This is a genomic window from Luedemannella helvata, assembly GCF_039528415.1.
Taxonomy (GTDB): domain Bacteria; phylum Actinomycetota; class Actinomycetes; order Mycobacteriales; family Micromonosporaceae; genus Luedemannella; species Luedemannella helvata.
The window spans coordinates 230,687-288,357 of sequence record NZ_BAAALS010000002.1; the positions used below are offsets into that span (position 1 = coordinate 230,687).

The 57,671-nt window shown below is 71.2% G+C and carries 46 protein-coding genes (2 of these 46 running past the window's edge); 16 read left to right on the forward strand and 30 right to left on the reverse strand.

Going from position 1 to position 57,671, the window contains the following annotated elements:
• From ABD191_RS03200 to ABD191_RS03210, 3 genes are all read left to right on the forward strand, one after another.
• Positions 1 to 683: the 3' portion of a cupin domain-containing protein gene (locus tag ABD191_RS03200; protein ID WP_344076566.1), read on the forward strand. 106 nt of this gene lie to the left of the window's left edge; the window shows 683 of its 789 coding nt (coding positions 107-789); its start codon lies off the left edge, out of view; its stop codon occupies positions 681 to 683.
• Entirely contained in the window at positions 680 to 1,141 is a 462-nt protein-coding gene (locus ABD191_RS03205) for a cupin domain-containing protein (RefSeq protein ID WP_344076568.1), read from the forward strand. The genes ABD191_RS03200 and ABD191_RS03205 overlap by 4 nt, the downstream gene beginning before the upstream one ends.
• A 75-nt stretch (positions 1,142 to 1,216) precedes the next feature.
• Entirely contained in the window at positions 1,217 to 2,707 is a 1,491-nt protein-coding gene (locus ABD191_RS03210) for a CoA-acylating methylmalonate-semialdehyde dehydrogenase (RefSeq protein ID WP_344076570.1), read from the forward strand.
• A 100-nt stretch (positions 2,708 to 2,807) separates the two neighbouring features.
• Here the strand turns inward: ABD191_RS03210 and ABD191_RS03215 are convergent, their stop codons facing one another.
• The 5 genes from ABD191_RS03215 to ABD191_RS03235 all read right to left on the reverse strand — a co-directional run bounded on the left by ABD191_RS03215 (position 2,808) and on the right by ABD191_RS03235 (position 12,455).
• Positions 2,808 to 5,288, reverse strand: a complete 2,481-nt coding sequence (locus ABD191_RS03215; RefSeq protein ID WP_344076572.1) for a CHAT domain-containing protein — start codon at positions 5,286 to 5,288, stop codon at positions 2,808 to 2,810.
• A gap of 87 nt (positions 5,289 to 5,375) precedes the next feature.
• Positions 5,376 to 5,615 carry a hypothetical protein gene (locus ABD191_RS03220; RefSeq protein ID WP_344076574.1) on the reverse strand — a complete coding sequence of 80 codons (240 nt, stop codon included), beginning with the start codon at positions 5,613 to 5,615 and terminating at the stop codon, positions 5,376 to 5,378.
• Between the two features lie 67 nt (positions 5,616 to 5,682).
• Positions 5,683 to 8,211, reverse strand: coding sequence for a caspase family protein (locus ABD191_RS03225; protein WP_344076576.1), 2,529 nt, complete (start codon positions 8,209 to 8,211; stop codon positions 5,683 to 5,685).
• A gap of 84 nt (positions 8,212 to 8,295) precedes the next feature.
• A complete protein-coding gene (locus tag ABD191_RS03230) occupies positions 8,296 to 11,253 on the reverse strand; it encodes a helix-turn-helix transcriptional regulator (protein WP_344076578.1) in 2,958 nt (985 codons plus the stop codon).
• Positions 11,254 to 11,459: 206 nt separating this feature from the next.
• Positions 11,460 to 12,455 (reverse strand): hypothetical protein, encoded by a 996-nt coding sequence (locus tag ABD191_RS03235; RefSeq protein ID WP_344076581.1) that lies wholly within the window; start codon positions 12,453 to 12,455, stop codon positions 11,460 to 11,462.
• 357 nt (positions 12,456 to 12,812) lie between these two features.
• Here ABD191_RS03235 and ABD191_RS03240 point away from each other — a divergent pair, with 357 nt between their 5' ends.
• The gene (locus ABD191_RS03240) at positions 12,813 to 13,487 is read left to right on the forward strand and encodes a helix-turn-helix transcriptional regulator (protein WP_344076583.1); all 675 of its coding nucleotides are present in this window, start codon (positions 12,813 to 12,815) and stop codon (positions 13,485 to 13,487) included.
• Positions 13,488 to 13,557: 70 nt separating this feature from the next.
• Here the strand turns inward: ABD191_RS03240 and ABD191_RS03245 are convergent, their stop codons facing one another.
• On the reverse strand, positions 13,558 to 14,619 hold the full coding sequence (locus tag ABD191_RS03245; protein WP_344076586.1) for a hypothetical protein: 1,062 nt from the start codon (positions 14,617 to 14,619) through the stop codon (positions 13,558 to 13,560).
• A gap of 639 nt (positions 14,620 to 15,258) precedes the next feature.
• On the opposite strand from ABD191_RS03245, the gene ABD191_RS03250 reads away from it, so the two are divergent.
• Complete coding sequence (locus ABD191_RS03250) at positions 15,259 to 16,143, forward strand: arylamine N-acetyltransferase family protein (protein WP_344076588.1); 885 nt, start codon at positions 15,259 to 15,261, stop codon at positions 16,141 to 16,143.
• 5 nt (positions 16,144 to 16,148) lie between these two features.
• Here ABD191_RS03250 and ABD191_RS03255 read toward each other — a convergent pair whose 3' ends face one another.
• The 3 genes from ABD191_RS03255 to ABD191_RS03265 all read right to left on the reverse strand — a co-directional run bounded on the left by ABD191_RS03255 (position 16,149) and on the right by ABD191_RS03265 (position 21,361).
• A complete protein-coding gene (locus ABD191_RS03255) occupies positions 16,149 to 16,661 on the reverse strand; it encodes a hypothetical protein (RefSeq protein ID WP_344076590.1) in 513 nt (170 codons plus the stop codon).
• Between the two features lie 182 nt (positions 16,662 to 16,843).
• Positions 16,844 to 18,454 (reverse strand): FAD-dependent oxidoreductase, encoded by a 1,611-nt coding sequence (locus tag ABD191_RS03260; RefSeq protein ID WP_344076592.1) that lies wholly within the window; start codon positions 18,452 to 18,454, stop codon positions 16,844 to 16,846.
• Between the two features lie 105 nt (positions 18,455 to 18,559).
• Positions 18,560 to 21,361: an ATP-binding protein gene (locus tag ABD191_RS03265; RefSeq protein WP_344076594.1), complete on the reverse strand. Its 2,802-nt coding sequence runs from the start codon at positions 21,359 to 21,361 to the stop codon at positions 18,560 to 18,562.
• 244 nt (positions 21,362 to 21,605) lie between these two features.
• On the opposite strand from ABD191_RS03265, the gene ABD191_RS03270 reads away from it, so the two are divergent.
• Genes ABD191_RS03270 through ABD191_RS03295 form a run of 6 tightly spaced genes read left to right on the forward strand, consistent with a single transcriptional unit; the run spans position 21,606 to position 27,518 of the window.
• Positions 21,606 to 22,421 (forward strand): 2-amino-3,7-dideoxy-D-threo-hept-6-ulosonate synthase, encoded by an 816-nt coding sequence (locus ABD191_RS03270; protein ID WP_344076596.1) that lies wholly within the window; start codon positions 21,606 to 21,608, stop codon positions 22,419 to 22,421.
• Positions 22,418 to 23,539: a 3-dehydroquinate synthase II family protein gene (locus ABD191_RS03275; protein ID WP_344076599.1), complete on the forward strand. Its 1,122-nt coding sequence runs from the start codon at positions 22,418 to 22,420 to the stop codon at positions 23,537 to 23,539. The genes ABD191_RS03270 and ABD191_RS03275 overlap by 4 nt, the downstream gene beginning before the upstream one ends.
• The gene (locus tag ABD191_RS03280; protein ID WP_344076601.1) at positions 23,536 to 24,309 is read left to right on the forward strand and encodes an amidohydrolase family protein; all 774 of its coding nucleotides are present in this window, start codon (positions 23,536 to 23,538) and stop codon (positions 24,307 to 24,309) included. Before ABD191_RS03275 ends, ABD191_RS03280 begins: the two co-directional genes overlap by 4 nt.
• On the forward strand, positions 24,306 to 25,628 hold the full coding sequence (locus ABD191_RS03285) for a phenylacetate--CoA ligase family protein (RefSeq protein ID WP_344076603.1): 1,323 nt from the start codon (positions 24,306 to 24,308) through the stop codon (positions 25,626 to 25,628). The genes ABD191_RS03280 and ABD191_RS03285 overlap by 4 nt, the downstream gene beginning before the upstream one ends.
• Positions 25,609 to 26,739: an FAD-dependent monooxygenase gene (locus ABD191_RS03290; RefSeq protein ID WP_344076605.1), complete on the forward strand. Its 1,131-nt coding sequence runs from the start codon at positions 25,609 to 25,611 to the stop codon at positions 26,737 to 26,739. The genes ABD191_RS03285 and ABD191_RS03290 overlap by 20 nt, the downstream gene beginning before the upstream one ends.
• Positions 26,736 to 27,518 carry a 2,3-dihydro-2,3-dihydroxybenzoate dehydrogenase gene (locus tag ABD191_RS03295; RefSeq protein ID WP_344076608.1) on the forward strand — a complete coding sequence of 261 codons (783 nt, stop codon included), beginning with the start codon at positions 26,736 to 26,738 and terminating at the stop codon, positions 27,516 to 27,518. The genes ABD191_RS03290 and ABD191_RS03295 overlap by 4 nt, the downstream gene beginning before the upstream one ends.
• 25 nt (positions 27,519 to 27,543) lie before the next feature.
• Here the strand turns inward: ABD191_RS03295 and ABD191_RS03300 are convergent, their stop codons facing one another.
• The gene (locus tag ABD191_RS03300) at positions 27,544 to 27,975 is read right to left on the reverse strand and encodes a helix-turn-helix domain-containing protein (protein WP_344076610.1); all 432 of its coding nucleotides are present in this window, start codon (positions 27,973 to 27,975) and stop codon (positions 27,544 to 27,546) included.
• A 166-nt stretch (positions 27,976 to 28,141) separates the two neighbouring features.
• Positions 28,142 to 28,498: a hypothetical protein gene (locus ABD191_RS03305; protein WP_344076612.1), complete on the reverse strand. Its 357-nt coding sequence runs from the start codon at positions 28,496 to 28,498 to the stop codon at positions 28,142 to 28,144.
• A 143-nt stretch (positions 28,499 to 28,641) separates the two neighbouring features.
• On the opposite strand from ABD191_RS03305, the gene ABD191_RS03310 reads away from it, so the two are divergent.
• Positions 28,642 to 31,560 carry a CHAT domain-containing protein gene (locus tag ABD191_RS03310; RefSeq protein WP_344076614.1) on the forward strand — a complete coding sequence of 973 codons (2,919 nt, stop codon included), beginning with the start codon at positions 28,642 to 28,644 and terminating at the stop codon, positions 31,558 to 31,560.
• Positions 31,561 to 31,786: 226 nt separating this feature from the next.
• On the opposite strand, the gene ABD191_RS03315 is transcribed toward ABD191_RS03310, so the two are convergent.
• The gene (locus ABD191_RS03315) at positions 31,787 to 32,263 is read right to left on the reverse strand and encodes a VOC family protein (RefSeq protein ID WP_344076616.1); all 477 of its coding nucleotides are present in this window, start codon (positions 32,261 to 32,263) and stop codon (positions 31,787 to 31,789) included.
• A gap of 65 nt (positions 32,264 to 32,328) precedes the next feature.
• On the opposite strand from ABD191_RS03315, the gene ABD191_RS03320 reads away from it, so the two are divergent.
• Entirely contained in the window at positions 32,329 to 32,907 is a 579-nt protein-coding gene (locus ABD191_RS03320) for an MOSC domain-containing protein (RefSeq protein ID WP_344076618.1), read from the forward strand.
• 367 nt (positions 32,908 to 33,274) lie between these two features.
• On the opposite strand, the gene ABD191_RS03325 is transcribed toward ABD191_RS03320, so the two are convergent.
• Positions 33,275 to 34,003: an SIMPL domain-containing protein gene (locus ABD191_RS03325; protein ID WP_344076620.1), complete on the reverse strand. Its 729-nt coding sequence runs from the start codon at positions 34,001 to 34,003 to the stop codon at positions 33,275 to 33,277.
• A gap of 392 nt (positions 34,004 to 34,395) precedes the next feature.
• On the reverse strand, positions 34,396 to 35,118 hold the full coding sequence (locus tag ABD191_RS03330; protein ID WP_344076622.1) for a hypothetical protein: 723 nt from the start codon (positions 35,116 to 35,118) through the stop codon (positions 34,396 to 34,398).
• A gap of 415 nt (positions 35,119 to 35,533) precedes the next feature.
• On the opposite strand from ABD191_RS03330, the gene ABD191_RS03335 reads away from it, so the two are divergent.
• Positions 35,534 to 35,875 carry a hypothetical protein gene (locus tag ABD191_RS03335; RefSeq protein WP_344076624.1) on the forward strand — a complete coding sequence of 114 codons (342 nt, stop codon included), beginning with the start codon at positions 35,534 to 35,536 and terminating at the stop codon, positions 35,873 to 35,875.
• A 93-nt stretch (positions 35,876 to 35,968) separates the two neighbouring features.
• Here the strand turns inward: ABD191_RS03335 and ABD191_RS03340 are convergent, their stop codons facing one another.
• From ABD191_RS03340 to ABD191_RS03400, 13 genes are all read right to left on the reverse strand, one after another.
• Positions 35,969 to 38,446, reverse strand: a complete 2,478-nt coding sequence (locus ABD191_RS03340; protein ID WP_344076626.1) for an ATP-binding protein — start codon at positions 38,444 to 38,446, stop codon at positions 35,969 to 35,971.
• Between the two features lie 73 nt (positions 38,447 to 38,519).
• A complete protein-coding gene (locus tag ABD191_RS03345; protein WP_344076628.1) occupies positions 38,520 to 39,875 on the reverse strand; it encodes a condensation domain-containing protein in 1,356 nt (451 codons plus the stop codon).
• Between the two features lie 171 nt (positions 39,876 to 40,046).
• On the reverse strand, positions 40,047 to 41,072 hold the full coding sequence (locus tag ABD191_RS03350; RefSeq protein ID WP_344076630.1) for an ABC transporter substrate-binding protein: 1,026 nt from the start codon (positions 41,070 to 41,072) through the stop codon (positions 40,047 to 40,049).
• A gap of 144 nt (positions 41,073 to 41,216) precedes the next feature.
• Positions 41,217 to 42,287 (reverse strand): ABC transporter substrate-binding protein, encoded by a 1,071-nt coding sequence (locus ABD191_RS03355; RefSeq protein WP_344076632.1) that lies wholly within the window; start codon positions 42,285 to 42,287, stop codon positions 41,217 to 41,219.
• 140 nt (positions 42,288 to 42,427) lie between these two features.
• A complete protein-coding gene (locus ABD191_RS03360) occupies positions 42,428 to 43,627 on the reverse strand; it encodes an acyl-CoA dehydrogenase family protein (protein ID WP_344076634.1) in 1,200 nt (399 codons plus the stop codon).
• Positions 43,628 to 43,645: 18 nt separating this feature from the next.
• Complete coding sequence (locus tag ABD191_RS03365) at positions 43,646 to 44,107, reverse strand: MaoC family dehydratase (RefSeq protein ID WP_344076636.1); 462 nt, start codon at positions 44,105 to 44,107, stop codon at positions 43,646 to 43,648.
• A complete protein-coding gene (locus tag ABD191_RS03370) occupies positions 44,097 to 45,638 on the reverse strand; it encodes a class I adenylate-forming enzyme family protein (protein WP_344076638.1) in 1,542 nt (513 codons plus the stop codon). Before ABD191_RS03370 ends, ABD191_RS03365 begins: the two co-directional genes overlap by 11 nt.
• 23 nt (positions 45,639 to 45,661) lie before the next feature.
• Positions 45,662 to 46,399 (reverse strand): 3-oxoacyl-ACP reductase FabG, encoded by a 738-nt coding sequence (fabG, locus tag ABD191_RS03375; RefSeq protein ID WP_344076640.1) that lies wholly within the window; start codon positions 46,397 to 46,399, stop codon positions 45,662 to 45,664.
• A 23-nt stretch (positions 46,400 to 46,422) separates the two neighbouring features.
• The gene (locus tag ABD191_RS03380; protein ID WP_344076642.1) at positions 46,423 to 47,472 is read right to left on the reverse strand and encodes an LLM class F420-dependent oxidoreductase; all 1,050 of its coding nucleotides are present in this window, start codon (positions 47,470 to 47,472) and stop codon (positions 46,423 to 46,425) included.
• On the reverse strand, positions 47,469 to 48,557 hold the full coding sequence (locus ABD191_RS03385; RefSeq protein WP_344076644.1) for an acyl-CoA dehydrogenase family protein: 1,089 nt from the start codon (positions 48,555 to 48,557) through the stop codon (positions 47,469 to 47,471). The genes ABD191_RS03380 and ABD191_RS03385 overlap by 4 nt, the downstream gene beginning before the upstream one ends.
• Entirely contained in the window at positions 48,550 to 49,761 is a 1,212-nt protein-coding gene (locus tag ABD191_RS03390) for an acyl-CoA dehydrogenase family protein (protein ID WP_344076646.1), read from the reverse strand. The genes ABD191_RS03385 and ABD191_RS03390 overlap by 8 nt, the downstream gene beginning before the upstream one ends.
• Positions 49,762 to 49,809: 48 nt before the next feature.
• The gene (locus ABD191_RS03395; RefSeq protein ID WP_344076648.1) at positions 49,810 to 50,988 is read right to left on the reverse strand and encodes an acyl-CoA dehydrogenase family protein; all 1,179 of its coding nucleotides are present in this window, start codon (positions 50,986 to 50,988) and stop codon (positions 49,810 to 49,812) included.
• A complete protein-coding gene (locus tag ABD191_RS03400) occupies positions 50,975 to 52,030 on the reverse strand; it encodes an acyl-CoA dehydrogenase family protein (protein WP_344076650.1) in 1,056 nt (351 codons plus the stop codon). The genes ABD191_RS03395 and ABD191_RS03400 overlap by 14 nt, the downstream gene beginning before the upstream one ends.
• 184 nt (positions 52,031 to 52,214) lie before the next feature.
• Between ABD191_RS03400 and ABD191_RS03405 the strand changes: the two genes are divergently transcribed.
• Complete coding sequence (locus ABD191_RS03405) at positions 52,215 to 53,276, forward strand: ABC transporter substrate-binding protein (protein WP_344076652.1); 1,062 nt, start codon at positions 52,215 to 52,217, stop codon at positions 53,274 to 53,276.
• An 86-nt stretch (positions 53,277 to 53,362) separates the two neighbouring features.
• Here the strand turns inward: ABD191_RS03405 and ABD191_RS03410 are convergent, their stop codons facing one another.
• Positions 53,363 to 54,244 (reverse strand): enoyl-CoA hydratase/isomerase family protein, encoded by an 882-nt coding sequence (locus ABD191_RS03410; RefSeq protein WP_344076654.1) that lies wholly within the window; start codon positions 54,242 to 54,244, stop codon positions 53,363 to 53,365.
• 67 nt (positions 54,245 to 54,311) lie between these two features.
• Here ABD191_RS03410 and ABD191_RS03415 point away from each other — a divergent pair, with 67 nt between their 5' ends.
• Complete coding sequence (locus tag ABD191_RS03415) at positions 54,312 to 55,475, forward strand: acyl-CoA dehydrogenase family protein (protein ID WP_344076656.1); 1,164 nt, start codon at positions 54,312 to 54,314, stop codon at positions 55,473 to 55,475.
• A 37-nt stretch (positions 55,476 to 55,512) separates the two neighbouring features.
• Here the strand turns inward: ABD191_RS03415 and ABD191_RS03420 are convergent, their stop codons facing one another.
• Together ABD191_RS03420 and ABD191_RS03425 are read right to left on the reverse strand one after the other, a co-directional pair.
• Positions 55,513 to 56,229, reverse strand: a complete 717-nt coding sequence (locus tag ABD191_RS03420) for a FadR/GntR family transcriptional regulator (RefSeq protein ID WP_344076658.1) — start codon at positions 56,227 to 56,229, stop codon at positions 55,513 to 55,515.
• A gap of 173 nt (positions 56,230 to 56,402) precedes the next feature.
• Positions 56,403 to 57,671, reverse strand: the 3' portion of a protein-coding gene (locus ABD191_RS03425) for a CoA transferase (protein ID WP_344076660.1). 912 nt of this gene lie beyond the right edge of the window; only the last 1,269 of its 2,181 coding nucleotides appear in the window; the start codon falls outside the window, past its right edge; it ends in the stop codon at positions 56,403 to 56,405.

The window sequence follows — 57,671 nt, forward strand, 5'->3', positions numbered from 1 at the left end:
ATCCGGAGACCGGCGCGCAGACGCTCATCGTCGACGTGCCACCCGGCTGGCGCATGCCGGAGCACTGGAACAGCGCCGACCTCGAACTGCTGGTCCGCGACGGCGACCTCGCCATCGCCGGGCGGCAGTGCGGACGCGGGCACTACCTGTTCCTGCCGTCCGGAACCGAACTCGGTCCGGTTTCGTCCGAACAGGGCGCTTCGCTGATCTTCTGGACCGACTCGCCGTTCGAGGTCCGGCAGGACGAACGGCCCGCGCCGTCGAAGCCGCTCGGTGAGACGGTCGACATCTTCGACACGACGAACTGGGTCCCGGTGCGGGAGGCCTTCGCGGGCGTTACCGACACCAGCAGCCACGGCGACCTCGAGGTGCCGACACAGTGCATCCGGCTCCGCAAGGTGGAGGAAACCGGCAAGGACACCATTCTGTTCGTCATGCCGCGCGGGTTCAGCAAGAAGGCGCTGGAGTTCCACCACAGCACGGAGGAGATCTTCTTCCTCGGCGGCTGGTGCGCCACGGACCCCGAACACGTCTATCAGGCCGGCGAGTACCTGTGCTGGGAGCCGGGCGTCATCCACGGGGTCGTCAGCGGCTGGGAGGCCATCTGCCTCTCCAAGCACCACGGCCCGCTGACCAGCCCGCAGATCCCGGTGGGGGCCTCGGGGATAGACGCCGAGCGATGACCGCCTTCCCGTCCGGTGCCCGCCGGATCGACCCGGCCCCGCACCGCATGGCATCGAACCGGCGCCCGGCCTTCGTCGTGCGGCGCGAGGACCTCGAGTACGAGTTGATCTCCTCGCTCAACCACAACCCCCATGACGAGGGAACGGTGCACCGACTCGTCGACCGGCAACTGCTCGGGGACCCCGACTGCGAGTTCCTCACCGGTGTCTACCGGATGGAGCCCGGGATGAAGCATCCGCTGCATCTTCACGCCGATTCGGCCGAGTTCTACTACGTGCTGTCCGGCACGGCGCTGTTCACCGTCGAGGGAGAGCAGTTCGAGGCCGGGCAGGGAACGGCGATGTACATCCCCGCCGGTGCGGCCCACGCGATCGAAACCGGCACGGCCGACACCATGGAGCTGCTGTACTCGTTCAGCACGCCCGACCTGAGCGGAATCGGGACCAAATGGCTCTGATCCGCACCCTGACACGGGACGGCTCGGTCCGTCCGGGTGACGTGACGCCAAGCATCAATCGACGGAGGAAATACGGTGCGCACCATTGACCATTGGATCGGCGGCGAGTCGGTCTCCAGCACCGGGTACGGGACGGTGTACCAGCCCGCGACAGGACAACCCCAGGCACAGGTCGCGCTCGGCGGGCCCGCCGAGGTCGACCGAGCCGTCGCCGCGGCGGTCAAGGCGTACGAGTCCTGGGGCGACACGTCGCTGTCCCGACGGTCCAAGATCCTCTTCAAGCTTCGCGACCTCGTGGAGCGCCATGAGGACGAGCTGTCCCGTTTGATCACCGCCGAGCACGGCAAGACGATCGAGGACGCGCGCGGCGAGGTGATCCGGGGCCGCGAGGTGATCGAGTTCGCCTGCGGCATCCCGCACCTGCTGAAGGGCGCCTACTCCGACCAGGTGTCCACCGGTGTCGACTCGTACTCGTTGCGCGCGCCCCTCGGGGTGTGCGCCGGCATCACGCCCTTCAACTTCCCCGTCATGGTGCCGATGTGGATGCACCCGATCGCCATCGCCTGCGGCAACACCTTCGTACTCAAGCCCAGCGAACGCGATCCCTCACCGTCGAACCTGGTCGCGCAGCTGTACGCCGACGCGGGCCTCCCGGACGGGGTCTTCAACGTCGTGCACGGCGACCGGGCAGCGGTCGACGCGCTGCTCGATCACCCCGACATCGCGGCGGTGTCCTTCGTCGGGTCCACCCCGGTCGCCCGGCACATACACCAGCGCGCCGCGGCCTCCGGCAAGCGGGTCCAGGCGCTCGGCGGCGCCAAGAACCACGCCGTCGTGCTGCCGGACGCCGACCTGGCCGAGGCCGCACGGCACATCACGTCCGCGGCGTACGGCTCCGCGGGGCAACGGTGCATGGCGATCTCCGCGGTGGTCGCGGTCGGATCGGCCGGCGACGAACTGGTCGACCTGCTGTCGAAGGAAACCTCGGCGATCGTGGTGGGCCCGGGCGACCAGGCGGACTCCCAGATGGGTCCGGTGGTCACCAGGGAGGCGCGCGACCGCATCGTCAGCGCCGTCGACGCCGCGCAGGAAGCCGGCGCCGCCGTGGTCGTCGACGGCCGGGGCCTGCGGGTGGACGGGCACGACGACGGCTTCTTCGTCGGCCCCTGCCTCCTCGACCAGGTGACGCCGCAGATGGACGCGTACCAACAGGAGATCTTCGGGCCGGTGCTGGTCGTCCTGCGGGCCGACACCCTAGACGAGGCCATCGGGATCATCAACGCCAACTCGTACGGCAACGGCACCGCGCTGTTCACCTCGGGCGGGCCTGCCGCCCGCCGTTTCGTGCGCGGCGTGACGGTCGGCATGATCGGCATCAACGTTCCGCTGCCGGTACCCATGGCCTACCACTCCTTCGGCGGCTGGAAGGCGTCGCTCTTCGGCGACACGCACGTCCACGGCACGGAGGGCGTGTCGTTCTACACCCGGGGCAAGGTCGTCACCACCCGGTGGCCGGAGCAGGCTGAGGCGTCCCGCCCGACACTTCACTTCCCCACCGCGTCCTGACGACACGGAAACCGGATTCCGGCCGCCTGCTCGGCGTACCGCGCCACCGCACCAGGGTGGTGTCGAGCAGGCGGCCGTCACCGTGTGCGGCGACACCGGCTCAGCGACCCGGGACAGCCGGTACGGTCGCGTCCGCGTCACCGACGATCGTGAACGATGCCCAGTCGACCAACGGTGCGCCCTGGTCACGGGCCGCGCACATGGCCTGGCGCAACGCTTCACCGATAGGCAGGCCCGCCCGCAGCAGGCCATGCATGTTGATCATCAGGTCGGCCGTGGCCGCGTCATCCACCGGCCACAGCGACACCACGACCGCACGCGCGCCGGCGCCGAGGAACGCCCGGGCGAGCCCCAGGGTGCCTTCGTGGGTGCTGTGTCCCCAGCCGGTACGACACGCGCTCAGCACCACCACCCGGCATGAGCTCAGGTCCGTCCGAGCAATGTCGTCGGCACGCAGGTAGCCGTCGTCCGCGTCGGTCGGGGTCAGGCACAGTGCTCCGGGCGTGACGCCATCGTCGGAACCGTAGAGTCCGTGGGTGGCGAAGTGGATCAGGGCCCGGCCGGGCATGCCCGCGAGCGCGGCACGCCGGGTGGCCCGCTCGCCGAGGAACGGCGACGCCCCGTACTCCGCGGCGACGTGGCGGGCCTCCCGCTCGGCATGGACCAACGGGGCCAGGCGCGGCACAGGTAGGCCGAGGGCGATCGGCTCTGTCGGTGCGGCCGGATTGCCGAAGACCAGCGGCGTCGCCTCCCGCGGCGGGACCACCGGCCGGCCGTCCAGCTCCGCGAACACGGCCACGGCCGGTACGACCGAAAGGGCCCACCGGTCGGCCAGGCACTGTCCCGACCGCAGGCGCAGCGCCCCGAACGGCACGCGATCCAGATCAAGGTCGGGAACGACGACCAGCCGGCGGGCCGGGCTGCGCCGCAACGCGCCGTCAAGTTGCCCGATGAGCACCTGGGACAACCAGTCCACCGCGCCGACGATCTCGTGGCCATCCATGATCGGCGTTGGCACGACCACGTCCCGGGTGAGCCCGACGAAGGCGTCGACTTCGGCCTGCGCGACAGCCATCCCCGGCGGGGGCGTCAGCTCGTCCCGGGCCGTACGCGCGTGCGTGATGCCGGTCGCGTCGACATACCAGGCCTGCAGCCCCATGCTGCCTTCGTCGTACGGGGTGTCGAACGACGGCACGGCGCTGTAGATCAGGAACCCCACGTGCCGGTCCGCGGCCAAGGCGAGGGCGGCGTCGGCGGTGAACCCGCGTGCCAGCGGATTGTGCCGCGCAGGCTCGTGTGCGCGCAGCCGGCGCAGCAGGCTCAGTCCGCGGGCCTGCTCGGCCGCTTCCAGCCCGCCGGTGACGTCTCCGTCCGCCAGCCGGCAGGCCTGCAGCAACCGGTACGTCATCGCCTGCTGCTCCAGGACGTCCACATACTGCCGGTCGTCGGTCACGGTCCGACGGAGGTCCTCCCAGTCCGCGATCGCCTCGACCAGGGCCGCCCGTCCACCCGCCAGGTCGCCGGCGGCCAGCGCCAGGCGGGCGAGGTTGAAGCTGGCCGCGCCGCGCCCGTCAAGGTCGCCACCCGACAGTCGCACGCCCACGCTCGCCCACGTGCGGGCCTCGTCGAACCGGGCCGCCTTGGCGTGGAGCATGGCCAGGTTGTTGGCGGCCCGGCCGGCCAGGTGTGACATGCCGAGGGCCAACTCCTGCTCGTGCACATCCCGGGTGGCGGCGATGGCGGCGTCGATGTCGTCGGAAGCCCGCGCGAGCGCCCAGGCCATGGTGGCCTCCAGGTACTGCTCGCGCAGACCGTACCTGTCACAGAGCGCCATCGCCCGCTCGGCCATGCGGATCGCGTCGGCGGTGTCGCCGCCGACACGGTGGATCCGCGATGCCGCGACGAGCGAGCTGAGTCGCAGCCTGTCGGCCATCCTGGGGTCCTCGACCCGGTCGGCGACGGCGACGGCCTCGGTGATGGCGTCACGCGCCGGGCCGTACTGCGCGAGCGCGGTGAGGGTGGTGGCGTGGTCGGTGAGCGCGGCAGCCAGTTGCAGAGGGTCGTCCGCGTCGCGGGCGAGCGCGACGACGCGCGTCGTGGCGCCCAGCGCCTCCACGGGGCGACCACAGTGGATCACCACGTTGGCAAGGATCCCGTAGGCGATGCACAACGTCTCCCGATCCGCGGCCGCCTCAGCCGCCGCGATCGCCTTCCTGGCGGTCACTTCGGCCTCCGACAGCCGGCCGAGCCAGTGCAACGCGTCCGCGACAAGCACCAGCGCCATGAGGCCGGCCTGCCGCTGCGGCGGCGTGACCCCCGTCGAGCGGCCAGACAGCAGATCCAGCGCGTGTTGAGCGGCGGACAGTTGGGCCGGCCGGTCCTCCATCAGCGCCGCCTGCCGGGCGGCCCGCACCCACAGCGAGCCGGAGATCACCGGATGCGTGTCCTCCCAGGCCACGGCCGCCTCCTGGTACGCGGCGAAAGCCTCCGCCCGCTGGCCGGACTCGTCCAGCGCCTCGGCTCGGCGGCGTGTGGCTATGGCACGAGCTTGATCGACGACCGATCGCCATCGGCTCGGCAACGGGGAAACCTCCTCGGCGGGCGGTCGGGCAGTTGCGACACGGTGGCCCGGCCGTGCGAGCGCGACCGGGCCACCGTGATGCTCGTTCTATCCCGAGATCTCGCTCGGCGGCTTCGGCCCGGTGTTGAGGTCGACGACCACGGTCGCCAGGACCTTTCCGTTCAGGTACACGGTCACCTGACGGCCGGCGCTGTCCAGGAGCGTCAACTCGGCGACGCTGCCGTTCTCCAGCGCGGATCGGATCTTGCCGAGAACCTCCTCGACGTCCGCGTCGTGAATGGCCCACTCCGACTGCCCGACGATGACGCGCTTGCGACTGGTACTCATGGCCTACGGTCCTCCTTCTGTGATGTTGGGGCGCGGGGGTACGAGGTGGTGCTGCGACGAGGAACGGTCAGCCGACGTCCTCGATCGCGTACGTGAAGGTGAAGTCCTGGGCCCGCACCGTGTTCTGCGCGGGAAGCCGTCCGACGCCGAACCGTTCGTGGGCGAGGAAGGTCGTGCGGTACAGGCCGATGCTGTCGCCGACCGCGCCGCGGAGGAGGTGGTACGCGGCGTTCACGACGATCGCGCTCGCGCTGATGGCAGCGACGGCGACCGCCACCTGAGGGGCCGCGGTCAGCATGCCGCCGAGCTGGGTGAACGCGGCCTGCACCTCGCCGTCGGTCAGCTTCTCCTTGAGGAGGTCACTCAGGGCGAGGCTGTCGGCGCTGTCGCGCGACACCCAGACGGCCAGATCGAGAAAGTCGGCGGCGCTGCCGTTGAAGATCTGCATCCGGTCGAGCGGCAGGCGCTGATCGTCACGGATGTTGTGGAAGCGCTCGGTGTGAGCCTCGCACGACGGCTGTCCGTCCGCGTCCCGCGTGAGCACCAGCGTGTCGATGCGGATGTCGGCGCTGCCGAACGCGCGGTTGCGGTGCACGACAAGGTCGGACAGCCGCACGGCGACCTTCTGCGGCGCCGCCGACCTCGGCACGAACAGGCGGAACGAGGGATCGGGCCGCTCATCGACCTGGAAGGTCGCCTCCTCGGCCACCGCCGCCCGCACCGGCAGGAGAGTGAAGTCGACGGTGTGCACGGCGTACCGGACGGACGGCCGGGGCTCGCCGGTCAGGTCGCGGTAACCGCCGGTGCGGATCTGGCCGACGACGTTCTCCAGGGTCGACCGGTAGCGGGTCGGCCCGGCGGAGCGCACTCCGTCGTTCTGGACGAACCACAGCTCGTGCGGTGCGGACATCAGGACGATCTGGATCGTCTCCGGACGGGGCTGGCTGCGGTCGAGCCCTTCGGGCCAGGTCAGCTCCGCACCCTGCAGCACACCGGTGAAGTCGTTGCCGCCGAACACGTACATCTTGCCGGCGTCCAGCCGCACGCCCGACGGCGCGGCGTTGGTCAGCAGGCTGATCCTGCCCGCCACGCCGACGTCCAGGACCGACAGGTAAACCGTCTCGGTGCCCTCGTTGCGCACCCGCAGGCAGATGCGCTGTCCGGTGGACACGATCGCACCGGACTGCTCCAGCGGCTCGAACTCACCGTTGTTGACCACACCGAACTCGATGGTGACGGGCGCGGCGAGCGCGTGCTGCGGGTCGTCGGACAGGCGGCGCATCAGCTCCGCCTGGGCGAGCCGTCGGAGGTTGGTCAGGACGCTGCTGATGCCGGCCGCGTCCGGCTGCTCGGGCGTGGTCAGCGGGCCGACGGCGTCGACGATGATGAGCCCGGCGGGGTCGGCCCGCACCTCGATCGGACAGGGCTCGCCCGTCTCCGCGAGGCGCACGTGGGTGCTCTGGACGATCGCCTGGCGCAGCTCGGCGACTCCCGCGCCGGCGACCGGGATCCGCACCGCCAGGGACGGCGCGGAGAGCCGGGTGGGATGGGCCCTGGCTCCCAGCGGTACGGACGCCGAGCGGACGTTCCGGCTCGGGCGCAGCGGGCCGTAGGCGGCGAGCGCGTCGACCCGATCGATCGTCACGTCGCCGATCCTGGTGGTCTCCTGCGGCTCGACGCTGTCCGCCGGCATGATCGTGAACTCGTCACCGACGCGCACGCCGAGAAGCGGACCACCCTTGAGACACACCCGGCCGTCCGCGCCCGACACGGCGGGCAGGGTGCCGATCGGGTCCGCCTCGACCGTGTCGAACAGCAGGCGCCGGCTCGGACCCTCCGCCTCGGGGCGTTGGGTGGGGACAAACAGGAGCACCCGGTCGCGGACCTGCTCGACCACCGTGGACCACGTGACGGGCAGAGCCCGGGCCTCGGCCAACGCCATCGTCAACGACTCGGTGAGGATGCCCATCTGCACCCCGTCCCGGTTGGCGTACTCGTACGCCGCCTGATCCGGCGCACACGCGACGACCCGGACCGCGTTCTGGTTTCCGGTAGGACTCCACCGGTCGAAGCGGGCACCGCGCGCCCGCAGCGACTCGAGGTGGTCGGCGACCATCTCGTACGACGCCGGTCGGGTCTGCGCCCGTACCCGCAGATTGCTGTCCCGCGACATCAGAGCGGCGTGGCAGCAGTCCAGGGTCACGGTCACGTTGCGTGTCTTCTGCGTGAGGCGGCCGAGCAGCACGGACAGCTCGATGGACGTGATGCCACGGAAGTCGCCCTCCGTCGAGGCCGCGTAGTCACTGGGAACGATGAACTGAAGGGCCGCGCGCGGCCAGATCGCCCGCTCGTAGTCGGGCGGTCGGCAGTATCCCCCGTGTCCGCTGTAGTAGACGAACACCGCGTCGTCGGCGCCCGCGTCGGCGATGAGTCCCTCGTACGCATCGAGGATTCCGGCGCGGCTGGCCTGGTCCCCCTCGCATCGCGCCACCTCGAAGCCCCACTGGCTGAGGGCGCCGTCCATCGCGTCCACGTCGTTGACGACACCCGTCAGGCCGCCGGTCTGCGCGCCGATGAGCAAGGCTCTGCGTGCCACGATCGCTCCCCCACAAGAAGATCCGGTGGATGAATCCTCTGTGGAGCGTAGGTCGCCACCTGGGGACACTTCACTACCCGCGCCTTACGCTGAAGAGCGTAAACCGGCCTGGTCCTCGAAGAAGCGCTCCCGGATGGCGACCGTCGCCGCCTCGGTGCGGTTGCCGACGCCAAGCTTGATGAGGATGTTGGACACGTGCACGCTCACCGTGGACTCGGCGATGTGCAGCTTCCTGGCGACCTCCCGGTTCGTCTCGCCGGCGCACACCCGCCCGAGGATCTCCCGTTCCCGCTTGGTCAGGCCGTAATGGTCGGCCGGCGCGGTGGCGCGCGGCACGCCCGACGGGGGCGGGCCCGCAAGCTTGAGGTCGATGCGGGCGAGGCGGGCGAGCGCCTCCACCTCCCTCAGCAGCGGCGCCGCGGCGAGCCGCGCCGCGACGGCGTGCGCTGAGCGCACCGCCTGCGTGGCCGCGGGCTTGTCGGCGGCCCTGACCGCCGCCTCCGCTTCCCGCCACCGGGCGTAGGCGGCGGAATATGGACGGCCGAGCTCGGTCCACGCGACGGCCACATCCGCCCACATCCCGGACCGGTCACCACCGCCGGCCCGGCACCGTTCGGCATCACACAGCCGGGCCAGGATGCCGATCTCCCGCGGCGCCGAGCGGCCCTCGGCGGCGTCGTTGGCCACGGCGACGAGTTCGCGCACCCAGGCCGCGGTCGCGTGCACCTGCGTGCCCGACCGTACGCACTCGTCGGCGGCAGCGCTGAGGGCGACCGCGCACAGCTGCAGCAGCACGAGGGAGTTCTCCGTCCCGCCGAGTGCCTCAAGACCACGCTCCACGGCGGCTCGTGCCGACGCGGCGTCGGACTGCCACATCGCGAGTTGCGCCTCGCAGGCGTGGAGCGGCCCGAGGAACCGCGGGTCTTCCGGCGCCTGGCTGCGTACCTCGTCGAGTAGTGCCCGCGCGTCGTCGAAGCGCCCCTGGGCCACGTCGATCTCGGCGCGGGTCAGCCGCAGGTAGACGCTCTCGCGCACCGGCCGGTCGACGAGCACCTCGTCGAGCAGCTCGACGGCCTCGTCCCAGCGCCCGAGCAGGAACAACGCGGTGCTGGTGTTGTTGGCGAGCACGCCGCCCTGGCGGGTGTCGAGGAGGCCGAGTACGCGGATCTCCCCCAGACCCTCGAGCTGTACGCGCACGGCCTCCGCCAGGTCCCCGGCGTGCTCGAGGGCCACCCCCAGGTTTCCGTAGACCCGTAGGCGATCTTCCAGGTGGTCGGCCTCGGTCGCGATCCGCAGCGCCTCGCGCAGCAGAGGTATCCCCTCGTCGACGCGGTCCAGCATGGTGAGCGCCAGGCCCGCGCTGTTGAGCGCGCGACCTTCCTCGGCCGTCGCGCCGACGTCGCGCGCCATGTCGATCGACTGCTGAGCCCGGGCGAGGCCCTCGGTGTACCGACCGGCGCGAATGTCCGCAGTGGCCAGTGCGGCCAACACCCTCGCCCGGACCGCCGACGGCGGCTGGCCGGCGGACAGCTCGAGCGCCCTGGTGTACGCGTCGACCGACTCGGCGAAGGAACCGGCCTCCCACTGGTAGCTGCCCAGCCGCACGTAGAGCTCCGCGGCACGGCGGGGATCCGCCTCGAGGTCGGTCTCGGCGATGGCGCCGCGCGCCCACTCGACCGCCCGATCGACATGCACGGCCCAGCGGGCCGCGTCCGCCGCCGCCATCAGCACCTCCGCCCGGGTCGTGCCGGCGACGGCCGCGGGATCGGTGACCGCTGGCCACAGACCCAGCGCCCGCTCGTACTGGATCTCGGCCTCCCGGAACGCACGCATGCGCACGGCGAGCCCGCCGGCCCGGACCGAAGCCGCGAGGGCCTCCTGGGCACGTCCGGCCTCGAACCAGTGGTACGCCAGCTCGAGTGACACGTCGGGGCCCGCCTCCGGGTCGGCGGAGAGCGCCTCGGCCATCGCGGCGTGCAGGCGCTTGCGCTCGCGCCGTAGGAGCCCTCGGTACACGGCCTCACGCAGCAGCGCGTGCCGGAAGGCGTACGTCTCCTCGACGGGATCCGCGGTGAGCATCTGCCGGGTGATGCACTCACGCAGCGCCCGGTCCAGTGCGCGCTCGTCCAGCTCCGTGACGGCGGCCAGCAGGCGGTCACTCACCCTGCGACCGGCCGTGGCCGCGAGACGCAACACGCCGAGAGCGTCCTCACTCACCTGGTCGATCTGCGCCGACATGATCTCCGCGAGATCATCCGAACCCACCCGCCCGTCGCTGGCGGCGTCCTCGGCGGCCAGCAGCTCCGCGAAGAAGGGGTTACCTTCCGACAGCTCGTAGTAGCGCTGGACCCGGTCCCGATCGATCGGCCGGGTGGCGACGTGGGACAGGAGGTCGCGCAGTTCGGGCCGGCTGAGGCCGGCGAGCGTCAGCCGGTGCGTGCGCCGGGTGAAGTCGGGCTCGGCCAGCATGCTCCGCAGCGGATGGCCGGACACCAGCTGCGACCGGTGGCTGCACACGAGCAGCATCCGCTCCCGCGAGGTGGCCCGGGCCAGGTACGCGATCAGATCCAGGGTCGACGGGTCGGCCCAGTGGATGTCTTCGAAGATCAGGACAACCGGGCCGTCGATCCCGACGTGGTCCAGCAGGCGCAGGACCGCGCCGAAGACCCGCGCCTGCGATCGCTGCGCGCCGGACACCGGGTCGGCACCCGTGAAGTCGGAGATGAGCTGCGCCAGCTCCGTCCAGGCGGGACCGGCGAGCGCACGGGCCTCCTCCGGTCCGTGCAGCCGGACGAGCAGGCGCAGCGCCTCGGTCAGCGGCGCGTAGGGGACGACGCCTTCGCCAAGTTCGATACAGGCGCCGGACAGCACCCGCGCACCGCGGGCACCGGCGTCCGCGGCGAACGTCGCGAGCAGCCGGCTCTTGCCGATGCCAGGGTCGCCCCCGACCAGCACGATGCCCGGCTCCTCGTCGGCGGCCGCAGCCAGCCACTGGAGGAGCTGCTCGCGTTCGCGGACCCGTCCGATGAAGGGCTGAGACATGCCGTCATCATGTCGTGTCACACAGACCCGACAAAGCCTTCATATGAGGCTCGCCGCGACCTACACCTGCCGTTACTTCCCGAGCACGCCGGGTCACAGACGCGGTCCGTCAGATCCCGCTGACGAACGGTACGGCGTTCCCGGGAAGGAAGTGCGGCGTGACGATGGTGACCGACAGGCGCGCCGGCAGCCGGCGACGGCGGGTCTCACGACGGGCGGCCGGAAAGCAGATCCGACAGCACATCGACGATCCGGTCGAGAGCCTCCGGATCGGTGAGCAGCGCCCCCACCTGATCGCCGGTCGTGGACGCCGCGTTCGGACGGTGACCCGGCTCGCCGGCGCCGAAGACCGTACCCAGGACGTGCACCACGGCGCTCCTGGCGTCCTCGCCCGACGCAAGGCGCGCCTCGATGGCGTCCATCGCGACCGCCGCCAGCTCGACCAGGCGCGCGTCCTCGGTCTCGTGACGGTCGGCAAGGACCAGGTACGTGGGCTCCGTCGCCGACTCCGGCCCGCTCAGTACGGGCACCTGCTTGCGACCGAGCGGGCGCTCGACGTAGCGCGCGTACCAGGCCGGACGTCGACGCATCGCGGCCAGAACGGTCTCGACATCGGCGACCACGGCGCGGTACGCGGCCGGGTAGTCGCCCGACGCCATCGAGCGCCGCTCGGCCCACACCGTGTACGGCCACACCGACGGACCGGCCGTGGCCTCGACGCCCACCCAGCCGAGCATGTCGACCGCGAGCGCCGTCAGCCGCGGCTCCCCACGCAACTCCGCGGCGAGCCACTTGGGCACTCGTGGCCGCTGCAGCGCACCGCGCGCACCGCGGCGGCGCCGATGAGCGTTGACGGTGGCCGCCGTCAGGCGGCTGCTGACCCAGCCTTCGAGATTGTCGATCGGCACCCGGGCGTGGCGGAACAGGTCCTCCAGGGCCGCCTCCACGTCGTCGTGGAACCGGTCCAGGCACTCCGGGCGCAGCCGTTGGACGGCACCGGCACAGCCCGGGTGCCCACGACGCATTTCGAGCCGGCGGGTGAGCCGGCCGAACACGACGGGCCACACGAGCTCGTACGCGGCGATGCGAAAGTCACGCCGCCGCACGGCGTCGAGGGTACGCACGTGGTCCGCCAGGACGCCCCGTCGCGCGAGTTCCCGGACAACGTCCGGCGTTATCTTCGATTTCACGGCAGCATTCACGAAGCGCTCCTTTCCGGGGGATCCGAAAGGGCGAGCACCGCTTTCCGAATAGCGCATGACGACCTAGCCGTCTGATGCCGGGGAATCAGTTGGCCAGACGAGAATTCGTCGATTCTTCTTTCGCGGAACTAGGGATGCCCGCCCACGAACAGAACCGTATGGCGCGCCCGTTGATGAAGCCACATGGGAAGTCAGAAATAGCAATACATCACTAGGCGGAGTCGCAATCTCCGCCATGATCGACGCAAGGGAACGCGTTTCCTAAGCGCAAGCTGCCGATCGTCTAAGGGCTCCGCGCTCGGAGCCTAAGGAGCCGGGTCGGCAGGACCACCACACCGCAAGGAGGTCGCCACCGCGATGTCGACGGAAGAAGCCTCGACGCCCACAGCACCACCCAGCCGTGACGATCACGAGCTGCTCATCGATGAGCTGCTGGCAGACGCGTCCGACACGACCGGCGGCCGCCTGCTCGCCGCAGCCTCCGGTGGCGACCCGGTCATGATGCGCGCCCTGGTGCTCATCGCGGTCGGCCTGGGCGAGCTGACCAGAGTGGACGGTCGGTGGCGGTGGAACACCGGCACCTCCCGCTCCGGCCGGCTCGCCGGCGTGCTCGAGGACCGCTCGACCGCCCTGTCCGACCGTCAGCTCGTCGCACTGCGCGCGGTGACGGAGGGTTGGGTGAGGCCGTACGAACTCGTCGCCGCCGAACTGGAGCACCGCGCGGCGCCCGGGACGCGCGTGTGCCCCGGGCTGACGCCCCGCCAGCGGCAGGTGCTGACGCTGCTCGGTGATGGCCTGACGGTCGATGCGATCGCCCGGCGCCTGTACCTGTCGCCGCGTACGGTCGGCAAGCACCTGGAACGGGTTTACCGCCGGCTCGGCACGTCGGACCGGCTCACCACCGTCCTGCAGGCGAAGCGGCTCGGGCTGCTGGGTCCGGCCGACGGCGGCGAGCCGGTGCCGGGAGCCGCGCGACAATCGCCCCTGGCCCACCCCACCGGCCACCGGGCAAGGCGTAGCGATGCCGCCTGACCCTGCCCGGCGCCGGCTCATGGTCGAGGTCCTGCGTGCCGAACTCGCCAGGGCGTACTCGGACGCACGCCTACGCGGCGCATCCCGCCAGCAGCTCGACAGCGCCCTGCGCGCGAGGATCGACGCGATTCGCGCCGGCGGCGCGGGGCTCGGCCAGGATGCTGAGGACGACCTGAACGATGTGGTTGAGCCTGCCCGGATCGGCGAGCACGTGCGGGATCTGCTCGTCCACATCGCGCACCGCGTGCGGCGGATCGGCTAGCGCGCTGGAAAGATCCGCGCTGCCGAACTGTTCGAGCAGCACCGCGGCGGTCAGCTCATGGATGTCGCGTCCCCGCGCCGTCTGCTCGCGGATGGCCTGGATCGCGGCCGCCGCCAGCTCACGGAGCCGGCAGTCCTGCAGCTCGTCGTCCCCAACCAGGGAAAGCCCCGGCGCGTCCGCCGCGTCGCGGCCGCCCACGGTGGCCGGCACGACCGGCGCGACCTTGGCGCCGAGAGGCCGCTCGACGTTGTCCGCGTACCACCGCGGACGGCATCGCATGGCCGCGAGCACCCGATCGACGTCACGTTGGACGGCAACGCTGTCGGCGCCGGCCCAGTCCCCCCGGGCCGCGGCCCGCATGTCCGACCACCGGTCCAGTGGCCAGAGCGACGTGCCCGCCGCGGTCGGTACCCCGACCCACGTCAACAGCGCGACGGCGAGGTCGCCCAGCCACGGGTCGTTGCCGAGCCGGTCAGCGAGCCAGCGGGGCAGGCGGGGCCGCTGCAAAGCGCCGCGCTCCCCACGACGGCGGCGGTGTGCGTTCACGGTCGCGGCCCGCAGCCTGGGCACCATCCACCCCTCAACGTTGTGGATGGGCGTATCGGCGTTGGTGAGCAGGTCGCCCACGACGGCCTCGACGTCGTTGTGGAAACGATCAAGGCAGTCGTCCTCAAGGTCCTGGATCGAGGTCGCGCACCGGTAGTGGCCCCGTTGACGTTCGAGGCCGCGAGTGAAGCGGGTGAACACAAGAGGAAAGGCCAGGTGGTATGCCGCGCCGTGCAGCTCGGCCCGCTCGCCGGACGTCGCGCGGCCAGCCGTCGCGGCCAGCAGACCCTCGGCCGCGAGGCGCCTCAGCCGGGCCACACCCACGCGGCCTCCATCGGTGGCGAATGGACGGTCCGCCTCGATCTCCTGCATTTCAATTACCTCCGGATGCCCTTTCGGCCACAGTGAAATAGGCATGCCGCAATCGTCTGCGGCGTGCCGAGTAAACCGGCGGAGAATGGCCGCAAGTGAGACACCGTCATTGGTGGGACGATGTGCCTCGGGCCATGGACTATGGATGTCCGAGAAGAAGTCTGCCGACGCGCCCGACGCGCCCACAAGGGCGTCAATATCCGTTTGACGGATCAGAGACGACCTCTGGAGTGCGAGCGAGCGTGCGCACCGTAGCGTCTTCTGTTTTCTGGCGGTTCAGATGAGTCCACCCATGCGTTCGGCGGCGGGTGTTGTCACTTGTGGACCGCGCGGCGCACAAGGTGCCGACCGGGCCGGAGGTTCAGCCCACCCGTTTCCCCTGCCGCCGTCACATGACGTATCCAGCGCCGTCAACGGCGGTTTCCGGCGAGCCACGAGTCGTGACGTGGTCATCCACTGGTCGCCGCCCGATACGACGAACGGTCACCCGCACCCCGACGGTCCGTCAACCACAGGCGAAGCCAACGGTCGCGTGAGGTAACCGCATCGCCACGCGACCGCCAGGAGATGCCACCAGGAGGGTCGCGCAGAATGAGCCTCTTCGCCGCGCCCGGCCGCGCCGCCCGGACCTCGGAATGGGGCACCGAGCTGCTGGACCTCGACGCGTACGTCACGCGGCTGCGGGACCGGGGTCCCCTCGACGCGAGCGCACCAACGCTGCGCCGCCTGCATCGGGCGCACGTCATGGCGATTCCCTTCGAGAACATCGACGCGGCACTCGGCCGCGGCATCCAGCTGGACCAGACGTCCATCCAGGCGAAGCTGCTACACCGCCGCAGAGGCGGTTACTGCCACGAACACAACCTGCTGTTCGGCTGCGTGTTGGAACGGCTCGGGTTCTGCGTGACCCGGCTGCTCACGCGGGTGTGTCAGGCGGACGGCACTGTCCTGCCGCGCGGTCACGCCAGCCTGCTCGTCGAGGCCGACGGCTGCGTCTGGCTGGCGGATGTCGGGTTCGGCGGCGGCGGTCCCCTCGAGCCGATCCCGCTCGTCCCCGACGTGACCGTCCGCCAGGCCGGTTGGCTGTACCGGGTGGTCGAGGACGCCGGCTGCTGGACACTGGAGATCGGGGGCCGGGGCGGCTGGCGGGGCCTGTACGCGTTCAGCCGGCTGGAGTTCCGGCAGGCCGACTTCGCCATGGCGAACTACTTCACCTCCACGCATCTGAGTTCGCCCTTCGCCACACAGGTCCTCGCCTACCGCACCGGCGCCGACGGCGCGCGGTACGGACTGAACGGTCTTGAGCTCACCGTGCAACGGCCGGGCGACGGGATCGTCCGACGCTCGCTGCATGTCGAGCAGGTCCCGCAGGTGCTCGAGCGGGTGTTCGGCGTCCAGCTGCCGGCAGCGGACCGGCTCAAGGTCTGTGACCTGCTGAGGGCTGGCCGCCGCGTCGAGGACACGTTCGCGCCCTGAGCCCGCTACCCCGATGCCATCCCGACCTGCGCGCCGGTCGCGGACCGAACCACGTCGACAAGAGTCGCGATGGCGGCGCGCGGGGACAGCCGGCCGTCGTGCATGATCAGCAAATCCTCGACGGCACACACCGGGGGCGCGCAATCCAGCGCGACAGCCAGCCGGGTATGCGCCCTGGCCCAGTCGGTGACGGTCGATATCAGCGCGAGCGGGCCTGTCCCGTCCTCCGGACGCGGTCCGGCTCCGCATCGCGCCAGCCACGCCTCGCGGTACGGCCAGTACGTCCACACCTTCGCCTCGTCGACGAGCTGGGCGACGGCGTCGCTCCTGCCGTAGTACCACGCCAGATAGAGCGCGTCGGCGTACTCCTGGCGGGCGTACCCACCGATCAGCGGGTGTCGGGAGCGCCGACCGGTGACGCTGTAGAAGGTGCTCGCGTTTCCTCTCGGGCACATCGACTCGACGACATGCCGCCAGCTGATCTCGTTCACGGACCGGGACTCGAGCAGCTGCTCCACCGCGGCACAGTAGCTCACCTTGGTGAGCCAATGGTTACGCTCCGTGACCCTGGCGCGGTTGAGGTCACGACGCCATCGGGCGGCGACTGTGTCGTGTAGCGAGGTCACCGGGGTAGCTGACACCACCACGTCCTTCCTCGATCGGATGACTCACAGTCTTGCGACAGCACGGACAGTCGCCATCACGCATTCGCGTGATCTCCGGCCCGCCCAGCCACCCGGTCCAGGACCGCGGCCCAATCGTGCGGCGGGGCGTCGCCGCGCCACACCACGTGATGATCCGGACGCACCAGGACCAGGTCGCGCTCCCAGCTGGTCCGAACCGCCGGGTCGCGGACGGCGAGATGGGTGACCGGGTATCCGCGTGCGCGTGCCGTTTGCGCGAGGTGGCGACCAAAGTGCCCGGCGGTCTGATCCACCAGCGTGAAGCCGGCTCCGAGCTGGTCGAACAGCTGCGTCCCGTCAGCCAGCCGCACGGCCGGCGCCCGGGCGCCGGGCCAGGTCGTCGGGCTGATCTTCCGCCAGTGCCAGGGCGGCCCGGAGCCCGCCTCGTGGCAGATGACGGCGGACCCGCCGTAGCGGTACCCGAAGTGGACACCCAGGTTGTCGATGAGGTCCACGTCCTGCTCGAGCAGGCCGGACAGCTGCTCCGCGGCGATGCCGGCGGCGGACAGGCTCTCGAACCGGCGCCACGTATCGAGCAGGCGGGCGCACATCTCGCGGTTGAACAGTGCGGCGGGCCGGCGTTCGGCCTCATAACTGGCCAGCAGTGTGGGGCCGCCCCAACCCCGGATCGACGCAGCGAGCTTCCAACCGAGGTCGACGGCGTCAGCGATGCCCGTACCCGTACCGAATCCACAACCGGGGTAGAACTGGTGCGCGGCATCGCCCGCGAGAAAAACCGGCCCACGCCGGTACGTCGCCGCCACGGCAAGCGAATCCGTCCACTGGGCGACGCCATGAACCGCGTCGACCTTGAAGTCGGCTCCCATCCACTGCCGGAGCAGGGCGACCGGATTGGACCCGAAGTGCTGGTCCGCGTGCACCGGCATGGTGCTGCTCCACTGGTCGGCATCGTTGCGGCGGACGAGGGCCAGCCCCGGTGGGGCGGTGACGTAGGCCCGGCCGTGCTCGGGCAGCAGGGCGGCCGGGGTGGTGAAGTCCACCGAGCAGTAGGGCCGCCCCCCGCCCCGATCCTCCATCGGTATGCCCAGACACAACCGGACCGCACTGCGCGCACCGTCGCACCCGACCACGAACCGCGCGCGTATCCGGTGGCGCGTGCGGGTCGCGGCCTCCACGACGGTCGCGGTCGCACTCTCCCGGTCGAGCCGTACGTCGCTGAACGTCCAGCCGCGCCTCATGTCCACCAGCGGGTGGGCGGCTGCGGCCTCCCGGACCACGTCCTCCAACAGCGCGCCACGCACCCGCTCGTACTCCTCAGCAGGGGCCGTTCCGTCGTTGACGGCGGCGAACCGGCGGCGCATGTTCTCGACGGACGGCTGCTGCCAGACCAGCACCGGTTCGCGGTCGAAACCCTGCGTGAACATGAAGTCGGTTGACCGGGTCGCGTCGACTCCTCGCAGCCGGATCGACGAGGCGAGGCCGAGGCGGCGGAGCAGCTCCATGCTGCGGCCGCTGATGAACTGCACTTTGGAACTGGCCGACAACGACGTGGTCCGTTCCACCACGACAGCGGATACGCCATGATGAGCCAGTTCGAGTGCCACGAGGCTGCCCACGATGCCGCCGCCCACGACGAGCACGGGAGTCTCCCCGATCTTCGAGCTCACGTGACTCCCCCGTCCTGCGCCGCTGGCGTCGTCGACCTCCCGTCAGAATCGCGGTTCGCGGCGGCCGGAACATGACGTCTTCGCGGGATTGCACGACGGACCCGTTCAGGGGCGCCGATCGTCCTCGGCTCTGGCGACGAGCCGGGCGAGCTCGACGCGCTTGTTGATGCCGAGCTTGCCGAAGATGTGCCGCAGGTGGCTGTCGACGGTGTGCGGGGAGATGAAAAGCTGCTGGGCGACCTGGCGGTTGGTCGCGCCACTCGCGACGAGACGGGCCACCTCGTACTCGGCCCTGGTCAGACTGGCCAACATCGGGGCAGGTGAGGCCACCGCGTCACCGCGCGTCCCGGCGCCGAAGGTCTGCATCCGCCGCTCGAGCCGCTGGTACACCCGTGTCGCGCCATGTCTGCGGGCGATCTCGTCCGCTTGGCCCAGCAGGTCGACGGCGCGTGACCGGCTGCCCGCGGCGTACTCGGCAACGGCAGTGTCCTCCAGCGCGCTGGCGAGCGCCAGCGGGCGCGGGACGTCGCGCAGGCGGGCCACGGCGTCCCGCAGCAGGCGGACGTCCGTACGCAGCAGGCCCGCGGCATGGCGGGCGGCGCCCGCCAGCGAACCGATCACGGGGTAGGCGTCGGCCAGGCGCTCGGCAGCGGCCACAGTCGCCCGTGCGACATCCCGCTCGCCCGTCTGCCTGGCCGTGCGCACCAGCATCGGCGCCGCCGCCGGATCGTTTCCGAACAGGAGAAGCCGACCGGGGAAGCGGTCCACGATGCTCCGCAGAGCGACCAGGGCCGCGGACGGGTCGTCGTCGGCGTCCGCGAACACGGCCCGGGTCCACGCCACGTCCTCGGGAGCGGCGGTAACGCCGTCGTCGAGCAGGGCCTGCATGTCGCGGATGTGGTCGCGTGCCGCCGGCAGCTGGTCGCGCACCGTGGCCAGCCGAGCGAGCAGGCCGAGCAACGGCACGCTCAACTGCCGGGCCGTCAACTGATCCGCGATACGCAGGCCCGCCTCCGCCTCGGCCTGCGCCTCGTCGAGGTCGCCACGCAGGCCCAGGAGCACCGCGTGATAGTAGTGCCAGAGCGGCTGCGACCAGGCGGTGCCGAGTTCGTCGGCCTCGCGACGGCCCACCGAGTACGTCTCATCGGCCTCGGCGAACAGGTCGTGCGAGGTGAGCGCGACCCCCAGCCAGATCCGCGGGTGGCGGTGACGGGCGGCGCCGCCGAACCGCTCGGCGATCTCCACGGCCGCCCGCGCATGCGCCAACGCGTCGTCGAGCCTGCCCTCCACATGGGCGGCCAGCGTGCGGGCCGCCAGCCCGTACGCGGCGGCGGCATGCTCACCGGCCCGCCCGCCCAGCACATACGCCTGCGTACCCGCCCGGTCCACGCCGGCCACGTCGTCCATGTCGTACATCAGGGCGTGCGCCTGTACGGCGTAGAGCTGCGCACGCACGGCGTCCGGCACGGAGCCGGCGGCCAGACCGCGGGCGGCGTACTCGACGGCCGCCTCGTTGTTGCCGGCGTGTTTGAGCGCCTCGGCCAGTCCCAGGAGCAGCGTCGCCTCGGTGGTCGCGTCCAGCCCGCGCCGCAGTGCGGCCTCCCCGAACGCGCGGGCCTCGGCCAGGCGCCCGGCGGAGGCCAGCAGCCCGACCGCGTCGGCGCTGAGCTGGACATACGCCTCGTCGTCGGGGTCCAGCCGCTCCAGCGCCCACACGATGAGGCTGGCTGCCGTGCCGGGCGCCCGGTCGGCGACCTCGGCCGCAGCCTGACGCAGGACGTCCACGGACGACCGGTCTGCCGGGGTGCCACTGCGGATCAGGTGCGTGGCGGTTTCCACCGGCGACCCGCCCGCGTCGTGGACGAGCGCCATGGCCTCGCGGTGCATCGCCGACCTGACCGGGGCCGACGTCCCGTTGTAGACCGCCTCGCGGATGAGGTCGTGGCCGAACACGAGAGCGTCACCGTCGATGGCGAGCAGGCCGGCACCGACCGCCTCCTCCGCGGCCGTCGACAGGTCGCCCCCACGCACCCCGAGCAGGGTCGCCGCGGTGTGCAGGGCGAACGGTCGACCGAGCACCGCTCCGGCTTGCAGCAGCCGTCGCGTGTCCGGGGCAAGGCCCCGCAGCCGCTGGTCCACGGCCGAGTAGAAGCCGGTGGGCAGCTCGTCTCCGACCACGGTCGCCACGCCGTCGCTGACCACGATCTGCCCCGTGTCCTGCAACGTCCTGAGCAGGTGCTTGATGAGGAACGGGTTGCCGGCGCCGCGCTCGGCCAGGGCGAGAACGGTGGCGTCCACGTGCGCGCCGAGGACCGAGGCGCACAGCTGGCTCACGGCGCGCTCGTCGAGCTGGCCGAGGACGATCTCGTCGCTGCCCTGCTCACGCAGCCAGTCCAGGGCATCCTGGACGGGTGTGCGGGCCGGCACCGGCCGCCGGCTGATCAGCCAGCACAGTGGCGAGGCCGTGAACGCCGGCACCAGCGACCGGAGGGCGAGGACGCTGAACTCGTCCGTCCACTGCGCGTCGTCGAGGATGAGCAGCAGCGGCCGCTGCGCGACGTAGTTTTCCAGCGCCTCGGCGATGCGTTCCACGTACCAGAAACGCTCCCCCTGGTGGCTATCGAGCCTGGGCAGGTCCAGCGGGACCGGCCCGATCCGGCGCAGCATGGTCAACAACGTGGACAGCGGGGCCACCTGGTCGATCTCGGTCGCCTCGGATGAGCCGACCGCCAGCCCCTTGGCCCGGGCGTGCGCCCGCGCGTCCGCCAGCAGCCTCGTCTTCCCGATACCCGGCTGGCCGGTGATGACCAGGCCGCCGCCCGCGCCGCTGCTGGTGGCGTCGATCATCCGGCGCAGCGTCGCACGTTCCCGGTCCCTGCCCAGGACCGGCGGCGGCGAGTCGACCATGTGCTCCTGCTCCGTTCGCGCTATCCCGTGTCGGCTTCAGAGTTAACCCAGAAGGCGGGCACGCCGCCAGCGTCGTATCGGATCCGCTGTGGACACGCACGCACAGACTTCCCTGGCACACGGCCTACTCGAATGCGCAGATCTCCTGCTCATCGGCTCATCATCCGAGTGATGCGGGCCGTTCTGCGCGCCGCCTACGGTCGGGTCACAGCCCAACTTCGCGTATGTCGACCCCGGAGGTGCGGTGCACGTGTTCCTTCACGATTCATTCGCTCGACAACTACGGCTCGGTCGCCTGCGCAAGGGCGACAGCCGCCTGTTCGTCGTTCCCCTCGACCACTCCGTCAGCACCGGCCCCGTGGTTCGCGACGGCCGCCTCGACGACCTCGTCGAGCAGATCGGCACGAACGGCGCGGACGCCGTCGTGCTGCACAAGGGCAGCCTGCGCCGCGTGGATCCGCGTCGGTTCGGCACGCTCTCACTCATCGTGCATCTGAGCGCCAGCACGGCCCACGCCGCGGATCCCGACGCCAAGGTTCTCGTGGCGACCGTCGAAGAGGCCCTGAGCCTCGGCGCCGACGCGGTCAGCGTTCACGTGAACCTCGGCTCCGCGCAGGAGGGCCGTCAGATCGCCGACCTGGCCACGGTCGCCGGGGCGTGCCACCGGTGGGGCGTACCCCTTCTCGCGATGGTCTACCCCAGAGGGCCGCGCCTGCATGACCCGGCCGATCCCGACCTTGTGGCCCACGCCGCGGCGCTCGCGGCTGAGCTGGGCGCCGACCTGGTCAAGACCGTGTTCCCGGGATCGGCGCAGGCCATGGCCGACGTCGCCCGCAGCTGCCCCATCCCGATCCTGGTCGCCGGCGGCCCGACCGGTCCCGCCGACGACGACCTCTTCGGCCGCCTGCACGACGCGGTGCGCGGCGGCGCCGCCGGCGTCGCCGTCGGTCGTCACGTTTTCGCGTCGGCGAACCCCGCCGCGGTTGTCAGCAAGATCTCCGGGCTCGTCCATGACGCCGCACTGGCCGACCCGCACGAAACGACGGGAGGCCGGGCATGAAGCTCACCTGGCTGGACCTGAGGCAGCTCGCCCCCTCGACGCCCGGCGACGGCGGGCCGCGCGACGCGATGCTCGCGGAGGCCACGCAGCAGCGCATCGACGCCATCGTCGCGGCCGACCCGGCCGACCTCAAGGATGTTCCACCGACGATCAGCAGGGTCCTGTGCCCGCCCGGACCTGAGCTGCCCGCCGACGCGGGCAACGCCGACATCGTGATCCTCGACCATCGGCACGGTCCGCTCGAAGAATGGCAGGCGCGCTACCCCGCCGTGCAGCTCGGGCAGTTCATCGAGGTCACCGACGCGCACACGCTCGACCTCGCCTGCGCCAGCGCGCGGAGCGCACCGTGGACCGTGCTGTCCTTCCGCGACGCGACGAGGATCCCCTTGGAGATCGTCCTCGCCGCGGCCACAGGCGCCACCGGCAGTGTCATCACCGTCGCGAACGACCCGCTGGACGCGGAGATCCTATACGGCGTGCTGGAGCACGGCTCGGACGGCGTGATGATGGCCGCGCACGCCGTTGGCGACGCCACCCGGCTGAAGGCCGCCGCGACGCCCGCGACGCCCGACATCGCGCTCGTCGAACTCGAGGTGATGAAGGTCGACCACATCGGGATGGGCGAACGGGCCTGCGTCGACACGTGCTCCTATCTGCGGCCCGACGAGGGCCTTCTCGTCGGTTCCCGGTCGCGGGGTCTGATTCTCTGCGTCAGCGAGACGCATCCGCTGCCCTACATGCCGACCCGCCCGTTCCGGGTCAACGCCGGGGCGATCATGTCCTACACGCTGGCGGCGCCGGATCGCACGCGCTACCTCAGCGAGCTACGCGCCGGCGGGGTCGTGCTGGCCGTCGACGCCGCCGGACACAGCCGGTACGTGACGGTCGGCCGCGTCAAGATCGAACGACGGCCCCTGCTCAGCGTGGACGCGTGCGCACCGGACGGTCGCGTCGTCAACCTCATCGTGCAGGACGACTGGCACGTGCGGATCCTCGGCCCCGGCGGCGCGGTGCTCAACTCCACCGAACTGCGCCCGGGTGACCGCGTGCTCGGCCACCTGCCGCACGGGGACCGCCACGTCGGGTACGCCATCGACGAGCTGTGCTACGAGCAATGACCGCAGCCGCCCTCCCGTGCCCGATCTTCGACTTCCACGCGCGGCTGCTGCCCCGCCCGGGCGCCACCGAGGACCTGCTCACAACCATGGCCGGGGCCGGCATCGCGGGCGCCGCCGTGGCCGCCGGCGGGGTCGTCGGCCTCGACGTGCTCTCCGCGCAGATCACGTACGGCGGTTACAGCACGGCGACGCCGGCGAACGACGCGGTGCTGGCCGCGTGCGCGGCGTCGGGCGGGCGGCTCGTGCCGTTCTATTTCGCCAACCCGCACGCCGGCGTGCGGGCCTACCGTGCGCAGGTCGACGCGTACCGGGGCCTTGAGCTCTCCCCCGCGGTACACGGCCTGTCCTTCGACGACCCCCGCACGAGGGATTACGTCGCCGTCGCGTCCGACGCGGGCCACCCCGTGTACGTGGTGTGCCTGGGCCGCCCGGGCACGCGCCCGGCCGACCTGGTCGCGCTCGCGGCGCGCTTTCCCCGCACCACGTTCGTGTTCGGTCACTGCGGCCACACCGGGATCGACATCGCCGGTATCGACATGATCGCCGCCCGGGAGAACGTCGTGGCCGAGACATCCGGCTGCTTCGGTGTGGTGGTCCGCCACGCGCTGTCCCGGCTCGGCCCCCGGCGGGTGCTCTTCGGGACCGAGTACCCGTTGCAGCATCCCGCCGTCGAGCTGGCCAAGTACGCCTCCCTCGACCTGTCCGCCGACGACTGGCGGCAGGTCGCCTGGCACAACGCCCGTCGCATCCTCCGCGAGGAGTACCCATGACAACATCCCTGGCCGATCCCGCCGCGCTGCCCCCGCTCGGCGCGTGGCACGACTACGACGAGCTCGCGGACGTGCAGGCGCGCCAACTGCCGCTGGCCCTGCGACGAGCGGCGGCGTCACCCTTCTACCGCCGGCGCCTCGGCCCCGCCCTGCCGCGCGACCGCGCCGGGTTGGCCGACACCCCGCTGACCACCAAGCAGGACCTGCGCGACAGCTACCCGTTCGGCATGCTCGCCGTGCCCAGGAACCGGTTGGCCACCTACCACGAGTCCAGCGGCACGACCGGGGTGCCGACCGCGTCGTACTACACGGACGGGGACTGGACCGATCTCGCCCAGCGGTACGCCCGCAAGTGGACCGGGATCGGACCCGCCGACACGTTCCTCGTGCGCACGCCGTACGCACTCATGATCACAGGACACCTGGCGCACGCCGCGGCCCGGATGTGCGGGGCGACGGTCGTACCCGCGGACAACCGGACCACCGCCATGCCGTACGCCCGGGTGGTGCGCGCGCTGCACGACCTGGACGTGACCCTCACCTGGTCGCTGCCGACGGAACCCTTGCTCTGGGCGGCCGCGGCGCGCCTCGCCGGCCTACGGCCGGACCGCGACTTCCCGTCACTGCGCGCGCTGTTCGTCGGCGGCGAGCCGCTCAGCCGGGCCCGGCGCGACCGCATCGCGGAGATCTGGGGCGTGCCCGTGGTCGAGGAGTACGGGTCGACGGAGACGGGCAGCCTGGCCGGGCAGTGTCCGCGGGGACGCCTGCACCTGTGGGCCGACCGGGCGATCTTCGAGGTGTACGACCCCGGTACGGGCCGGATCGGGCCGGACGGGTGCGGGCAGCTGGTGGTGACGCCGCTGTACCGCGAGGCGATGCCGCTGCTGAGATACAACATCGAGGACGACGTCGAGGTCCGGTATGAGTCGTGCGGGTGCGGCTGGGCCCTGCCCACCGTACGGGTGCTCGGCCGGTCCGCCTCCGGGCACGCCGTCGGGCCGGCGACGGTGACGCAGGCACGCCTGGAGGAGCTGGTCTTCGCCCTGCCGGTCCGCTACGAGGTGATGTTCTGGCGGGCCAGCGCGCAGCCGCACCAGCTGCGCGTCGAGATCGAGGTGCCGGCCGGGCACCGCGACGCCGCGTGTGCTGAGCTGGCCGCTGCCGTGCGGGCCGAGTACGGCATCGAGGTGCGGGTCGACCCCGTCGAGCCGGGCGGCCTCGTGTCCCGCGACGCGCTGACAGCCACGGCCGACGTGGTCAAGCCACGCGGCCTGTTCGGCCCGGACGAGGACTGGGACCGTGCGCTGCGCTACTACTGAACCGACCATCATCGGCGCGGGCATCGCCGGCCTGACCCTGGCGGCCGCGCTGGGCCGCGAGGGCACGGGCTGCACCGTGTACGAACAGGCCGACGCGTTCACCGGCGTCGGCGCGGGTGTCCAGCTGACACCGAACGCCACCCGGTTGCTGCGTCGGCTCGGGCTCGGCGCATGGCTCGCGGGGACCGGGGTGCGGCCCACCGCGATCGAGCTACGCGACTGGCGGTCCGGCTCGGTCCTCACGCGTGTCGAGCTGGGCCGGGCGTGCGAGGAGCGGTACGGCGCGCCGTACTACACCATCCACCGGGCGGACCTGCACGAGGGGCTGCGCGCTCTGGTGGCCGACCGGTGCGGCGCCCACACCGTGCGGGTGGGCCGCCGCTGCGTGGCCGTGCGCGAGCGGGAGGACGATGTCGAGGTCCGGTTCGCCGACGGATCGGCCGTCGCGGCGGACCTCGTCGTCGGCGCCGACGGCGTGCACTCGGTGGTACGGGCGGCGCTGTCCCCGGACGCGTCCCGTCCCACGGGCACGAGCGTCTACCGGGCGCTCGTACCGGCTGCGATCGTGCCGCGCCTCGCGACCGAGCCCAGGGTGCTCCTCTGGCCCGGGCCCGGCCGGCATGTCGTCTGCTACCCGGTGCGCGGCGGAGCCTGGCTGAACGTCGTCGCCACCGTCCCGGACGCCACACGGTGCCAGCCGGCCGACGCCTACCGAGGTTGGTACGAGGACGTCCTCGGCCTGCTCACCGCGGGCGAGCCGACCACCTGGGCGGTGCACGACCGACCCGCACCGCCCCTCTTCGGCGCCGGCCGGATCGCGCTGACCGGCGACGCGGCCCACCCGGTGCTGCCGTTCGCCGCCCAGGGCGCGAACCAGGCGATCGAGGACGCCGTGGTCCTGGCCGGCTGCCTCCGGCTGCCCGAACGCCGGCGCGCGCTGGGCGAGTACGAACGCCTGCGCCGGCCCCGGGTGGCGCGGATCGCCGCCGCCTCACGGGCCAACGGCGAGCGCCTGCACCGGCCCGACGCCGATCGGCGCGACCTGTTCGACAGCGCGTGGATCTACGGTCACGACGCCGAGCTGGCCGTCCCCGCGGGCGGCCGGCGATGAGCGACCGTCTGGACGGCCGGGTCGCGATCGTCACCGGCGCCGCGCGAGGCATCGGCGCCGCGGTCGCGGCACGGCTGGCCGAGCTGGGGGCGGTCGTCGTGGCCGCCGACCGGGACGCGGCCGGCGTGAGCCGCATGGTCGAGCACCTGCGTGCCGGCGGCGACCGGGCGTACGCGTACCCCCTGGACGTGCGCGATACCGCGGCCGTCGAGGCAACCGTGAGCACGGTGGAACTCGACATCGGCCCGATCGCGATCCTGGTCAACGCCGCCGGGATCCTGCGGACCGGGCCGCTGACGGCCCTGACCGACGCGGACTGGGCGGAGCTTGTCGACACCAACGCGGGCGGGGTCCTGCGGATGAGTCGCGCCGTCGCGGGACCGATGCGGTCGCGACGGCACGGCTGCATCCTGACGGTCGGCTCGAACGCGGCCGGCGTCCCCCGCGCGGACATGGCGGCGTACGCGGCGGCCAAGGCGGCGGCCACCCACCTGACCCGATGCCTGGGGCTGGAGCTGGCCCGCGACGGGGTGCGCTGCAACGTCGTCGCGCCCGGCTCCACCAACACCGCCATGCTCCGGTCGATGCTGACCGAGGAGTACGGGCTCGACGACGTCATCGGCGGCTCGCCGGACCGGTTCAAGCTGGGCATCCCGCTCGGCCGGCTCGCCCAACCGGGCGACATCGCCGACGCGGTCGCCTTCCTGGCCTCCGACCGCGCCCGGCACATCACCATGCAGCAGCTCTATGTCGACGGCGGCGCGAGCCTGCAACCCTGAGGAGCCTTCCCCCGGGTCATTCGCGCTATCGCCCGCCCGGCTGCCGGGACGCGTGAACGAGCGCGGCGAGCTGCACCCGCGAGGTGATGTCCAGCTTTCGGAAGATGTGGCGCAGGTGGTAGTTCACCGTGTGCGGGGACACGAACAGGCGGCTGGCGATCTGCCGGTTCGTCAACGCTTCTCCCACCATGCCGGCGATCACCCGCTCAGCCGCCGTCAGGCTCGGCCAGCCGTCGATCGTCGCGGGGTGCCCGGCCGTGTCGCGCGGACCGGACCCCGCGCTGCGCGACACGGTCTCCGGGCGCTGCGTGCCGAGCACCGTCAGGGCTCCCTCAAGCGTGGCCGCCGCGACCCGCAGGAGATCGGCCAGCTGCCGCAAGGGCGCTCCGGGGTCGCCCTGCTCGACCTCGCCGGCACCGACCGGATACCGCGGTCCATCCCACTGTTCGACTGTCATCGCGACTCCTCTCACGACTCGCGTGGTGCGTCGCTCGAACACTGACGGCCCGCATGAGTGGGCCCGCCACCGCAACCGCGCTACGTCAGCTGAGGCGTGATCGCGTTCCTGCGGCGGTTCACAGGAGCCCGCGCCCTGTGCGGCGGCTGGGATTCGTCAGTGCGCCTCAGCCGCGCCGCTCGCGGGTACGGTTGAGTCGTTGGTTCTCGTAGCCCGTCAGCGACGCGGTCGCCAGCCCGCGCGCGAGCTTGAACTCGATGCCCGCGTCGATCAGCGGCCACGCGGCGGGATAGTCCAGCGCCTCACCGCCGTACATCTCCCAGACGAGGCACGCGGCGCCGAAGGTGACGAAGCCGCCCCGATCGTCGGCCACGACGGCGCGCAGCTCAGCGAGGAAGCCGTCGCGGTCCTCCCTCGAGTACGCGCGTAGCAGACCGCCACGGTCCCACAGGTGGTCGACGTCGACGCCGCTGTGCTGGGTATCGAGCGAGAACCGGCCGAGGGTCTCCAACCAAGGCGGCATGTCCTCGGGCAATCGCGATCGAGGGGTCCTGCGGAACCATCGCACGCTCGTCTCTGACGGACAGCGGTCCGTCAGAGAGGACGAGAAGCGCCAGGGAGGCGGCCCGAGTTGTCACAGCAGACCGCGAGCGGCAGGCACCAGCCATGAGCCGGCGGCCGCCGCGCACCTCCTACGGCTACCTCGCCCCGCCCGGAGCGCGGGTGCGGGGTTGGCAGTGCGACAACGACGGTTGCGGAAGCAGCGACGAGCCGGCGCCCAGGTCGTGGCCGCATCCGTGCCGCCTGTGCGGGCGCCCGACCGACGCCGTGTTCGAGGAGCCGTGGGCGCACGAGGCCAGGATCTACCGGATCAAGCACGATATGCGCGCTTCTGACGCGTACCGCCGGGAGCTGGCGCAGGTGGAACAACACGTCTGGGCGTACAAGGACGCGCTCCTGCGCGACGATCGCGCGGCGGCCGGTCGCGCCTGGCAGGCGTACCGGGCGGCCAGGCCACCGCGATGGAAGGAGACCGGCTGGTGGGGAGCGTCCGTGACCCTGACCGAGATGATCTGGCTCACCAGCAGATTCGGCGACCTCGACCAGGCCGTCAACGAGGTGCTGGAGTGGTACCCCTCGGTCGACACCCGCGACGTCGAGAACGACAACAACCGCCGGACGATCTCGCGCCTTTTCGTGTCGATGTGCATATACGTCCTTGAATGCGAGTCCTCCATCGACCACCCGCGCGAGGCGGAGGTCCACGCCGCGATGCGCGACATCGCCGCCCGCGTCGAAGGCGTACTGATGGACCACCACCATCGGGGGTTCCAGCGCATCGGCGAGCTTCGCGCCTTCCACCGCACCCGCGCCGCCATCGCCGCGGCCCGCCGCTCGGCGGCGGTCGCCCGCGACGGTCTGCCGCCGTTGTCCTGGCCGGTCGCGCGCGGGGAGACGCCGGGTCCACCGGCGCAGGACGATCCGCGCGACGTTGTCCGGACGCTCGCGTCCAACCCCCGGCGCGGCCTGAGGCTCGTAGACGCGGCCATCGAGGCGGCGCAGACCCACGACGACATCCGCCCGCTCGCCGATCTGGCCCACCATCTCGGCACCACGAGGACCTGTCCGAGTCTGGCGCACCTGGTGCGCGCCCGGCTCCACGTGGTCACCGGCGAACTGCACGCGGCTCTCCGCGAACTCGAGCACGCCTCCCGCGCGGACGACCTCTTCGCGCCCCACCTGCGCCCGCAGATCCTCGCCACCCGAGCGCTGCTCCTGGTGCACACACATCCGGACGACCTCGACGGCGGCATCGCGCTGTGTCGCGCCGCCCGGCAGGCGGGCGTGCGCTGGTGGCGGCGGTTGACGCCCGCCGACCAAAGCCTGGCCAGGCTTCTGCTGCGGCGGGCGTCGGCGTCCGAAACACCAGCCGCCGTACGTTTCGCCGCCGACATACGCGAGGCGCTGCGGCTGATGCGCCGCCGCTGTCGCGTCTGGCGCGTTCACACGGCGGACGACCGGATCCTGCTCCATGAGGCCCGCGCCGCCCACGACGCGCTCACGGGTCGTCGCAACGACGAGCGGCGCCACCGCGCGTGGCGCGACTCGGTGGAGGACCCCTGGAGTACGGCCGGTCGCGCCCGGCTGGCCGCGGCCTGGGCCGAGTGGGCCGTCGGTACGGGCGTCGCCGAGTTCGCCGCCGAGGCGTACCAACAGCTTGTCGCCCTCGCGGCGCGGGACGCCATCGCACGCCAGGGCGCCGGCGCGCGCCAACGCGTCCTGACCGCCGCCCAGGAGTACGCCGAGGAGGCCGGCTACTGGCTGGCGCGCACCGGACGGTACCGGGAAGCGGCACTCGCGCTCGAGACCGGGCGGTCAGTCGGCCTGACCGGTGCCGGACCGATCGGGCTCGACATGAGCTATGACGACATCACGGCCGAGACCGGCGACGGTGCGATCGTCTACCTCGCCGCCGCGAAGGCCGGCGGGTACGCGCTCGTAGTGGCCGCCAGGCATGACCCGCAGTACGTCGACCTGCCGAAGCTCGACCGCGCCGCCGTCGCCGGAATCGTCGGCAGGGTGCTGCCCGAGGCCGACGCTTCGACCGGCCTCGCGCGCCTCGTCGAGCGCGACCTCGCGCCACCGGAGCAGTCGCGGCCCCGGACCGATCCGATGGCCGAGGGCCTCCGGACCCTGTGGAACGACGCCCTCCGGGACCTTGTCCTGTTGCACGCGAGGGGCCAGGTCGTGACCCTGGTACCGATCGGTCTGCTCAACCTGCTGCCGCTGCACGCGGCCGGCGAGCCGGGCCACCCCGGGGATGAGTTCACACAGTGGCGCCACGTGGGCAACTTCTCCGCGATTCGGTACGCGCCGAACGCCCGCGGCCTGCGACGCTGCCGGGACACCGCGCGGGAACTCGCCGGCCGGCAGCCGACGCTGCTCGCCGTGGACGTTCCTGACGGGCACGGGGTCAGCCCGGCCGGCCACCTTCGGTACGTGGCGGTTGAGACCGCCGAGGTCACGCGCCGTTGGACGGGGAGCGCGACGCGGCCGATCCACGCCTGCACCTGGGAGCAGTTCCGCGCCGCAGCCGATCAGCACACCGTCTGGCACCTCGCCTGCCACGGTTCCGCCGAAGCCGGATCCATCATGGACAGCCGGTTGTACTTCGCCGACCGCCAGGTCACGCTGGCGGACCTGGGCCGCGCCCTGCAACCGGCCCAGCGACGGCTGGCGGTGCTGTCCGCGTGCCGGACGAACCTCACCGGCTCGGCCCTGCCCAACGAGGTGGTCGGGCTGCCGTCAGCGCTGATCCAGATCGGGTTCGCTGGCGTGATCGCGGCTTCGTGGGCCGTTGACGACCTCGCCACCACCTACCTGATGACCGCCTTCTACCAACGATGGTGCCGCGACGGCCACGAGCCGGCCGTGGCGCTCAACCGGGCGCAGCTGTGGCTGCGCGCGGCCACCCGCGCGGACCTGACCGCCTTCCTGCCCGGCCTCGATCCGGCCGGCGGCCCAGGCGAATACCCCTACGTCGACCCGCGGTACTGGGCTGCGTTCGCGTACACGGGCGCCTGAGGCCGGAGTTCACGCCGGGGCGCCGTCGCGCTCGTCGTCGTCCGGCAGCCTGCTGAGACGCTCAGCGAGAGCCCGGGCTACTCCCTGGATCGCGACGGCACGGTCGCCCGCCCGCGATCTCGGTGCGGTGGTGACGGGGATGCCGCGGTGCTCGGCCTCGTGAACGATCGCCGAGGCGGCCCGCCTCTGTCCACCGGACGCGTTCGCGCTCCCAGCGGACACGCGGCTAGCCGATGCGTTGGGCCAACGACACGATGAGCCCTTCCGGACCCCGAACATACGCCATCTTCCAAACACCCCCGTACTCCCCGATGCCACCGACCAGCCCGTATCCCTCGCTCGCAGCCCAATCGACGGCGGCCCGCAGGTCGTCGACCTCGAAGGCGACGTTGCGCAGGCCCAGCTCGTTGGCCATCGCGCCCGGCGAGCCCGGCACGGCGTCCGGCCGCACCCACCGCGCGAGCTCGAGGCGCGTGCCGTCCCCGGGCGGCTTCAGCAAGGCGATCTCGGTGCGGGAGTGGGGAATGCCGCAGACCGTGTCAAGGAACTCCCCTTCGACAAACATCCTGCCCTCGAGCTCCAGACCAAGGGCCACGAAGAAGTCGATCACTAGATCGAGGTCGGCGACCGTGATGCCGATGTGGTCGAAGCGGCGCGCAACCGGCATGAACCGGGCTCCCGTCGTATCCATCGAACTGGCCATATTCCGTTCTCGCGCTTCGAGAAACAGCGTGGACGCTGCGGGCGCGCGTCGGGCACAGTCGAACCGTGGCAGATCCCATCACCGTACGCCATCGCTCGCTGGACGAGATCATGAACGGGCTGGACCTCGTGCGCAGCTCTCCACGGGGTGTCGGCACGCTGATGTTGACCGTACGTCGGCCGGACGTAGGCGTCCGGGAAGTGTTGTCGGTGGCCGAACTGGACCCCGCGGTCGGGCTGGTCGGCGACAACTGGAACCAGCGGCCCAGCTCCCGGACGGCAGACGAGACGCCACACCCCGACATGCAGTTGAACGTCATGAACTCCCGTTTCGTCGAGCTGATCGCGGGCCCGGATCGTGATGCCTGGGCGCTCGCCGGTGACCAGCTCTACCTGGATCTCGACCTGAGTTTCGACGCCATGCCGGCCGGCACCCGCCTGGCCATCGGCGACCGGGCCGTCATCGAGGTGACCGACCAGCCGCACACCGGCTGCGCCAAGTTCGCCGACCGGTTCGGCCGCGACGCCCACAAACTCGTCTGGACCGACGAAGCCCAGCAACTGCGATTGCGCGGCCTCAACGCCCGGGTCATCGTCGGCGCCACGATCAGAACGGGCGACACCGTACGGCACCTTCCCGCCTGACGCGCGACAACGCGGTCACGGGAGGATCAAACAACTGACGGTCGGCTGATCTCAACCAGATCCGGTATTGTGACGTCCAAATCATTCGCCCGGAACGTCGCGAAGTCGCCCTCCAGGCACACGGGACAGGCGACGTACAGTGCCCATGGCCGTATCAGTGAACAGTTCGCCGAGTGGGCCGCTCACCTCTTGATGGAAAGACTTTCCCGAAGAACCGGCCACGCGCCGGCCGCTCGCACCTGATCGGGAACGGTGACGTGAAGACTGACCCAGCCAGTCGGTTCGTACACATGTTCTATCCACAACCTGTGGACGAGATCAGGGTCGGACGACCTGACACGGTGTCAGGATCAACACCAGCCGTGGCTTACCTCGACGGCGGGTTGAGAGCCCATTCCACGTTGACAGTCACCGACAACCGGTGCCGGCCCGGCTCAAGCGCCCCCGGTGCGCCACCACCAAACCCGCCTCGGGACGCCTCGGAGCTGTCGCATCCCTCGCAACCGGAGGCCGTCTCGGTGATCTTGAGGACCCGGCCGAGCGGCCGGCCCGCCTCACGGGCATACAGTTCGGCGGTTCGCCGTGCGTCGGCGAACGCTCCCCTGCGCGCTCTGGCGACCAGTGCGGCGTCGTTGTCCATCACGAATGACACGCCGTACAGCCGCGACGCGTTGCCTCCCGCGGCGATGCCGGCGGACAGGATGTCTCCGGCGCGCGGCAGGTTCCGGATCTTCACCGTGAACCCTTGACTCGCGGTGTAGCCGGTTGTCGCCCCGTCCTCATTGGTTCTCGTGCCGATGCTGAGGCTCGACGTCTGGATGTCGGCTCTGGCGACCCCGGCGCGGAGGAGCGCGTCGCGCATCCGGGTAGCCGCGGCATTGGCGCGATCCACGGCATCGCTGACCGTGGCCGCAGTGATCTCCACCGCCAGATCGGTGATGAGCGTGTCGGGATTGCCATACACCTCGCCTGTACCGCTTACCAGCACGCTGTCCCGGGACGGACCATCGAGCGATGGAGCCGTCGTGGCAGGCGCCGCAGCGAACGCCGGACTGCTTCCGAGCGGCCCTGGCGACAGAACGGCGAGCGCCGCCACGACAACAAGCGCGGCAGTTGTGAGACGTAACCGGAGCATTTCCCACCTTCAAGGCTCTCGTCGCAACGGTGACCTGCTCTTATAACGCCCCCACGGTGTTGAAAGACGCTGCCGGGTTGAGACCGGTGCAAGCGCCGGTCTCAGGACCGCAGTCCGTTGACGAGGAGCGCGACCATGCGAGGGCCGTAGTCGGCCTCCTCTTCCGGCAAGGACGCGCACGGTTTCTTCTCCAGGCACCTCACCGACGAACGCCGGATCGACATCGTCGGACAACTCATCCCGCTCGCCGACAAGGCCGACCTGCCGGGGAGCGCGACACAGCCGATCCACGCCTGCACGTGGGAGCAGTTCCGTGGCGCTCAACCGGACGCAACTGTGGCTGAGGCCGGAGTTCACGCCGAGGCGCCGTCGCGCTCGTCGTCGTCCGGCAGCCTGCTGAGACGCTCAGCGAGAGCCCGGGCTACTCCCTGGATCGCGACGGCACGGTCGCCCGCCCGCGATCTCGGTGCGGTGGTGACGGGGATGCCGCGGTACTCGGCCTCGTGAACGATCGCCGAGGCGACCTGCGGCACGGAGGCGGCGATGAGCGAAGCAAACAGACCGGGCTCGGTCACCTTGCTGCGGAATTGGCCCTTGTAGCCAACCGCGACCGGGACCGTGCCGGACAGGGCGTCGTCGACCGAAACGGCGAGAGATCCCGCCGCTACGCAGACGGCGACGAGCGTGTCGACCGCCTGCCGGACCACCCACGCCCGGCCCGGCAGCGGGGGCAGGACCGCCGTGAGCCGCTCGACCTCGCGGGGCACGGCCATCGCGGTCAGCACGTCAACAACGGGTCCAAGCGTCACCTCAGTGACGTTCTCCCATCGGATCTCGGCCCCGTCGAAGCCCACCACATCACCGGAAACGACCACAGCACCAAGGCGGTCGAGTTGGTGGACGAAAGGGCGCAGCGCCGCAGGGGCGCCTGTGCGATGCCCGATCATCTGCCCGAGGCCGGCCCGCCATTCGTCCTGCGGCGGCACACCGGGAGCGCCAAGGTCGCTCAACAACCCGGACGCCGTCGTGGCGATTCCCTCGCCCACGACGCTGCCTGCCCGCGCCACGCGGCCCATGCCGGACCGTACCGAGCCGCCGAGGCGCCTGGCCGCCCCGCCAGCCGCGCCACCCAGTCGATCACCGTAGCCCACGCTGCCCCCTCGTCCGTGACGGATGCGTTCATGGACACATCTGACGGACAGGCTCGCGCCCGTCCGTCAGCAACGATCCGCGGACGGTGGGCGGCGGCCAGACGCTGCGCGTGCCGTTCGACATCTCTGACCCGAAGGCCCCCGCTTCGGGTCATGCACGGTCATCGGGCGCGCCTGCGTGATGTCCTGACGGAACCGCAGGACACTCCCCCAGCAGGACCCGCTGCCGGGCTGTGTCCGGCGTTGTCCGGTGCTGTCCAGGACCGACCGCGCCGCGGGCGTCGTCTCTCCAGAATGGCCGTCATTGGTTCGGGACGGCGAAGTGACCAGGGGAGAACGTATGAAGATGGTTCGACGGGCGGCACTCGTAGCAGTCACGCTGATGCTGGCGACGGCCGGCGCGGTTCTGGTGTCGGCGTCGCCGGCGCAGGCGGCACAAACCTGCCCGGCCACCGACCCGGGTTTTCAGATCGGCGGCGGCATGGGCGGTGCCGAGGGCGTGGAGACCGGGACACTGACCGGAACCGCGGGCAACGGTTTGCAGACGTTGACGTGTTACTACCGGGGCCGGCACTGGGTCGCGCCCAACGGCGCCGGCGTGAGCTACGTCGGGTACTGCTACTGGCACAAGGAGTGGTACCTCATCGGCGGTTGGACCGGCCGTAAGAACGTGACCTGTTAGCGGCCCGCACGACCGGCCGGCGCCCGACCACCTACGTGGGTGTCGGGCGCCGGCAGCATGTCTCATCCTGGCCCTTGACGGCCCGTGTAACCGCTATCGCCCACCGTCCGACACGAGTGCCAGGCCGTCAAGCGCCTCCGCCTCGCTGGCGCGGTCGCCGACGCGCCGGGCCAGATCGACAGCCCGATGGTAGTGCCGCGCCGCCTCCGCGTGGTCACCCCGACGGTCGGCCAGCGCCGCCAGGTTGAGCACGCAGCGGGCCTGGCCGTAGACGTCGCCGCGCTGGGTGAACCGGCGCAGCGCCCGTGCGTGGCACTCGGTCGCCTCGGCCAGCCGACCGAGTTCGCGCACGGCCGCGCCGAGGTTGTCCAGGGCGTACGTCTCACCCGTGCCGTCGCCCACCTGGCGGAACTCCTCGATGGCCCACCGGTGGTGCGCGGCCGCCTCGTCGGGCCGGCCCTGGCGCGCCAGCACCTCCCCCAGGCTCGTCACCGTGTACGCGCCCCCGTCGCGGCAGCCGATCTCGCGGTGCACCAACAGCGCGCGGCGCAGCAGGTCGCCGGCCTCGTCCAGTCGGTCCTGGCGCAGGCGGACCACGCCGAGGTTCGTCATCGCCCGGGCCTCACCGTGCGGATCGCCGAGCCGCGCGAAGCCGGCCGCCGCTTCGCCGTAGTAGCGGGCGGCCTCCGCCAGCGCACCCTGGCGCCAGCACACGATGCCCAGGCTGTTCAACATCCGGGCGCGACCGGCCTCGTCGCCGAGCGCGGTCAGCAGGTCATGTGCCCGCTGAAAATGGTCGGCCGCCCGGACCAGGTCACTGCGCTGCCAGTACGCGCTGCCGAGATCGCCGAGCGCGCGGGCCTCGGCGGCGGGGTCGGCGAGCTGCCGAGCGGCCTGCACGGCACGGGTGTGCACGGCGACGGCCTCGCGTGGGTGGCCGCCGTCCAGGTAACGGAACAGGACCCTGGCCAGCAGCACCGCGTGCCCGTGCCGGTCGTGGGCCACGGCGTCGTCGACCACCGCGACGAGGTTGGCGCGCTCAACGTCGAGCCAGGCGAGCGCGTCGGCGGGGTCGTCCAGCGGTGGCCCGGCGACCACCCGGCGCCCGGCCGGCGGTCGGCGGTCCACATCGGCCGGATAGAGGGCGTGCACCGCCAGGTCGGCCGCGCGCAGGTAGTGCCCGTAGAGACGCTCGCGCGCCACGTCCGGGGCGGGCCGGGCGTTGCGCGCGAGCGCGAGGCCCGCCGCGTAGGCCCGCAAAAGATCATGCATCTGGTACCGGCGGGAAGCGTCCGCACCGGTGGCACCGACCTGCACGAGGTGGGCGCGCGTGAGGGCATCGAGCTGATCCACCGCCCGGTCGACAGGCACACCGGCCAGCGCGGCCGCGGCGTAACAGTCGACGTCACGCCCCGGATGCAGGCCCAGGGTCCGCAACAGGCGCCGCGCGGCCGGCGCGAGCTGCCGGTACGACCAGGAGAGAACCGCGTCAACGGCGGTGAAGCGGTCGGTGCCGGCGCTGAGCCGGCGTAGCCGGCGCTGCTCGTCCGTCAGGTCGGTGACCAGCTCGACCAGACCGGCCGCCGGTCGGGCGGCCGCGATCTCCGCCGCGATCCGCAGGGCGAGCGGCAGCCGGTCGCACTGATCGACGAGCTGCCGGGCCGCGAGGGGGTCGCGTCGCACCTGCTCGGCCGCCAGCCGCCGCAGCAGGTCGAGGGCGTCCGTGTCCGGTAGCACGTCGAGCGCCACCCGATGCGCGCCGTGGCGCACGACCAGCCCGGCCTGCGTGTCGCGGCTCGTGACCAGCACCAGGCACGTGCCGCAGCCGGGCAGCAACGGTCGCACCTGCTCGGCTGTCGCCGCGTTGTCGAGCACCACAAGAAGGCGTCGGCCATCCAGTTCCGTGCGGTAGCGCGAGGCGCGTTCCTGCTCGTCGACGGGGATCTCGGGGGAAGGCACGCCGAGCGCACGCAGGAAGCCGGCCAACGCGTCGGCTGGCTGCACCGGTCGCTCCGGGTGGTAGCCCCGCAGATCGACGAACAGCTGCCCGTCCGGGAACGCCGCCCTGGACCGGTGGGCGAAGCGCACGGCGAGCGAGGTCTTGCCGACGCCGCCGGCGCCGACGATGACGATCAGCCGGCCCGGGCCAGCAGCCAGCTCGTCGAGTCGTGCCAGTTCGGCCTCACGCCCGACGAAGTCAGCCAGGTCCAGGGGCAGCTGCGCCGGCACCGCGGGCCAGCCGGAGCTCGTGGCCGGGCGCCGCCGGCGGCCGTCGGCGACCCGATCGAGCGCGGTGGCCAGCCGGCCCTGCTCGCCGGGGGACGCGCCGAGCAGGCGGACGAGCACGTCGAACCGGTCCGGCGGCGGTAGCGTCTGCCCGGTGAAGTACTGGCCGATGATGCTGTGCGACCACCCGGCGCGGGCGGCGATGTCGCGGTAGGTCGGCACCGGCTGCCCGGTGCGGCGCGCGTACCGGCGCCGCAACGCGTGCAGCACCTCGGCCAGTTCGGCAAGCGTCGTCACCGACGCCAGGCGGTCGGGCGGCATCCCCGTCGCGTCGTCCGCGCCCATCACCCTCCCGCGAAATCATCGACGTAATTCGATGCATTTCGACAGTACCCGCGCGACGCCAGCCACCGGTGGGTCAGGATGCCAGCGTGGCCGGATCGAGTGCCGCCTGGACGAGCACCTCCTCGACCCGCAGGACCAATGTCTCCAGGTCGGCGACCGGGATGAACGCGGTGTCCGCCAGAAACGACATCGACACCGCGTCCGGGGCGTCCAGGATCGTGAGCATGAGGCTCTTGTTGAAGAAGTCCAGCCGTTGCCGGCGCACCGCGGTGAGCGACGTCGCGGCACGCAGCTGCGACGCGGTCGGGAGCGGACCTTCGCTGTGCACCACGGTCTGGGTCCTACGATCGTTGAGGAAGGAGTCGATCTCGATCGTGGCCCCGCGTTCCCGCGAGACGCGGGCGACGAGCCGGTCGCGGTCGACCTGGTTGTAGTACGCGTACTTGTACGCGGAGGCCGCCCGCTGGCGGGTGCGGACCACCGCCTCGTCGAACGTCGTGTCCTCCTCGAGATCGAGCACGAACAGGCCGGCCTGGTTGACCAGGCTGACCGCTCTGGCGAGGCGGGGCCGGAACCGGTTGCTCGCGAACACCTGCAGGACGACCGGGCAGTGTCCGGCCACCCGCGCCAGCGCGACGGCGTACGCGGCCAGCATCACTGATGTCGTCTCCGCGCCCAACCGGCCGGCGAGGCAGCGCAGCGCGAGACTTATCGCGGACGACTCGTAGTCGTAGCGCAGGAAGCGCGCCGCCGTGGCTGGCACGGCGGCAGCCGGGCGGACGGAGCGCCGTGCCGGAATGCTCCGAAGGTGGCGCTCCCAGTGCCGCAGCGCCGCGGCGCTCTGCCTCAGCCCCGCGGGAGAGGACTGCCACGCGGCCAGCTCCAGCGGAGTCATGTCCGAGATCGGCTCCTTGGCCGCCCCCGTCCGAGGGTCGCGGCCGATCAGGTCGGTGAACATCACCATGGCCGCCGCGGCGTCGGCCACGACGTGGCAGAGCGTCGTCACCAGGTGCGTGAGCCGGCCCTCCTGACGGACCAGGGCCATACGCACGGGCCATTCGTTCTCGTAATCGAAATGCGACTCCTGATGTTCGTCGGAAACCATCGCCGCGACCTCGGCCGGATCCGTGCCGGCTGGCGCATCGACGATGTATAGCGGCACCTCGCCTGACCGGTGGACCACCTGGCACGGCCAACCGTTCTCGTCGAACCGCAACCGGGTACGCATGGCCTGGAAGCGGCTCATAAAGAACCGCAACTCGTCGACGAATTCGTCGATCGTGGCGCCCTCGTCCAATGTTCGCACCGCGGTCATGTTCAGCGGCAGGCCGCTTTTCGCCATCCAGTCCCAGATGTGCTGCTGCCCCCAGGTCAGCTCGGCTTGCCCGGAGCCTTCTCCTTCGAAAGGAACCAGGATCTGACCAGCCATGATCGCCTCCGCACCTCGGACCATCCCATTGCGCGCAACGACTGACTATCGTCAATTTATCGATAACCGCTGTCAACAGATACGACGGCTGCGTTCTCCGCTGGACCGGCGCGGCAGCCGGGGTGTGCGGACTGCCGCGCCGGCCTCAACGGCACGGGGTGCCGATCCGGCTCAACTGACGCGAGCGGTCGCCCAGTCGAGGAAAGTGGTGTCCAAGACCTTCGCGGGGTCGATGGAGCCGCTGTAGTTGAGGGTTCCGTCGACCTGACGCCAGACCTGCTCGTACGTGACGATGTAGTTGGCGGGGAACTCAGGCTTGAGCTTCAGGATCTTGCCGGGCCCGCCGGCCTTGACGGTGTCCCAGCTCTGGTCCAGCGCCTTCGCGATCAGCGGTCCTGTGGTCGGGTCGTTGACGTAGTCGCCCTGCATATGGCCGAAGGTGGCCAGCAGCGCCGATACCACGGCCTTACCCACGGCGGGCCTGTCGGTCAACAATGACGGCCCGAACAGGATGACCCCGCTCGGGTGGTCAGCCGGGGAGTTGGGCGCGACCCGTACGGCCGCCTTCTTCTCTTCGAGGGCGGCGTTGAACGGCGGAACGACGGAGCCGCCGAAGATCGCGCCGTTCTCCAGCGCGGTCGCGATGTCCGGCGAGGCCAGTGTCTTCACGTTGACGTCGGCCAGGGTCATTCCGGCGGTCGCCAGCAGGCCGGCGAGCCCGAGCACGACGGTTCCCGAGGCGCCCTGGCCGGAGGCGAAGGACTGCCCCTTCATCATCGACGGCTCGAACGTCCGCCCGTTCAGCGCCTTGGTGCTCACGTACCAGCCGCTCTGCCCGTCATCGGGTTCATACCCCGACGGCATGACAGCCCGGATCTCCGCGCCGCCGGTGATGGCGTTGAGCAGACCGGCGCTCAGGCCGGTGTGGATTCCGTCGATCTCGCCCTTGGCCAGCAGGACCATCGCGTCACTGGACTTCAGGACCTTGACCTCGAGATCGATGTTGCGTTTCTTGAACTCCCCGAAGGCGTCCTCCATCAGCCAGGGGATGATGGACGTCGACTTGTTGGGGATGGTGACGGTGACCTTGGCGGTCTCACTGAGCTTCCCCGTGTCGTCCACCGTGAGCTCACCGGTCTGGGGTTCGTCGCTCCCGCACGCGGCTGTCGCGGCAACGAGCGTCGTGACCAGTGCCATGAGGCCGATGCGGCGTATGAGGGGAATCCTGGATATGAGTGTCAACGCTTCTCCTACGGCAAGTGACCCGGCTGGGGTCAGAAGAGGTCTCGAAAGCCGCGTCGGCTCGCTGGGGTCGGCGAGCCGACGCGGAGGCGGGTGGCGTCAGCCGGACCGGGACAGCGCCCAGTCGAGGTAGCTGGTGTCCAGGACCTTGGCCGGATCGATGGATCCCGCGTAGCTGAGGGTTCCGGGGATCTGGCGCCACGTGCTCTCGTAGCGGCCGACGTAGTTCGCCGGGAACTCGGGCTTAAGTTTCCAGATTTTGCCTGGTCCGGCGGCCTTCAACGTGTCCCAACCCTGGTCGAGCGCCTTCGCGACGATCGGTCCGGTGGTGGGGTCGTTCACGTGGTCGCCCTGGAGATGACCGAAGGTGGCCAGCAGCGCGGACACGACGGCTCTGCCGACCACCGGTTTGTCTTTCACCAACGACGGCCCGAAGAGCACGATTCCGCTCGGGAAGCCATCGGGTGAGTTCGGGGCCACCCGGAACGCGGCCTTCTTCTCCTCGAGCGGCACGTTGAACGGGATCAGTACCGAACCTCCGAACAGTGCGCCGTTCTCGAGGGCGGTCGCGATGTCCGGCGTGGCCAACGTCTTGATGTTCACGTCGGCCAGGGTGAGGTTGCCGGTGGCCAGCAGTTCCGACAGGCCCAGGACAGTGGTGCCCGAGGCGCCCTGCGAGGAGGCGAACGTCTGGCCCTTCATCGCCGGGACGGCGAACGGCTTCCCGCCGAGCGACTTGGTGCTGACGTACCAGCCGCTCTTGCCGTCGTCGGGTTCGAAGCCGGAGGGCATGACGGCCCGCAGGTCGGAGCCGCCGTTGATGGCGTTCATCAGTCCGGCGCTCATGCCGGTCTGAATGGCGTCGATCTCACCCTTGGCCAGCAGCACCATGGCGTCACTGGACTTCACGACCTGGACGTCCAGGTCGATGTTGCGCTTGCGGAACTCGCCGAACTCCGCGTCCAACAGCCACGGGACGGTCGAGGTGGACTTGACGGGGATGGTCACCGTCACCTTGGTCAGCTCACTGAGCTTTCCGGTGTCGTCGACGGTGAGTGCGGTGGACGTGGTGCCGTTGTCAGCACTCCCACAGGCGGATGCGCAGGCCAGGACAACCACGGCGAGCACGGGCAGGCCGGCCCGGCGGAGGTTGGAGCGCCATCGATTCATCGATTCTCCTCTATAGACCTCGGGACGGATGTCAGCCTCAGGCCTCGTGGCCCGAGGACAGCCAGGCGGAGCGAGATCAATAGAAGTTAGCGCATAAGCCAGCGAAGTTAAATCATCCAACTATTCAATCTGATTCAAATTTAGCTCGAGTACTCCCTGAGCAGGCCGCGCGAGATGATCGTCTTCTGGATCTCGGACGTGCCCTCGCCGATGAGCAGGAACGGCGCCTCCCGCATGAGGCGTTCGATCTCGTACTCCTTCGAGAAGCCGTAGCCGCCGTGGATGCGGAACGACTCCTGCACCACCTCGGCGCAGTACTCGGAGGCCAGCAGCTTGGCCATGCCGGCCTCGACGTCGTTGCGGGCGCCGGAATCCTTGAGGCGGGCGGCGTTGACCATCAGGGCGTGCGAGGCCTCGATCTTCGTACCCATCTCGGCCAGCTTGAACGCGATCGCCTGGTGCTGGGCGATCGGCTTGCCGAACGTGGAGCGCTGCTGCGCGTACGCGACGGCCAGTTCGAACGCCCGGATCGAGATGCCGCAGGCGCGGGCCGCCACGTTGACCCGGCCGACCTCGATGCCGTCCATCATCTGGTAGAAGCCGCGGCCGAGGCCCGCTTCCACCCCACCCAGCACGGCCGTCTGCGGCACGGTGACCCCGTCGAGGACCATCTCGGTGGTCTCGACGCCCTTGTACCCCATCTTCTCGAGCCTTCCGGGGATGGTCAGGCCGGGCGCGGTCTGCCCGAAGCCGGGCTTCTTCTCCAGCAGGAACGTCGTCATGTTGCCGTACACGGTGGGGGCGCCGGTCTCGGTCCTGACCAGGGTCGCCACGATCGAGGAGTAGCCCCCGTTGGTGAGCCACATCTTCTGTCCGTTGAGGACGAAGGTGTCGCCCCGGCGGTCGGCCCTGGTCCGGATGCCGGCCACGTCCGAGCCGACCCCGGGCTCCGACATCGAGAAGGCGCCCCGGGCCTCCCCCGCGGCCATCTTCGGCAGCAGCCGGCTCTTCTGCTCCGGCGAGCCGTACTGGGAGATCAGGTACGCGACGATGAAGTGGGTGTTCACGATGCCCGAGATCGACATCCAGCCCCGGGACAGCTCCTCCACCACCAGCGCGTAGGTGAGCAGGGACTCGCCGAGCCCGCCGTACTCCTCGGAGATCGTGAGCCCGAGCAGCCCCATCTCCCGCATCCCGTCCACGATGTCGGTCGGGTACTCGTCGGCGTGTTCGAGCCGTTGGGCGTTGGGGATGATCTCCTTGTCGACGAACGCCCGCACGGTGGCGAGGATGTCGCGCTGGATCTCGGTGAGACCTGGCGTCTGGGCGAGCCGAGCCATGATGTGTCCTCCTGAACGTCAGTGGGCGATGAATCGCAGAGACTCGGCGACGCACGCCGGACGTTGCTTGCCTTCGATCTCGACCACGATCTGCGTACGCAGCAGCAGCCCCGAGGGGCGCTCGTCGAGATCGGTGATGGTGGCGCGGGCCCTGATGCGCGAGCCGCACGGCACCGGCTCCGGGAACCGGACCTTGTCCGACCCGTAATTGAGCCGGCGACCGAACCCGATCTTCATGAGTTGTGACAGGAACATCGGCGCGAGCGAGGACGTGAGGTGACCGTGGGCGATCGTCGCGCCGTAGGGGCCGCGCCTGGCTCGTTCGGCGTCGACATGAATCCAGTTGTGATCGCCCGTCGCCTCGGCGAAGGCGTCGATGCGCTCCTGGGTGATCTCGAACCAGTCGGTCGGGCCGAAGCTCCGGCCGACGCTGGCGCGGAGGTCCTCCGGCGTCGGGATGGGCGTCGGTTCAGTTGCCATGGGACGGCTCCACTTCACGGGATCGGGGGTCGGTTGACGCTGCGGTCGGTTCGAAGAGGGCGCGGATGGCGGCACCGTCGGGCTTCATCGACGGCGTGCGGGGCAGTGCGTCGAGGACCCTGATGTCGACGGGCACCTGGTAGCGCGGCAGCCGGCGGGCGACGTGGTCGACCAGGTCGTTCGCGGAGACCAGGCCGTCGGGTACCTCCACCACGGTCACGGGGACCTGGCCCAACCGCTCGTCGGGCACCCCGATGACGACCGCGTCGCGTACGCCGGGATGGGCGAGCAGGACCTCGCGCAGGCCGGTGAGCGACACCTTGAATCCGCCGCGGATGATGACGTCGTCGGCGCGGCCGAGGATCCAGAGGAAGCCGTCGTGGTCGAGGCGGGCCCGGTCCGTGGTGCGGACCCAGTCCGTGCCGGCCTGCCCGCCCGTCACCTCGAGCAGCCCGTCCCGACCCGGTTCGAGCACCGTGCCGGTGTCGGCGTCGACCACCCGGACCGAGACCCCGGGATTGGGCCGCCCGACGCTGCCCCGTTTGGCGGCCCGGTACCGGCGCCAGTCGGCCAGGGTCCAGCCCGCGACGCCGCCGAACTCGGTGGCGCCGTACATGGTGAGCACGGCGACGCCGTAGCGCCGCTCGAACGCGTCGACGAGCTCCGGCGTCACCGGGGCCGTGCCGCACATGACGACCTGCACGCTGTCGAAGGTCCCGCGCGGCACGTCGGCGTCGTACACCATGCGCAGGGCGGTCGGCACGAGGGAGATCACCCGCGGCCGGTGCCGCGTGAGGAGCCGGCGCCACGGCCCGATCTCGAACTTCTCCAGCATCGCGAGCCGCCGCCCGGCGACCACCGCCGCGATCACCGCCCGCAGCCCGCCGATATGGACCATCGGCGCCCACGACACCGCGGTACCGGTACGGAGTCGGGCCTGGTCAAGCTGCCCGGGGGGCGAGGTGGCCGCCAGTTCCCGGCTGAGTCCGTGGTAGGTGAGGTCGGTCCGGCGGGCCGGCCCCGTGGTGCCGCTGGTGAGCATCTGGACGGCGACGCCGGACGCGGTCGGCGCGCCCCGCGCCGCGCACGTCGGCACCGCGATGCGGCCGACGACCGGCCCGCCCGCACCGGTGTCGTCGCGGACCTCGATGACGTGGCTGCCGGCCGCCGACGCCACCGTGGCCAGGTCGCCGGTGCCCCAGTCCCGTTCGCCGACGAGCACGGCGGGCAGTCCGAGCCGGTCGGTCTCCTCCAGCAGCGCCTCCCGTGGCGCCATCGGGCTGAGGGTGACCACACACCGGCGGGTGGCGAGCATCGCGATGAGGGCTCGCACGATCTCGGGCCGGTTGCGCATCACGATGCCGACCCGCGCGTCGCGGCCCACTGCGTGGGCGCTGAGGAAGGCGTCGAGTTCGTCCACGGCCCGGGACAGGTAGGACCACGCTCGCCACCGGTCATCGGCGTTGAGCGCCGGCGCGTCGGGGTCGATGCGGATGATCTCGTTGATCCGGGTCGACAGGTCGAAGGACATGCTGGCTGTCCCTTCGGGAGCGATTACATGAACCGCCCACCGGACACCTCGATGACGGTGCCGGTGAGGTAGGACGACTGGGGGCCGGCCAGGAAGGCAACCGCCTCGGCCACCTCGTCGGGCGTGCCCGCCCGGCCGAGGGGGACCTCCGCCTCCTTCTGCTCCCACACGCGCGCCGGCATCGCTTCGGTCATCGGCGTGCGGATCAGGCCCGGCTGCACCGCGTTGACCCGGATCCCCTTCGACGCCAACTCCTTGGCCGCCGCCTTCGTCAGGCCGACAATGCCGGCCTTGGCCGCGCTGTAGTTGGTCTGCCCGGGGTTGCCGACCTTGCCGGAGATCGACGAGATGTTGATGATGCTGCCGCTGCCCTGCTCGCGCATCACGGCCGCAGCCGCGCGCACGCCGAGCCAGCTGCCGACCAGGTGCACGTCGATGACGGCCCGGAAGTCGGCGAGGGTCATGTTGCGCAGCGAGGCGTCGCGCGCGATGCCGGCGTTGTTGACGAAGACGTCCAGGCGGCCGAACCGCTCCGTGGCGGTGCCGGTCAACGCCGCTACGGCCGCCTCGTCGGTGACGTCGCACGCCACGCCGACGGCGTCGGGGCCGAGGTCGCCGGCGACCTGCCGGGCACGGGCACCGTCGAGGTCGGCGACCACGACCGACGCGCCGCGGGCGGCCAGGGCCCGGGCGATGGCTGCGCCGATGCCCTGCCCGGCGCCGGTGACAACGGCGACGTGACCGTCGAGTTCTGCCGTCATGGATTTCCTTTCTGAGGTACGGGTCAGCCGGCCGCGCCGGACGCCGCGAGGGCCTGGGCGGCCTGGTCGAGCATCAGGAGCCTGCCGTCGAGCGTTGCCGCGTACGGGGCGACCGTCAGGGTCGTCACGCCGGCGGCCGCGAACGCCGCCATCCGCTCGGCGATGCGTTGCGGCGGTCCGAGCAGGGACGTCTCATCGATGAAGGCGTGCGGTACGGCGCGCGCCGCGCCCTCCCGGTCCCCGCCGAGGTAGCGCCGCTGCACCTCGCGGGCCTGCTCGCCGTAGCCCATGCGGGTGGCGAGGTCGAGGTAGAAGTTGTGCTCGCGGCTGCCCATGCCGCCGATGTAGAGGGCGGCGCGCTGACGGATCCGGTCGCCACATTCGATGACGTCGTCGCCGACGACGAGCGGGGTGATGGACACGACGTCGAAGCCGGCGAGCGTCGTTCCGGCGCGCGCGCGGCCGGCCTCGATGCGGCTGAGCGCCTCACCCGCGTGCGCGGGCGACAGGAAGAAGGCCAGCCAACCGTCCGCGATCTCCCCGGCCAGTTCGAGGTTGCGCTCGCCGAGAGCGGCCAGGTAGAGCGGAATTCGTGGCCGGAAGGGCTCGACCATGAGGTGCAGCGCCTTGCCCGGCCCGTCGGGCAGCGGGAGCACGTGGGTGCGACCCTCGTAGCGGACCTTCTCCCGGGACAGGGCGAGCCGGACGATGTCGACGTACTCGCGGGTGCGCGTGAGCGGGCGGGCGTACCTGACCCCGTGCCAGCCTTCGGAGACCTGCGGGCCGGACAGCCCGAGTCCGAGGCGGAACCGCCCGGCGGACAACGCGTCCAGCGTCGCGGCCGTCATCGCGGTCATCGCCGGCGTCCGGGCGGGGATCTGCATCACCGAGCTGCCGACGTTGAGTCGGGTGGTGCGGGCCGCCACCCAGGTGAGCACGGTCACGGCGTCCGATCCGTAGGCCTCCGCGGCCCAGGCGACATCGAATCCCAGTTCCTCGGCCCGGATGGCGAGCCGCAGGTTGCGCGCGTCCGCGGACGAGCGCCAGTACCCGAGGTCGAGCCCGAGTCTCATGCCCGCTCCCCGGCGAGGAGCCCGTGCAGCCATCCGGCCGCCACGCCCCGGTGGGCGGCCCGGCCGCCGAGGGACATGGCCAGGCGGGCGGCGCGCCGAAGATGAACGTGGGCCTGGTGCTCCCAGGTGTAGCCGATTCCCCCGAACACCTGCACGGCGCCCTCGGGTACGTGGACGAGCCGGTCGAGGGCCCAGAAGGCGGCCAGCGAGGCGATGGCCGCGGCGTCGGGCCGGGCGCGGTCGACGGCGTCGGCCGCGCGGGCGACGAGGGCCCGCCCGACCTCGATGTCGGCCCGCTGGTCGACGAGGCGGTGCTTGACCGCCTGGAAGGTCCCGATGGGTTTGCCGAACGCCACCCGCGTGCCCGCGTAGTCGACGGCCGCGGCGTTGGCGGCGGCGGCCACACCGACCAGCTCCGCGATCTCGCCGAGCATCATCCGGCGCACCGCCTCCCGGTGGCGGCGTACCGCTTCCTCGCCCTCGGCGAGGAGCGTGCACGGTGCGCCGTCGAACTCGACGTTGGCGGCCGGGTTGTGGTCGATCGGGACCACCGGCGTACGGCGCACGCCCGGCGCGGACGCGGACACCGCGCAGAGCACGGGCGTACCGGCGTCGTCGCCGAGGACGAGCAGTCGCGCGGCGACCTGCGCGTAGGCGACGGCGGGCCACGACCCGCTGACCGCCCCGGCGGCCAGCTGACCCGGTTGCGGGAGCACCACCGCGATCCCGTCCGCGCAGCCGCCCTCGGCCCACATCGCGGCGGCCGTCGCGGCCAACGGCAGCCCGGCCGCGGCGTACCCGCACGCCTCGGACAGCACGCAGAGCTCGCGTACGCCGGCCCCGCCGCCGCCCGCGTCGGCGTCGACCATGACCTCGGGCCAACCCAGCTCCACGACGGTGGTCCACAACGCCGGCTCGTACGCGGGTCCCGCCGTGTCCAGCAGGTCGCGGGCCGCCGACGCCGACCACGCCCTGGCGAGCACGGCGTCGGCGCTGGCGCGCAGCTGCGCCAGCTCGGCGGCGCGGTCGGCCAGTTCCTCGAACGTCGGGCCGGCCGCGGCCACAGCGGCTTTCTGTTCAGACATCACGGGGCAGCCCCAGGAGTTTCTCGCCGATGATGTTGCGCTGGATCTCCGACGTCCCCGCCCCGAGCGTGGCCGCCCGCATGAGCAGGTAGGCGAGGGCGACATCGCCGTCGTCGGCGGCGCCGGGCGAGCCCCGCTCCAGCGTCCCGGCCGGCCCGGCAAGCTCCAGGGCGAAGGTCGCCATCGACTGGTCCACCTCGGAGGTCAGCAACTTGGCGATCGACGCCTCCGGACCCGGGCTGACGCCACGGATCCCGGCCGCCGTCGCGTCGGCCGCGATCTGGCGCAGCGCCTCGACCTGAGCGGCGAAGCGGACGAGACGGTCCTCGATCGCGGCGTCGCCCAGCGGCGCCTGCGGTGTCCCCGACCGTGCGGCGAGGCTGACCAGTGACCGCAGTCGCCGTTCGATGCGGTGCGTGCGGCTCTGCCCGACCCGCTCGTAGGACAGGGTCGACCGGGCGACCCGCCAGCCTCCGTGCAGCGGCCCCACGACCTGCGTCAACGGGACCCGGACGTCGGTGAGGAACACCTCATTGAACTCGGCCCGGCCGGTGATCTGGCGGATGGGGCGCACCTCGATGCCCGGGGAGGCCATGTCGGCGAGGACGTAGCTGATGCCGCGGGTCTTCGGCGCGTCCGGGTCGGTGCGCACGAGCAGGTAGATCCAGTTGGCGTACTGGGCCTTGGACGTCCAGATCTTCTGACCGGTGATCACCATGGTGTCGCCGTCGATGACCCCACGGGTACGCAGGGAGGCGAGGTCGCTGCCGGCGTCCGGCTCGCTGAAGCCCTGGCACCAGACGTCCTCGCCGCTGAGGATCCGGGGCAGGTAACGCTCCCGCTGGTCCGGGCTTCCCCACTGGATGATGGTGGGGCCGAGCTGGTTGATGGCGTTGCGGTTGACCGGCTCGGGCGCCCGCGCGGCGGCGATCTCCGTGTTGAAGACCAGTTGCTGGACCGCCGTCGCCGAACGGCCCCCGTACTCGGTCGGCCAGGAGATCGCCGCGAGCCCGGCGGCGTTCAGCCGCCGCTGCCACTCCCGGCCGCGCTCGACCCGGCCGGCCTCGCCGCCGGTGCGGGCGCGCATGTCAGCGTCCAGCGCCGACGCGAGGAACGCGCGAACCTCCGCCGCGAACGCGCGGGTCTGCTCGTCGAGCACGACACCGTAGTCGCGTTCAGGGCCATCCACCGCTCGGGCCGCCATCCCGTCACCCGCTCCATCTCGTTGACCGACCTGTCCCATCGCTGCCCCTCACCCCCGCGGGCGCCCGCGGGGAAGGCCGAGGTGCTGCTCCGCGATGATCTCCCGCTGCATCTCGCTCGATCCGCCGTGGATGGTGGTCACGACCTCGGCCCGGTAGCCGTGCTCGAAGCGTCCGTCCGCCGGTGAGCCGGGAGCACCCGTGCTCAGCAGACCCTCGGCGCCGAGGATGTCCATGGCGTCGGCGTAGTGCCGCTGGGCCGCGGTGGTGGCGAACAGCTTGCGCATCGACGAGGTCGCCCGGGGCAGCTCGCCCCGCTCGACCTTGTCGCGCAACGAGAAGGTGATGAGCCGGGCCACCTCCTCGTCGATGGCCATCCGCGCGATGCGCTCGGCCACGTGAGGGTCGTCGAGCACCCGCGACCCGTCGGGCCGTCGGGTGTCGGCGGCCCACGCCGCCAGTTCACGGGCGAGCGTGAGTTCCTTGGAGGAGCGGCTCGCGGCCCCCCGCTCGTAGACGAGCGCGACGTGCATCACGGCCCAGCCGCCGTCGACGGCGCCGACCCGCGCGGCGTCGTCGACCCGTACGTCGGTGTAGAAGGTCGCGTTCGTGCGCTGCCCACCGAGGGTGTGGATCGGGCGCAGGTCGAAGCCGGGATCGTCGGTGGGGACCATGAAGAGCGTGAGGCCCTTGTGTTTGGGCACGTCGGGGTTGGTCCTGGTGAGCAGGAAGACATGGGTGCACGCCTCGACCGTGCTGGTGAACATCTTCTGCCCGTTGATGACCCACCCGTCCCCGTCGGGCACCGCCCGGGTCCGGGCGGAGGCGACGTCCGAGCCCGACTCGGGTTCGGTGTAGCCGAGCGCGATGAGCACCTCGCCGCGCAGGGCCGCGGCCACGTAGGTCCGCTTCTGCTGCTCGGTGCCGACCTCGAGGATCGTCCGGCAGACCATGCCGGTGGAGCCCCAGGCCCCGGTGGCCAACCCGCGCCGGTTCAGCTCGTCGAACACGGCCCGCGAGAACGCCGGGTCCACGTCCGAACCGCCGTACTCGGCCGGCCACGCGGCCCCGAGGATGCCCTCGTCGATGAGCAGCCGGTGCAGTTCGGGCGTGTGGTGGGTCCCGGTGGCCCGCTCGCGCGCGGCCCACTCGGGCGGGACGTGCCGCTCGGCCCACGCCCGCGCCCGATCGCGGACCGTCGGATCCACGTGCTGATCACGAAAGTCCATGTGCGCCTCGCCTGTCGTCGTCGAAGAGCAGCCGGGCCAGCCGGACGTACTCGGTCCGGCGGTCCCCGAACACCTGGGACCAGGCTCGGGCGCGCCGGAAGTAGAGCTGGATCGCGTACTCCAACGTGAATCCGTAGCCGCCGTGGAAATGCAGGCAGGCGTCGGTGGTGCGGATCGCCGCCTCCGAGGCGAACAGGAACGCCGACGCGCCGAGCACGTCGGCCCGGTCCGGATCGGCGGTCTGGGCCCAGGCCGCCTCGTACGCCAGCAGTCGGCCACCCTCAAGCGCGGTCGCGTCGTCGGCGAGCCGGTGCTGGACCGTCTGGAAGGTCGCGATGGGCGTGCCGAACGCCTTGCGTTGCCTGATGTACTCCAGCGCGATCTCGATCGCCCGCAGGCCGAGCCCGACCAGCGCGACGGCGGTCAGGGCCTGCCACCGCCCGCGGAGGCGGGCGAACGCGCTGTGGGCCTGCGCTCCGCTGGCGAGCACGACCGTGTCCGCCCCGGCGAGGTCCCAGCGGGCCAGCGGCATCGCTCCCAGGTTCGGTACGAGCGCCTCGCCGCGTACGCCCGGCGCCGTGCGGGCCAGGACGAGCTGGTCGTCGCGAAGCGCGATCACGACGTCGGCCACGGCACCGGCCGGCACGATCGGCGCGGTGCCGGCGGTCACCGGGTGCAGGCACACCGTCGGCACCAGGTCGCCGGCCAGTGTCGACCGCAACGCCTCGCCGGCGGCGGTCACGGCCGCGAACTCGGCGAGGACGCTCACGGCGCTGGTCACCTCGACGAAGGGCACCGGCGCGAGGTGGCGACCCATGAGTTCGGCCGCGATGGCGGCCTCGACGAATCCCGCGCCGCCCCCGCCCTGCTCCACCGCGACCGTGAGGCCGGGCAGTCCCATCCCCGAGCAGCGGGCCCAGAGCGCGGTGTCGACGCCGAGGGGCTCGGCCTTACGGACCGCCGCCTCGCCACAGTGGCTGGTCAGGAACGCGGCGACAGCCGCCCGCAGATCCCGCTGGTCCGCGGTGGGCTGGAGGCTCATCGTCACCCTTTCCCGTTACGTGTACTGGTGTCGATTCGTGGCCGGTCGACCTTGGTCACGGTTCGCTAACAACTTTGTCTGGTGAGGCTTAATCATTAAACTTATTCTACGCTATCGGCACTACCAGCGGGAGACAAGGGGCGTCCCCAAGCACCCGACTCTCCCCGGTCTCCGAGGAGAACACATGGCAGGAAGGACTGTGACGCTGCGGCGTCGCGCGGCGCTCGCGGCGGCGACGGCGGCAACGCTCGCCATAGCGCTCGCCGGCTGCGGCGGCGACAGCAACGAGGTCACCCCGCAGGCGACGGCTGACTCGTCGGGCAAGCTTGCCCAGCTGACACCCGTCAAGATCACGATGGCCGGCAAGTTCGGTTCCGTCGCTCCCGTGCTGACCGAGAGCACCTACGGCGAGTTCAAGAAGCTGAACGTCGACATCCAGACTGAGATCGTGAAGTCGAGCGACGCCATGGTCCTGCTGGCCAAGGGCGAGATCGACGCCATCTTCACCGGCCCGAGCGCCGGACTCTACAACGCGGTCAAGGGCGGCAACGAGATCAAGATCGCCGTCCCCGGCTCGTACCAGCCACCCAACAACAAGGGCGGCTGGTGGGTGAGCAAGAAGGCCCTCGGTGGCCAGGAGTACTCACCGGCGCTGCTCAAGGGCAAGACGCTGGCCTCCGCCCAGGGGGCGGTCGGCGCTTCGGTGCTGGGGCTCAGCCAGGAGCTGGCCAAGGCCAACCTCAAGATCACTGACGTCGAGATCAAGACCCTCGGCTCGGCCGACATCGCGACCGCGGTCATCAACGGCGCCGTCTTCGGCGGCGTGCTGACCCAGCCGTTCAACGTCGCGGTCGAGGAGGCCGACGCCGGGTTCCGGTTCGCCACCGGCGCACCGGACTCCTACCCGAACACGATCATCCTGTTCGGCCCGTCGATGCTGAAGGATCCGGCGAAGGCCAACGCGTTCGTCGCCGGGTTCCTCGCCACGACGCGCAACCACTACCAGGGTGACTACGTCAACGACCCGCAGCGGGGACCGGTCCTCGCCAAGGCGCTCGACCTCACCTGGGAGCAGCTCAAGGACGTGCCGGCTGACATCTGGCCGACCGACCCGAAGTTCCCGCCCGGCTACGTCAAGGCCTACGAGGACGTCTGGCGTCAGGTTCCCGGAACGCTGTCCTACGAGGGCACCCTCGACGAGTCGGCCATCCTCGACCTCACCTACCTGCAGAACGCCCCGAAGTAGTCCCGACGGCTGCCCGGGACTGAGCGGGCGGGCCGGGCGTCACCAGCGCCCGACCCGCCCGCTCGTTTTCGTGCCCGACGCGCGGGTCAGTCGAAGCCAAGCTCCTGAAAGCGCCGCTCCAGCTCGGCCAGGGCCTCGCGACCACCGCGCTGGTTGCGTTCGCGCATGAAGTTGAACTCGTCCTCGCGCCAGACGAGGTTGGTGAACACGGGGTGGGCCATCGTCATCCAGTCGCCGAACTGCGCCATGCCGACCGCGTGCCAGAACGTGATGAGGGCATGCTTGCCGATCATCAGCCCGTCGGCCGAGTGATGGGCGATGGCCCGGGCGTAGCGCAGCGCCTCGTCGTGGAGCCGCTCCTCCGCGACGACGGAGGCGGCGACGCCCCAGTCGCGCAGTTCGGCGGCGCGCACCTTCCGTCCGGTGATCATCGCCTCGTAGCCGCGGTTGGGGCCGAGCTTGAGCAACGCCAGCGGCATGGCGGTCGAGAACCCGGCGAAGCCGATGCGGGCCTGCCGCCGGGCCAGGTACATGTCCTCGGACACGACGAGGATGTCGGCCGCCAGGGCCAGGTTCATGCCGGCGCCGAGGGTCGCGCCCTGGCAGGCGGCGATGACCGTCTTGGGGAACTCCAGCCAGTTGGCCAGGTGGCGGTGCAGCTTGCGCGCGTTGGCCAGCCGGGCGGTCTGCGGCAGCTTCGACCCCTTGCGCAGGCCCGCCGCCTCGACGGGCAGGCGGCGCACGTCGTCGCCGCTACAGAAGTCCTTGCCCTCGGCGGCCAGGATGACGACCTTGACCTCATCGTCGCGCTCGGCCTCGCGGAGGCGGTGCTCCATCAGCTCGTGCATGTCCGGCGAGAGGATGGCGTTGCGCCGCTCCGCGCGGTTGAGGGTGATCTGCGCGATGTGCGGCTCGATCACTTCGTAACGGACCCAGCTCTCATCGACCGCGAAGTCCTCGTCGGACATGTCTACCTCCGCCTCATGGGTGTATCATCTAAATTATTCTGCCAAGTCGAAGGGTTCAAGGAGTCCGATGGACGGCGACGCTTTGCGCGACGTTTTGGCGACCGTGCGTGAGTTCGTTCGCGAGCAGGTCGTTCCCCGCGAGGCCGAGATCGACGACAAGGACCAGGTGCCCGACCCGCTGCGCCAGGCGGCCCGGGCGATGGGCCTGTACGGCTTCGCGATCCCCGAACAGTACGGGGGCCTCGGCCTGTCGATGTACGAGGAGGCCCAGCTGGTCTTCGAGCTGGGGTACACCACCCCGGCGCTGCGCTCCCTGTTCGGCACCAACAACGGCATCGCCGGGCACGTCCTCCTGGAGGGCGCGACCGCCGAGCAGCGCGCCCGGTGGCTTCCCCAGCTCGCCGCTGGCGAGATCACCGCGGCGTTCGCGCTGACCGAGGCCGACGCCGGCTCCGACCCGGGCGGACTGCGCACCGTCGCCCGGCGCGACGGGGACCACTGGGTGATCGACGGCAGCAAGCGGTTCATCACCAACGCGCCGGTGGCCGACATGTTCATGGTGTTCGCCCGCACCGACCCGGACGCGGCACCGTCACGGGGGATCACCTGCTTCCTCGTGCCCCGCGAGAGCACCGGCCTCAGCGTCGGACCCAAGGACCAGAAGATGGGCCAGTTCGGCGCCTGGACCGCCGACGTCGTACTCAACGGTGTTCGGGTCCCCGACGACGCGGTCGTCGGCGGGGCGGCCGGCGTCAACCAGGGCTACGCGATCGCCATGCGGTGCCTGGCGCACGGCCGGGTCCACATCGCGGCGCTCTGCGTGGGCATGGCTGAACGCCTGGTCGACGAGACGGTGCAGTACGCACGGTCACGGCGGCAGTCCGGCCGGGCCATCGCGTCGTTCCAGCTCGTACAGGGGCTCATCGCGGACTCCGTGACCGACCACTACGCCGGCCGGAGCCTTGTCCTCGACGTCGCGCGCCGGTACGACGACGGAAGTGACCGGCGGGTCGGTCCGGCCGTGGCGAAGTACTTCGCCAGCGAGATGGTGGGCCGGGTGGCGGACCGCGCCGTGCAGGTACACGGTGGCTCCGGCTACATGCGGGGCGTCGCGGTCGAGCGCTTCTACCGGGACGCCCGCCTGTTCCGCATCTACGAGGGCACCAGCCAGATCCAGCAGGTCATCATCGCCAAGTCCGTGGTCGGCGAGGCCGCCAACGAATCAGCGTGACCCGCCACGCGGCGGCGACGTCGACCGTTACGGCACGTCAGTCGAGCAGGTCAACGACCATGGTCGGGTTGGTCCCGAGCAGGTAGGCCTGCGCCTCGTGCAGGTGGCTGCGCCACAGCTCGACGGCCGCGTCGGCATCCTGGGCCTCGATGTGGTCGACCAGGAGTTCGTGGGCCCGGAATCCCTTGCGGATCGCCGCGATGTTGGCCGGCGTACCGGCGTCGGCGGCCATGTGCGCGGCGCTGGACTCCTCGATGATGTGGCGGACCATGTGGTTGAGCACGGTCAGGGTCTTGTTCCCGGCCAGCTCGATGACCAGAGCGTGGAAGGCGTTGTGGTACTCGATCAGGCGGGTCGAGTCCTCGATCACCTCGCGCGCCTCCGCGAGGGCCTCGCGCAGGCGGGTGATGTCCTTCTTGGTTCGACGCTTGGCGAGCAGGCCGACGCAGGGCGCCTCGATCACGTTGCGGGCATCGTAGACATCAGCCAGGGTGGTTCCCTGGAACTCGAGGATGAGCCCGGTGTACCGGGCCGCGGCGTCGCCGTCGGGCCGCTTCACGAGCGTGCCGCCATGCGCGCCGCGTCTTACGTAGATCAGGCCCTCGGACTCGAGGATGCGGAAGGCCTCGCGCAGGGTCGGCCGGGAGACGCCGAACTCGGCCATGAGCTCGGTCTCGGAGGGCAGCGTGTCGCCCTCGGACAGCTCACCGCGCACGATCTGCCGGCGCAGGTTCTGCGAGACCAGCTCGGCCATCTTCGGCACCCGTACCGGGGACCGGCTAGGGCGTCGTTGCCGCACTGTGGAAGTGGACATCGAGCGCCTCGATTCCCCCGGGTTCGGGTCAGCGGATTCCAGTTGTACAGACAGTGAAATGATTATAGGCGATCGACGGATCGCGCTTGAGCCGACACGGCGGGCGTCGGCCCTCAGCGACCCGGGCCCGGTAGCGACGGCACCGCCCGGCCGGCGGCGAGGTTCCAGTCACCGAGCACCGGCGCGCCGCGCCAGCGCTGCCGCCCGTGCTCGGGCAGCCGCCACGGTTGGCACAGAGCCACGTACTGTCCCCGCTCGGCGTGCTCAACCACCCGGAACAGCCCACGGGCCCGCAGCACGGGGTCGTGACAGGTCTGCTCGGGTCCGACCACCCGCGCCGCCGCGATGCCGTTGGCCTGCAGGTACGTCTCGAGGTCGACAGCCTTGTGGCTCCTGAGCCGCTCGACGAGTTCGTCGTGCAGGCCGTCGGGGTCGGCTTCGCGGGCCTCCCGGCCGGCCCAGCGGGCGTCGATTCCCAGGTGCTCGGCCAGGACCGACCACTCGCGGTCGTCGCGGATGGTGACGGCGATGAAGTCCCCGTCGCCGACCGGCAGGATGTCGTTCGGGGCGGCGCCGGGCTCGCGGCGGCTCCACGTCGCGCGCGACTGGCCGTCGGCGCCCGGTCCGGTCAGGACGTCGAGTAGCCGCGCCACCATGACGTCGAGCATGGCGATGTCGGCGTCGGTGGCCGTGCCGGACCTGGGTCCGAGCGCCCAGGCGCTCATGACGAGCGCGGTGGCCAACGACGTGCAGATGTCGGCCAGTACGGTGAAGATCTCGGCGTACTCGCCTGTCGGGGTACGGGTGGCGTCGGTGAGACCGGCGTAGGCATGGATGTTGTTGGCGTAGGCGCGGTAGTCGGCGAGCGGCCCGGTGCGCCCGAACCCGGAGACGCTGACGGTCAGCTTGTCGTCGCGGTTGAGCGCGTCCAGGTCGATCCGCCACCGCCGCAGCCGTGCCGCCCGGACGTTCTCCAGGACCAGGTCGGCTCCGTCGAGGACCTCGGCGACCGGTGCGAGGTCGGCCACGGAGAAGGCCAGGCTCTGCTTGTTCATGTTGGCCGTCAGGAAGTAGGCGCCCTGCTCGACACCGGGTTCGCCGTCGACCCACGGGCCGATCCGCCGGTACATGTCGATGCGGTCGACATCCTCGAGCCGCAGCACGCGGGTGCCCATCGCGCCCAGGAGTGATCCCGCGATGGGGGCCGAGATCACGTGGGTCGCCTCCACGAGGAAGAGTTCCGACAGCGTCGGGCGGTCCTCGCGATCCCAGTGGCCGCGGCTGTCCGGCGTCGGCGTGGCCCCGGACGGGGAACCGGCGGGCCCGGCCAGGCCGAACGCGGAACCGTGGACGACAGCGTCGCCCTCGGCGCGGAAGAAGCC

What these genes read in the sequence shown, in the direction of transcription:
- ABD191_RS03275 (WP_344076599.1), top strand. Translation starts at nt 22,418, where the DNA reads ATGAAGCTCACCTGGCTGGACCTGAGGCAGCTCGCCCCCTCGACGCCC.
- ABD191_RS03395 (WP_344076648.1), bottom strand. Translation starts at nt 50,988, where the DNA reads ATGGACTTTCGTGATCAGCACGTGGATCCGACGGTCCGCGATCGGGCG.
- ABD191_RS03340 (WP_344076626.1), bottom strand. Translation starts at nt 38,446, where the DNA reads ATGGGCGCGGACGACGCGACGGGGATGCCGCCCGACCGCCTGGCGTCG.
- fabG (WP_344076640.1), bottom strand. Translation starts at nt 46,399, where the DNA reads ATGACGGCAGAACTCGACGGTCACGTCGCCGTTGTCACCGGCGCCGGG.
- ABD191_RS03405 (WP_344076652.1), top strand. Translation starts at nt 52,215, where the DNA reads ATGGCAGGAAGGACTGTGACGCTGCGGCGTCGCGCGGCGCTCGCGGCG.
- ABD191_RS03400 (WP_344076650.1), bottom strand. Translation starts at nt 52,030, where the DNA reads ATGAGCCTCCAGCCCACCGCGGACCAGCGGGATCTGCGGGCGGCTGTC.
- ABD191_RS03240 (WP_344076583.1), top strand. Translation starts at nt 12,813, where the DNA reads ATGTCGACGGAAGAAGCCTCGACGCCCACAGCACCACCCAGCCGTGAC.
- ABD191_RS03370 (WP_344076638.1), bottom strand. Translation starts at nt 45,638, where the DNA reads ATGTCCTTCGACCTGTCGACCCGGATCAACGAGATCATCCGCATCGAC.
- ABD191_RS03285 (WP_344076603.1), top strand. Translation starts at nt 24,306, where the DNA reads ATGACAACATCCCTGGCCGATCCCGCCGCGCTGCCCCCGCTCGGCGCG.
- ABD191_RS03360 (WP_344076634.1), bottom strand. Translation starts at nt 43,627, where the DNA reads ATGGCTCGGCTCGCCCAGACGCCAGGTCTCACCGAGATCCAGCGCGAC.
- ABD191_RS03280 (WP_344076601.1), top strand. Translation starts at nt 23,536, where the DNA reads ATGACCGCAGCCGCCCTCCCGTGCCCGATCTTCGACTTCCACGCGCGG.
- ABD191_RS03250 (WP_344076588.1), top strand. Translation starts at nt 15,259, where the DNA reads ATGAGCCTCTTCGCCGCGCCCGGCCGCGCCGCCCGGACCTCGGAATGG.
- ABD191_RS03330 (WP_344076622.1), bottom strand. Translation starts at nt 35,118, where the DNA reads ATGGGCCGCGTGGCGCGGGCAGGCAGCGTCGTGGGCGAGGGAATCGCC.
- ABD191_RS03350 (WP_344076630.1), bottom strand. Translation starts at nt 41,072, where the DNA reads ATGGCACTGGTCACGACGCTCGTTGCCGCGACAGCCGCGTGCGGGAGC.
- ABD191_RS03265 (WP_344076594.1), bottom strand. Translation starts at nt 21,361, where the DNA reads ATGGTCGACTCGCCGCCGCCGGTCCTGGGCAGGGACCGGGAACGTGCG.
- ABD191_RS03345 (WP_344076628.1), bottom strand. Translation starts at nt 39,875, where the DNA reads ATGGCTGGTCAGATCCTGGTTCCTTTCGAAGGAGAAGGCTCCGGGCAA.
- ABD191_RS03390 (WP_344076646.1), bottom strand. Translation starts at nt 49,761, where the DNA reads ATGGCGGCCCGAGCGGTGGATGGCCCTGAACGCGACTACGGTGTCGTG.
- ABD191_RS03365 (WP_344076636.1), bottom strand. Translation starts at nt 44,107, where the DNA reads ATGGCAACTGAACCGACGCCCATCCCGACGCCGGAGGACCTCCGCGCC.
- ABD191_RS03205 (WP_344076568.1), top strand. Translation starts at nt 680, where the DNA reads ATGACCGCCTTCCCGTCCGGTGCCCGCCGGATCGACCCGGCCCCGCAC.
- ABD191_RS03415 (WP_344076656.1), top strand. Translation starts at nt 54,312, where the DNA reads ATGGACGGCGACGCTTTGCGCGACGTTTTGGCGACCGTGCGTGAGTTC.
- ABD191_RS03295 (WP_344076608.1), top strand. Translation starts at nt 26,736, where the DNA reads ATGAGCGACCGTCTGGACGGCCGGGTCGCGATCGTCACCGGCGCCGCG.
- ABD191_RS03230 (WP_344076578.1), bottom strand. Translation starts at nt 11,253, where the DNA reads ATGTCTCAGCCCTTCATCGGACGGGTCCGCGAACGCGAGCAGCTCCTC.
- ABD191_RS03385 (WP_344076644.1), bottom strand. Translation starts at nt 48,557, where the DNA reads ATGTCTGAACAGAAAGCCGCTGTGGCCGCGGCCGGCCCGACGTTCGAG.
- ABD191_RS03310 (WP_344076614.1), top strand. Translation starts at nt 28,642, where the DNA reads ATGAGCCGGCGGCCGCCGCGCACCTCCTACGGCTACCTCGCCCCGCCC.
- ABD191_RS03410 (WP_344076654.1), bottom strand. Translation starts at nt 54,244, where the DNA reads ATGTCCGACGAGGACTTCGCGGTCGATGAGAGCTGGGTCCGTTACGAA.
- ABD191_RS03315 (WP_344076616.1), bottom strand. Translation starts at nt 32,263, where the DNA reads ATGGCCAGTTCGATGGATACGACGGGAGCCCGGTTCATGCCGGTTGCG.
- ABD191_RS03420 (WP_344076658.1), bottom strand. Translation starts at nt 56,229, where the DNA reads ATGGCCGAGCTGGTCTCGCAGAACCTGCGCCGGCAGATCGTGCGCGGT.
- ABD191_RS03220 (WP_344076574.1), bottom strand. Translation starts at nt 5,615, where the DNA reads ATGAGTACCAGTCGCAAGCGCGTCATCGTCGGGCAGTCGGAGTGGGCC.
- ABD191_RS03300 (WP_344076610.1), bottom strand. Translation starts at nt 27,975, where the DNA reads ATGACAGTCGAACAGTGGGATGGACCGCGGTATCCGGTCGGTGCCGGC.
- ABD191_RS03355 (WP_344076632.1), bottom strand. Translation starts at nt 42,287, where the DNA reads ATGAATCGATGGCGCTCCAACCTCCGCCGGGCCGGCCTGCCCGTGCTC.
- ABD191_RS03305 (WP_344076612.1), bottom strand. Translation starts at nt 28,498, where the DNA reads ATGCCGCCTTGGTTGGAGACCCTCGGCCGGTTCTCGCTCGATACCCAG.
- ABD191_RS03335 (WP_344076624.1), top strand. Translation starts at nt 35,534, where the DNA reads ATGAAGATGGTTCGACGGGCGGCACTCGTAGCAGTCACGCTGATGCTG.
- ABD191_RS03380 (WP_344076642.1), bottom strand. Translation starts at nt 47,472, where the DNA reads ATGAGACTCGGGCTCGACCTCGGGTACTGGCGCTCGTCCGCGGACGCG.